General features: G+C 37.6%; 5 protein-coding genes. All 5 read right to left on the bottom strand.

Features of this window, described 5'->3' with window-relative positions:
- Positions 1-7,044 (bottom strand): two-partner secretion domain-containing protein (locus tag CJP74_RS00970; RefSeq protein ID WP_147397033.1); only part of this gene is annotated, 7,044 nt, incomplete at its 3' end.
- 1,011 nt (positions 7,045-8,055) lie between these two features.
- Positions 8,056-38,526 carry a hemagglutinin repeat-containing protein gene (locus CJP74_RS00965; protein ID WP_119496408.1) on the bottom strand — a complete coding sequence of 10,157 codons (30,471 nt, stop codon included), beginning with the start codon at positions 38,524-38,526 and terminating at the stop codon, positions 8,056-8,058.
- An 844-nt stretch (positions 38,527-39,370) separates the two neighbouring features.
- A complete protein-coding gene (locus CJP74_RS00960; RefSeq protein ID WP_119496407.1) occupies positions 39,371-40,840 on the bottom strand; it encodes a DASS family sodium-coupled anion symporter in 1,470 nt (489 codons plus the stop codon).
- A gap of 483 nt (positions 40,841-41,323) precedes the next feature.
- A complete protein-coding gene (locus CJP74_RS08035; protein ID WP_222986805.1) occupies positions 41,324-43,090 on the bottom strand; it encodes a hypothetical protein in 1,767 nt (588 codons plus the stop codon).
- A gap of 187 nt (positions 43,091-43,277) precedes the next feature.
- Positions 43,278-43,557 (bottom strand): hypothetical protein (locus tag CJP74_RS00945; protein WP_222986804.1); only part of this gene is annotated, 280 nt, incomplete at its 5' end.

Raw genomic sequence — 43,557 nt, 5'->3', positions numbered from 1 at the left:
TACTACCACTTGACCGTCTTTAGTCGCAGTTGAGGTTAAGCTAATGTTGTTTACATCTACTTTTTCGCTAGCTGTTACAGATACGTTTGTACCTGAAGCTTTACCACCAGCAACAACTACATTAGCACCAGAAACGCTTACATTATCATTTGCAGATTCTAAAGTAGTGTCAGTAACTGTAGTATCGCCACTTGTTGTAGATACTTCAACCTTACCACTTCCTTTAACGACTGCTTTATCTAAAGTAGTTTTATTCGGGCTAGTTAAAGTAACATTACCTGTTTGAGCAGTTGAAGTTACACTTGATTCTTTAACCGTTAACTGATCACCTGATTTTAAGCTTAAGTCAGAGCCTGATTCAACATTAGAGTTGTTTTCTAAAGTAATATTGCCTTTTTCTGCGGTAATTGTAGTTTGAGCAAAGTTAGTTACATTAGTTGCATTTAGATCAACGCTACCTGTAGTTGCATTAATAACTGCGGCTTCACCCGCATCACCAGTAAAGCTTGAGTTAGTTAAAGTAACACTAGAAGCAGTAATATTTAGCTTACCGTTTGTTGCCGTAGAGTTAGTAACTTTTACTTCACCCTCTTGTCCGATTAGGTTAACTTGAGCTTTAGAATCTGGAGTAGTGGTAATAGTTGCATTATCAAGAGTAGCAGTTTTACCCTTAACAGTCACTTTACCGTAAGCATCAGCAGTTGAAGTTAAGCTTGTTGCATTAACTGTAGTAGTTTCATTTGCTACTAGAGATACGCTTGCACCTTTAACAGCACCACCTGTAACACTTAGGTTGTTACCTGCGAGGTTGGTATTACCTTCAGCTGAGGTTAAAGTTGTTCCATTAGTGTTAAGGTTGTTACTTGCTGTAACCGCAACTCCGTTAGTACCATTAATTGTGCCACCAGTTAAAGTAACATTAGCCCCTTGTAAGTTTGCTCGGTTACTGTTAACTTCGAGATTAGTTGTAACGATTTCTTTTTCTGCAACTAAGGTGAAATTCTCGCTTGCATTAAATTTAGCTCCGCTAGTAGCCGTAAAGTTGGTTGTAGCTATACCAATATTTGCGGTAGTTACAACTACTTTATCAGCAAGATTTACGGTTGGAGCCGTAAGGTTAATCGATCTTACTGCAGTTAGCGAGGTGTTATTTAAAGTAACAGTTCCTGTTGGTGATGAAAGGTTAATATCACGTGAAGAATCAACTTTAACATTAGTTGTATTCACGTTCTCATTACCACGAAGGTTAATGTCAGTGTTACTACCTGTAGTTGTGAGATTAGTATCTATTACATTAGTACTTGTTGTATTAGCGTCACCTAAAGAGATTTCTCTTTCGTTAGCTTTAATTTCACTTTTAGCAACATTAATAGTTGTTGCACGCACACTAGTAGCTGTTGTTGATTCTACTTTAGAGTTATTAAGGCTTACTAAATCCTTACCTCTAATCACTACACTACTTGAAGTACTTTGGATGCTACTGTTATCAATACTAGTTTGACCATTAGAAGCATTTAGATCTACATAATAACCACTGATTTTTGGAGCATCTTTAACAGTTAGGTTTACGTAACCTCTTAAGGTAGCACCAGAACTAACATCAACCGTTGAAGCATTGAAATCAAGATTATTTGTTGCACATAGATGAATACCATAACCTTGAACTTGAGAGCCATTAACTAAGCTAATATTAGTACCGTAAATATAGTGAGTTCTTGTTGAATATTTAAGACCTACGTTACCTTTATCAATAGTTACATTACCTTTAGAGGCGTTAAGCGTAAAGTAATCAACAGCCCCTACAATAGCTCCAGCATTAACCGTTAGGTTGTTGTTTATAACCCCACGTACGATATTACCAGTTAGAATTGCTTGTTCACCTGTAACAATTAAATCATTTGTTATGCAAAGTCTCGTGTCGCCAGCCACATCACCTACAGTTGCATTATCAATACTGAGGTTGGTAGTATTTACGTCTAATCTATTAGTAGCACCTAAATTAGATGCAGTGTTTAGGGTTACATTTGTTGACGAAATATTAACTTGTTCACCTGATACATTTGCACTATTACTTAAAGAAATATTAGGTGCAGATACGTTTGTGTAACCTGTTGTTGACGTAAGTGTAGCATTGTCTACATTAACGTAGTTTGAGTTTATATATACGGAATTACTGAGTACTTTAGCATGGTTGCTAAAGTTAGCAGTATTAGTACGAATTGTTATATTTGCTGTACTGCAAGTTGTACTAGTAGTGCTTATAGTTGCATTATCTACATTTAGAAGAGTTGCACAAATGTAGGTGCTGTTTCCTGCACTAACTGTTGTGTTTTCTTTTATGTTAAGTGTATTAGCTCTAACATCAGTACCGTTTGTAGCCGTAACTTGGGTCGAGTTAGTTAGATTAACTTCAGTACCATTTACTCTTACATCTACTGCACCAGTAACAGTAGAGTTGTCAATATTAACATTAGTACCATTTACTCTAGCATTAGCTCCAGCATTTAGTTTACTTTGTTTGTTAAGGTTAACAGTAACACCTGAAGTATTTACATTGTTCTTAGCATTTACGGTTGCATTGCTAAGATTAGTTTGCCCCTTACTTGTAATATTTGCGGAGTTACCAGCCGTAATTTCTAAGTCAGCTAATTCAACGCCTTGATTACCATAAATAGTTAGGTTGTCACCAATAGTAAATTTATTGCTGTTGTCGAGAAGACTAAATGTACCATTAGTTACATTAAAGACAAAATCATCACCTGTAGCATAGTTAGAATTGTTGGTTACAATACTGTCTTTTGCTGTAAGACGAACATCACCGTATGTTGAGCAAACGGTAGAGTTTTGGATAACAAACTTGTTAGTTAAATTATCACCTAAGGTAATAGTATTATATCTAGTGTTAGTAGCACTAATATTGGTATTAGTAATTTCTACGTTGGCATTATTACCAGTAAAGTTTACATAACCGTTACCTGTAAAATTAGATGCATTAACTTTTAAGGTATTGTTATTAGCAACCATAAGGGTGGTAAATAGATCACCAACTTTAACATTTACATTTTCAAATTCAGCTACTTTTCCTTCTGGTGCTGTTGAATTGAAAATAAAACCTCTTGCAGTGAAGTTAGAGTTATTTACGTTAAAGTCTCCGCTACTGAGGTAGATAGTTGAATAATTGGTTTCAGTAGATAGATTACTATCAGCAACTTTTACATCACCAGTTGTGCTATAGATATTGAGCTGCTGGGTAGCATTAACTTTTACATTGCTAAGGTTAATATCAGTAGCATTAGTTCTATTTGAGAAAATATTTACATCTGTTCCTGAGGTTATGCTACTACCATTAACAAGGTTTAAAGTAGAACCAGTGCCGTTAGTTGTTAAGTTAATGTATAGACCTGCTGTTAAATTGGAGTTACTAACATTAACATCACCACTAGAGTGGAGTCTAATTACATCTACTGGAGATGTAGGCCAGAAAGCTTTTGTTGCACAGGAGGTAAGGTTAGAATCTATAACATTAATATGTTGATTACTACTAGTACAAAGAAGAACATAAGAATACGCCTCTAAAGTAGAGTTCGTAACTGTAATTGCCCCTTGATTTTTAGTAGTAACAGTAACAGAATCACCTGAAGATTTTAACTTACTGTCAACAATGTGGATTGAGGCATCAGTAGCAGTTGTACCTTTTGCATTATAGTCCTGATTGGAAGAACTTATAGTTATACCATTGCTAGCCGAAGTACCATTATCATGAGCTTGCTTATTTGCAGTAAAGTTTAGATTTTTTAAGGTTATAGTTGTAGGCTCGGTATTAACAGTCGAGTCTCTAAAGCCTAAATTTATACTACCTTCATCTGAATTAACATTAAATTTATCAATAGCAGTTACAATAGGATTATTGTTACTATCAGTGGTATTAAATGCGGTTAACAGGATAAATGTAGATTTTGTACTATTTATCGAAACATTAGAGATGTTTGTTGCCGTACCTATCCAGATGAAGTTAGCGTTTTCTTTAGCGTTGATACTTAAGTTGCTGAAGTGAGAAACTTCTTTATTCAGAAGATTTATACCCTGGGTAAGCGTAAAAACTTTCTCATCATAATTAACATTTCGATCATAGAAACTAGCTCCAAGAGTTACATTTGTTCCATTAAATGTACTGTTGCTAAAGCTAGAGCTATTGTAGTTAGCTGTACCTATACGAATATAATTACCAGCATCAATAGTTACATTATTGTAATTATTAACTAGAGAGTTGTCAGTATAGGTTCCAGTAATATTTACATTAAAGCCATCTGCACTTACATTGATTTTTTTACCAGTAGAGAAGTTAGTAAGGTTAGTTGCGGCAAAGTTAATATCTTTTACATCTGTAACATTTACGCTATTTATAGAAACGTTGGTAGTAGCATTATATCTTTGGTAAGTTGTAAATTGATTAAAGTTATCAATGTTTACATTAGTAAGGTTAATTGTACTTAAGTTAGTTCTACTACTTGCATCGTTTTCAAAAGTAATGTTGCCTGTTACATCTTTGTTTCCAGAGAAATTAGAGTTAGTAATATTAACATTAGCATCTCTGAAAGTAAAAGTAACACATGCTACATTACTAAAGTTAATCTTATCTAGGTTTGCAGATTTATTTGTTGTAACACTTAAGTAGCCTGAAGTATTTTCTACCTTAGAATTATTGAAATTTAACTCTGATCCACGGATTGAAAAATTACGAGCGCTTACATTAATATTGCTAGCATTTACACCACTGGTAGCACATGAAGAACTAATAGAGGTTGTAGTAATACTGTTAATGGTAATGTTATGTACATTTACTGTTCCGCCTGATAAAGAGACGTTATTACCAATAAAAGTATTTTTTGTAGTATCAAGAGACGTTAGATCTTGATTAATGTTAAGTGTACTACAACTTGGTGTATAAATGGAAAGATTATTGCCCGAAGCGTCGATGTAAGTATTATTAAGGGTTACTCCAGCTTTCCCATTAATGCTAACATTATAGCCCGAAGCGTTGATGTAAGTATTATTAAGGGTTACTGCAACTTCAGCATAAAGAGTAACAGGATTAGCAGCAACTAGACTTGAGTTATCAACAGTTATACTCCCACAAGTAGTACGAAGAGAAGTCCAAAATGTAGTAGAGTTTGTAGTACTATTAACAATTTTTACATCACCTTTACCAGAATACCAAAGTCTTTCAACTGTAACATTTGAGTTAGTAATATTAAAAGTATCTCCAGCCTTCGATGAAGAGTTGTAAATAAATAGATTTCCAGCGAGGGTAATATTACTATGGTGGATATTTACATATTTAGCATTAACATTAAGATTATAATTGCTGGTGGAATTTAACTCATCGTTAAGGAAGTAAAACCAAATGCTATTATTAGCTTCTAAAGTTACATTAGACGTCTGTAAAGATGTATTAATTACTGAAGCTTTAATAAAAGTTATATCATTACCTTTATTATCGCGTGCTTTATAGTTAGAGGTACTTGTAGTGCATAGGTCTGAATCTGAGTAGGAACCACCTGTTTGAGTGTTGAGATCACTCCAATCTGGAGTATCATTAATTACATAGATGCTGGTTGGGTCAAGTAACCAAGTACCTACATTACCATTTACAGATCTAGTATCTACATAAAGGTTATCTAAAAGATTTAATTGTTTTGCAGAGGTTTCTACTAAACCACCATTGCCATTAACAGAAGTTGCATAAAAAGTACCATCGTAATAAGCAGTATTACCCCAAGCGATAGCTTGACCTGCATTAGCATTAGTACCAGAAACGTTAACTTGAGCTCCATTTACAACAATAGTATTTGAAGAAAGTTTTTTCTCTCCTTTGCCCTTCTCATCACCACCAAGGTAAACTTGTCCCCCTTGGTTACCAGACGCGTTTACTAACGCAGAGCTTTCTAACCCTACTACATCACCTAATACTGTAACTGTACCGCCAGTACCAGTTGCATTAGAGGCATTGATCGTACCATTAATTACCACTAAGCCAGATTGATTGCTAATATTAGCAGCTAATTGAGCATCAGTGAAATTAGTTTGTTGTACTAAATCTGACTCAGAAGCACCGTAAAGTAAAACTTCACCATTAGCGGTAATTGATGCTTTACGAGCTGAATCAGATGTAGAAATTACATCCGCAAATTGTTCTGCTGAAGTGTAACCTACGGCAACTTTATTTGCTAATAAATACGCACGTTTAGAAACAATTTCCCCAAGGTTCACTGCTTTGTTTTCGGCAGTAACTTTGTAAGAAATTAATGGATTATCTAAATCTTGAATGGTAATTGACTGACCTGCAAGTAAGTAAACTGTACCATTTTTAGCTTCTAGGACACCAGTGTTTACAACTTGACCACCCACTAAAGCTAGAGTACCGTCATCGTTTACTTTAATTAAACCTTGGCTAAGTACACTTGCAATAGCTTGATCTTTTTCTTGATTGAATACATAGTTGCCTTTAACAAAGTCTTCGTTGCTAATATCAAGCGTAGAAGCAACTAAAGATTGTACGTTTACAACTGAGTTTGCCCCAAAAACAATACCTGCAGGGTTAACGATAAATACTTTACCGTTTGACTCTAAGGTACCAAGAATTTGCGACACGCTTCCGCCCAGCACTCGGTTAAGTACTGCAGAATTGGAACTTTCTTGGATGAATTTAACTAACTCATTGCTTTTGATATTGAATTTTTCCCATTCAATAATCGCACCATTACTGTTAGTAATGGTAGTTACTAAGTCCTTAGTAACAATATCCACTTTACCGTTTATTACAGTTGCACCAGTTAAAGAGTTACTAGCATAAGCTGTACTAATTCCTGTAAGTGGAAGGGCAAGAAGTAAACCGCCTAAAAGTTTACTTACTTTATTAAAGCTAAAGAGTTTGTTTTTACTAGTTGTGTCTGTAGCCCCTGCAGCACAATTAGTCGCTATTTCGGATACTGCTTCGAGAGAAAGAGTATTGCGATTAAACTTCAATTTGTAGATCTTATTCATAATAATTTGTACATTAAAAAAATTAAAATTTACAAATTACTACTAATTAATTGAGCGATAAAGGGAATATAAAATAGAAGGAGGGAATTTTGGGTGACAAAGAAGAATAGTAGACTCGAGAGACTTCCTTTATACAAAGGAAATATAAAAATTATTATTGTTAATGTTTAAGTTAAGATGCACCGAGAAGAAAAAATTCTGCCAGAAATTTTTTCTTAAGATCTAAAAACAATTCACACCTAATCTTTTATGACGCCCTAGGTCACTATTTAATCAAGCATTGTTACACTAAAATAGCCAATAATAGTACAGCAAAACTTGATTAATAATTAAAGTAGTAGTTATAAAATGTATTAACTCAGAGATAAGTTAAATTATTGTTATTTTGTGTTTTTAAAAAACACTGCCTTATTTTTTATTATAATCGATTTATTAACTTTATATAGGCATTTTGTTATATTTTTTTTGTTAAAATCCTTCTTAAACTCTTAAAAGGGTAAAATTTAAGAATAAAATAAGAGGTTTTAGCTAAAAATAAAGTAATTAGGTCTGTGAAATAGTGTTTTTTCTGAGTGAATTAGTCAAGAACTTATTTAAATAATTAAGCAAAGAGCTAAGTATATTTTTTTGAGTTGAGATAATTAGTAATTGCCCTGTGTTTATTTTTTTTTGAAGTTTTTTTGTAGCTTTTTTTGCGGTTTTATTTTTTCGCTTCCTTTCTTTTTTTCACTTTTGCCTTTTTTATCTTTTTTTTCATTTTTTACTACTTCTTCATTTCGTCATACCTTCTTTATTTCATGTACATTTTTTCTTCTTCATTTTTCCTTCTTCATTTTTCCTTCTTCATTTTTCCTTCTTCATTTTTTGTTTTCATTTCTTGTTTTCATTTCTTGTTTTCATTTCTTGTTTTCATTTCTTGTTTTCATTTCTTGTTTTATTTTGATTTTTCCTGCACAAAAAAAGGCAGCCCAGACGGACTGCCATTTGAAATTTACTTAAGATAAGAATTTATTACTTATCTTTACTGTTTACATTCCAGTAAACATATTTTCTACATGCTTCAACAAAACGCGTAAAGTCATGTGCTGTGATACCTAAGGTACTTAATTTAGCTTTAACTTCGTCAATATGATCAGTAATAGTTTCTGGATCATACTCAGCTAAAACCTTATCTACTACAAGGTTACAAGTTTCAAGTTGATATACTCCTGATTGTTCTAGTACAGCAATATCATCTGCAGTGAACTGAGAGATATTACCTGTGAACCAACGGGAAACATCTTGATTTCTATGACTAGAAACACTGTTTCCTTGACCATCTACGAGAGTATAGTTTGCTTGTACTTCATCACTTGAGATAGTTCCTACAGGTGTATCACGACCTGAGTCACGAGCTACTTGGTAACTTAGATTACCTTGACCATTACGACCAACTTTTCTTGTGCCGTTGTTTTCATTGCCACAGTTTTCAATAGAGAGGCGACAAATGAGCGTACGACCAGGGATGTGAGTACTATTAGTATAGTTATTATTGTTATTAACAATAGAGTTGTTATAGATAATAGTTTGGTTCTCACCCACAAAAGTTGCATTAGTTAAGTTTACATGGTTACCCGTAATATTTGTTTCTCCATATGACGAATTAATACTGCTATTAGTTACGCTAATATTACCTTCTGGATTACGAATAATTACGTCTCCCCCTGTAGAGTTAACATTAGAATCAACGAAGGTTATGTTACCAGGTACATAAGTTGGCTCATCATCTTCATCGTCGCTCGAGATAGTTGGCGTATGCACATCAATAGTTTTAGTAATAGTGATGTTGGTTAAGTTAACCACTATATCTGGAGCTGTAATGTTTAAAGTTTCTCCCGTGATATTGGAGTTAGTTAGGTTCACCGCTCCACTAGGCGTAGAAAGTGTAGTATCTGGCGAACTTAAATTCGAACCTGTAATCTCAGTATTGCCTTCTCCTGAAACAAGAGAGATATTATGATGACCGATCGTATTGGTAGAAGTAATATTAATTCCTGCTTTACCATCGAGGTCTACGGCACTAGTTGAGATATTAGATTTACTAATTGTAATATTGCCACCATTCTCAATTTTAACTTTACTATTTGAGGTGCTGGTTGCTTGTGGATCGATTAAGTTCGAACCAATTACTGTTACATTTCCACTTGCACTAATGTTAATACTTGTTCCTGAAACATTACTATCGCTTATGTTTACTGCTCCGTTAGGAGTAGAGATAGTTGTATCAGGTGAACTTACACTTGAATTTACCACGCTAATATTGCTATTAGCTGAAACTAAGGAAATGTTACTGTTAGAACTTGTTGCTGTTATCTGTGAACCATTGCTTAAGTTGATTGCAGTATTAGCATCTACGTCAACATTCACTTTTGCAGTTACATTAGAGTTTTCTACATTAACACTATCAGTTCTTGAGTAAATACGTACAGTGTTTTGGGCATTAACGCTAGAAGCATTAGTTAGACTAACACCTTGGTTCGCAGTTAAGTTTACTGACGCTTGCGTTGAAGTTAAGTTAGTTGCTTCAACTTTAGTTGCACCTTTAACTGCATCTAGGTTAACTCCATTAAGGGCAGAGATATTACTACCTGCAACAGAAGTATTGTCTTGTGCAGTTAGGTGAACATTACCACTTTGAGCGTTTATATTAGCTCCAGTAACTGTAGTTGAGCCGTTAGTAGCCTCTACCACAACATCTGAATTTGCAGAGAGGTTAGCTCCGTTAGTTAAGTTCACTGCTTTTTCTGCAGTAATTGTTACATTACCATTTGAACTTAAGTTAGAAGTACCTACAGTTGTAGTTTGGTTAGCATGTACTTTAACCGCAACTTGAGCAGAAACATTACTGTTAGCTACGCTTGTATTCTCTTTAGCGGTAATGCTTGTGGTGTTTTGGGCTGTGAGGTTAGCACCGTCAACCGATACCGAACCATTAGTTGCTTCTACCACAGCATTATTTGCAGAGAGGTTAGCTCCGTTAGTTAAGTTCACTGCTTTATCTGCGGTAACTGTTACATTACCAGCTGAACTTAAGTTAGAAGTACCTACAGTTGTAGTTTGGTTAGCGTGTACTTTAACCGCAACTTGAGCTGAAACATTACTGTTAGCTACGCTTGTATTCTCTTTTGCAGTAATCGTAGTTGTGTTTTGGGCAGTGAGGTTAGCACCGTCAAGAGTTACCGAACCATTAGTTGCCTCTACCACTACAGCATTACCTGCAGAGAGGTTAGCACCCTTAGTTAAGTTCACAGCTTTTTCTGCGGTAACTGTTACATTACCAGTTGAACTTAAGTTAGAAGTACCTACAGTTGTAGTTTGGTTAGCATGTACTTTAACCCCAACTTGAGCAGAAACATTACTGTTAGCTACGCTTGTATTCTCTTTTGCAGTGATACTTGTAGTGTTTTGCGCTGTGAGGTTAGCACCGTCAACCGATACCGAACCATTAGTTGCCTCTACCACTACAGCATTATTTGCAGAGAGGTTAGCTCCCTTAGTTAAGTTCACTGCTTTTTCTGCAGTAACTGTAACATTACCAGCTGAACTTAAGTTAGATGTACCTACAGTTGTAGTTTGGTTAGCATGTACTTTAACCCCAACTTGAGCAGAAACATTACTGTTAGCTACGCTTGTATTCTCTTTTGCAGTGATGCTTGTAGTGTTTTGGGCTGTGAGGTTAGCACCGTCAAGGGTTACCGAACCATTAGTCGCCTCTACCACTACATCTGTATTTGCAGAAAGGTTAGCTCCGTTAGTTAAGTTCACTGCTTTTTCTGCGGTAACTGTTACATTACCAGCTGAACTTAAGTTAGAAGTACCTACAGTTGTAGTTTGGTTAGCATGTACTTTAACCGCAACTTGAGCAGAAACATTACTGTTGCTAACAGATATATTCTCTTTAGCTGTAATGCTTGTAGTGTTTTGGGCAGTGAGGTTAGCACCGTCAAGGGTTACCGAACCATTAGTTGCCTCTACTACAACAGCATTATTTGCTGAGAGGTTAGCCCCCTTAGTTAAGTTCACTGTTTTTTCTGCTGTAACTGTTACATTACCAGCTGAACTTAAGTTCGAAGTACCTACAGTAGTAGTTTGGTTAGCGTGTACTTTAACTTCAACTTGAGCAGAAACATTACTGTTAGCTACGCTTGTATTCTCTTTAGCGGTAATAGTAGTTGTGTTTTGGGCTGTGAGGTTAGCACCGTCAAAGGTTACCGAACCATTAGTTGCCTCTACTACAACATTATTTGCTGAGAGGTTAGCTCCGTTAGTTAAGTTCACTGCTTTTTCTGCAGTAACTGTTACATTACCAGCTGCACTTAAGTTAGATGTACCTACAGTTGTAGTACCGTTAGAGCTTACATAAACTCCAGCTGTTGCCGTAACATTACTGTCGCTTACAGTAGTAGCTGTATTTGAAGTAAGAGAAACATTTGTTCCTTTAACTTGACCTGCAGTTACTGAGAGGTTGTTTGCACTTAATGCAACATCACCGTTTTGAGCAACTAGGTTGCTTGCGTTAGTAGTGAGGTTGTCTTTAGCACTTAGAGTAACTGCTTTAGTACCATTAATCGTACCACCAGTTAAGCTTATATTAACTGCACTTAAGGAAGCATTTTCTGCATTAACATTGAGACCTTGACTCGTAATGGTGGTTGCATTCACCGCCACATTGTTAGTTGCATTTAAGTTAGCTCCGTTAGTTACGCTAAAGTTAACTGTTTCTATACCTAGGTTAGAAGCAATAACTGTTGCATTGTCATTTAAGCTTAGATTTGGAGCAGTGAGATTAATCGATCTTACTGCAGTTAAGGTACCATTGTTTACTACTACACTACCATTTGGTGAAGCAAGGTTGAGATCGCGACCTGCTTGATAACTGGTATTAGTCGAAGTTAGCTCTTGGTCACCTGTCACACTTATATCACCATGGGTTGTTACTAAAGTAGAACCAGTAATACTTGTGTTTTGCGTTGCTAATGTTCCTAAGGAAATTTCTTGGTTAGCGGTAATTGCCGAAGCATTTACGCTAATGTTGCTCGCTTGAACATTTACGCTACCTTGACTTGTAGTAAAGTTAGAGCCATTAGACACATCTACGCGCGTTGCACTTATATTGAGATCATCACGGCTCGCAATTAAGGTGTTATTTGCCTCAAATTCATTTGCCGTAACTTTGAATGCACCTTGGTTAGCGTAAACTTTAGCGTCAGCTAAGCTTACACATCCTGCAGTTGCACAGAAGACTACATCTGTAGTGTTCGACTGATAAGTACCACCTGTAGCAACTAGATTGTTTTGTGCTTCAACACTCACTTGGCGTTGAGCTGTAATGCCTGACTGGCTGAGGTTAACCTCTCCATTTACCGCTTGGATAGAGGCATTACCATTTTGTGCTGTAATAGTTGCATTAGGTAAGCTAATGTCACCAGCTTTGGCACTAATGCTTACATTATTGTATGCGGTGATTAGCGAACCTTTATCACTAATGATTTTACCGTCAATACCAGCATCGGAAGTAATAGTTACCGAAGCACAGCTACTTGTAAGCGGTGAACCAGATAAGGTAATACCCTTATTGGCATTTACGCTAAGATTATCGTGAGCATCAATGCTTGCAGCCTTGAGAGTTGCACAACCTTCACTACTGTTAATGCTAATAGTACCTTGACGGCTAGTTACCGAGTTGTTGTTTACTTCAAGGTTGTTTTTAGCAATAAAATCAACATTTGCGGTAGTGTCAAGAGAACCGTTAGCCACAGTTAGATTATTGCTTGCTACTAGTCTAATTGCACTTGAGGCATCAGAAGTAGTTAGGTTAGAAGCTTCAACACTAATATTGTTAGCATTTACGGCAAGAGTATTTACCGAACTAATATTTGTATTGCTGAAATTAATGTTATTAGCTGCCGTAATACCTACAGTTGTAGCATTAATATTCGAGCCATTAGCCGAGAAGTTTGCTTGCTCAGCTTTAGTAGTAAATGTAACTACCCCTTTGCTTGCGTATGCATTTGCATTATCAAATGACATAGAGGCATTTGAGGTCATAACCACATTTCCTTGGCTAGAGTTATAGTTACCACCTGAAGCAGCAATAGAACCATTAGTTGCAGTTACGCTCACTTGGTTAGTTGCACTAACGCCCGAAGCACTTAAGTCAACATTGTTAGCCGCAATAACCTCGGCACGATTTCCAGCTTCAATATTTGCATTTGGAAGAGAAACATTACCTTGAGCGGTTACGCTTACATTGCCTTGAGTTGCTTTAATTTTTGCTTTTGCTCCTTCTTGATATACCCCAATGATATCCTTGTCAGCTTTGAGACTAATATCTCCAGTCTGAGAAGTAATTGGTGATACTGAGAAGGTTAGGTTATTGCTTGCATAAGCACTAATGTTGTTACTTGCAGTTACACAAGTTTGGAGCAGAGTAACATTGTTAGCGGTTAAGCTTGCATTACCTGCAGAAACAACTTGGCTGGAGTTGCTCAGGCTTAGGTTATTAGTAGCCTCTAGGTTAACATCAGCTTGTGCATTTGTTGCCGCAAAAATAGTATTTGAGGCATTAATGTTGTTAGCCACAATATCTAGGCTTTCTTGCGAAGTAATGTTAGAAGCATGGCTATTAACATTATTAGCCACTGTTAGATTAACACTACCTTGGCTAGCAGTGATATTGCTATTGTTTGCATTTAAGTTACCAACAGTTACGCTTAGATTAACTTTTGCATCAGGGCTATTAGCTCTAACATTGCTGTCATTTAAGTTGATATTGTCTTGAGCACTTACCTCAAGATTACCTGCAGTTGTTGTTAGACTAGAGTTAGTTAAACTGAGGTTGCTTGTAGCACTTAAATTAGTCGCTGTAGTTGCCGTAACACTGCTGTTAGTTAGACTGAGGTTTGTCGCACCAAGATAAGCTTTACCTTGAGAAGTAATGTTGAGCTTATCAGCTTCTACAGTACCTTGAGCTGCTTTAACAGCAATAGAGTCATTTGCAACTAGAGTTGTATTGTTTGCTACTACATTAGTTTGCGTAGCATTAACAGCAATAGTCTGAGTTGCATTTAGTACAGCATCTTTAAGTTTTACTTCTTGTGCGTTTGCGTTAATTGAACGCTCAGCACGTAGGTTAGTTGCATCGCTAACATTAACTGTACCTTGTGGTGCACTTAAGTTAATGTCTAAACCAGCTTTAACTCTAGTACTTGAAACATTAACAAACTCATTACCACTTACACTTACATTACCTGCAGTTGCGGTTAAAGTAGCACCTGTAATGTTAGTTCTCGCCGTAGTCCCATCCCCAACTGACACATCCCCTTTAGTAGCTTCTAAAGTACCTTCAGTTACATCAATCGAGTTACCACGGACAAAGGTGTGGTTAGCAGCTTTAGCGGTAGTGCTTGTTAAGTTAACTGCTTTAGTTGCAGCAATAGTGATGTTCTCACTTGTTGCATTAACTGTAGCTTGGTTAACTGTTACATTTGCACCTGCTAGAGTTACATCTGTACCACAAACTACCGAGTTATTAGTGATATTTAACTCTGCGGTTGCTGTAGCGTTAACTTCACCTTTACCAGACACTGCAGAAGTGTTGTCAAGGTTAATGTTATTTGCTTTAAGGTTCAGAGCTTCATTACTTCTAATGCTTGAATTAGTTGCATTGATGTTCTCACCTACATTAATTGCTACTGCATTAGCAGCTATGTTCGAGTTAGTCGCAATTAAGCTACTTGTAGTAGTGTTAACTACAACTTTACCGTAAGTTGCTGTTGCGGTTAAGTTAGTACCTACAGCATTAATGTCACCTGCAGTTGCAGTTACATTAACTTCATTTGCTGCTGTTACTACCGAAGATGCTAGATCAACACCTTGACCTGCAGAGATAACTGCACGGTTACCTGCATTTACATTAGCATTAGGTAGAGTTACATTACCTGTTTGTGCCGTTACGCTTACATTACCTTTAACTGCATTTAATTGTGATTTATTAGCAGCTGTAGCTTCACCGTAAACATTATTATCTGCAGTTAAGGTGATGTCACCTTCGTTTGAAGTAATTGGCGAAGCAGTGAAGGTTAGGTTGTTACCTGCTGTTGCATTTACATTCTTGGTTGCAGTTACAGTTGTTTCACTTAGCGTTACATCTGTACCTGTTAAGCTTGCATTGCCTGTTGAGGTAACACTTGTACCATTACGTAAGCTTAGGTTTTCTTTAGCGGTTAGGCTAACATCAGCGTTAGTACCAGTTGCATTAACTTCAGTACTATCTAGATCGATATTTCTAGCATCTATTTCTAGAGCTTGGTTCGAAGTAATATTCGAACTTGTAGCTGAAACATTATTACCTACAGTAACGTTTACGCTACCTAAGGTTGCAGTAATGTTGGCATTAGTTGCAGTTAAGTCACCGTTAGTTGCACTTAGGTTAACTTTAGCACCTTCAGCATTTGCAGCTACATTAGTGTTATTTAAGTTTAAGTTTTTCGCTGCAGTTAGGTCTACATTACCTGTAGTTGCCGTAACTGTAGTGTTAGTTGCTTTAAGATTTTCTGAAGCAACTACTTTAGTATTTTCTTGTGCACTTACAGTGCTGTTAGTTAATTTAACTTCAGTACCAGTTAGAGTGGTGTTACCTTTAGTTGCGTTAACTACAGTGTTAGTTGCATTAAGCTCACCAGTAGCAGTTACATTTGCATTAGTTGCACCTGTAACATTTACTTTAGTTAGAGTTACGTCAGTACCTTTAACTGCAGCGTCACCTGCAGTTGCAGTAACATTTACTTTATCTAGAGTTACTACTGTACCTGCAACGTCTGCATCACCATTTGTAGCTGAAACAGTTGTATTAGTTGCAGTTAAAGTACCAGTTGAGCTTACGTTTGCATTATTGTTCGCAGATACACAGCTGTTAGTTAGAGTAACATCTACACCTTTAACGTTAGCGTTACCAGTTGTAGCGTCAACTTTAGTATCAGTTGCAATTAACGCACCTGTAGCAGTTACATTCGCATTAGTTGCACCTGTAACATTTGCTTTAGTTAGAGTTACGTCTGTACCTTTAACTGTAGCGTCACCTGCAGTTGCAGTAACATTTACTTTATCTAGAGTTACTACTGTACCTGCAACGTCAGCATCACCATTTGCAGCTGAAACTGTTGTATTAGTCGCAGTTAGAGCACCAGTTGAGCTTACGTTAGCATTAGTGTTCGCAGATACACAGCTGTTAGTTAGAGTTACTCCATTACCTTTAACTGTAGCGTTACCAGATGTAGCGTCAACTTTAGTATCAGTTGCAGTTAAAGTGCCTGAAGCCGTTACATTTGCATTAGATGCACCTGTAACATTTGCTTTAGTTAGAGTTACGTCCGTACCTTTAACTGTAGCGTCACCTGCAGTTGCAGTAACATTTACTTTATCTAGAGATACTACTGTACCTGCAACCTCAGCATCACCTTTTGTAGCGTTAACTGTTGTATTAGTTGCAGTTAAAGCACCAGTTGAGCTTACGTTAGCATTAGCGTCAGCCGTTACACAGCTGTTAGTTAGAGTAACACCTGCACCTTTAACTGTAGCGTTACCAGTTGTTGCATTAACTTTAGTATCAGTTGCAGTTAAGCTACCTGTAGCCGTTACATTTGTATTAGTTGCACCTGTAACATTTACTTTAGTTAGAGTTACGTCTGTACCTTTAACTGTAGCGTCACCTGCAGTTGCCGTAACATTTACTTTATCTAGAGTTACTACTGCACCTGCAACGTCAGCATCACCTTTTGTAGCGTTAACTGTTGTATTAGTTGCAGTTAAAGTACCAGTAGCATTAACACTAGCATTAACGTCAGCTGTTACACTGCTGTTAGTTAGAGTTACATCCTTACCTTTAACATCTGCATCACCAGTCTTAGCTAAAACTGTAGCATTAGTTGCAGTTAAAGTACCTATTGCATTAACACTTGCATTAACTTGTGCTGTTACTGTGCTGTTAGTTAAAGCAATATCTTTTGCATTTAAGCTTGCGTTACCAGCAGATGCCGTAACTGTAGCATTATCTACATTTAGCGTGTCAGTTGCAGTTAACGTTGCATTACCCGTAGCTTCAACTTTTGCTTTGTTGTTGAGGCTTAGGTTGTTTCTTGCATTTAAAGTAATGTCAGCATCTGTACCTGTAGTAGTAATTGAAGTATTAGAACCAGTAATGTTAGTTGCATTAATGCTAATTGCATTAGCTGCAGTAACGTTAGAGTTAGTTGCTGTTACATCTTTACCTACAGTTACATTTACACTACCTGCAGTCGCAGTAATGTTACTGTTAGTTGCAGTTAAGTTACCTGAAGTCGCAGTTACATTAACTTTAGCGTCGTTACCATTAGCAGATACACTTGAACCAATTAAGTTCACGTTATTTTCTGCTTTAAGGTCTGCATTACCTTGCGTTGCAGTAACTGTTGAGTTAGTAACATTTAAGTCAGTTTTTGACTCAAGTTTAACGTTTTGTGATGCATTAACGCTTGAGTTAGTTACATTAACTGCTTTACCAGATAGGCTGGTATTAGCTGTAGAGTTAATGCGTGAAGAATTAGATACATCTAAGCTTGCCTTAGCTGTAACTGTAACATTAGCACTTGTACCCGTAGCATTTACAGTTGTGTTGCTGAGGTTAATGTTGTTCGCGTTAAGAGCTAAATCATCACGAGCAGTAATGTTACTGTTCGTTGCATTAATGTTTTGCCCAACTTGAACTTTAACGCTACCTGCAGTTGCCGTTAGGTTACTGTTCGTTGCTGTTAAGTTACCCTTAGTTGCGGTTACATTAACTTTAGCATTGTCTGTATTCGCAGTTACATTGCTATTTTCAAGGTTGATATTGTTAGTTGCATTTAAGTCAACATTGCCTGTTTTAGCATTAACTTTAGTGTTAGTTAAGCTAATGTTATTGCTTGCACTTAAGTTAGCTGAAGTTGAGGCATTAACAGTTGAACTCGTTAGAGTTACATTATTTGCGGCAATAGCTACCCCAGCCCCACGAGAAGTGAGGTTTAGAGCTTGGCCTGTTACATTGCCTTTAGCAGCTTTAACTTCAATTGATTGGTTAGCTACTAGAGTTGCATTATCTGCATCTACATTATTTACAGTAGCATTTACACCAATTGTTGTTGCTGCATTTAATACGGTTTTATTAATGCTTACGTTTTGTGCCGTTACGTTAATTGAACGGTCAGCACGTAAGTTAGTACTGTTAGTGATATTAACTGTACCATTTGGAGCACTTAGGTTAACGTCTAAGTGAGCTTTAATTGTAGTTCCAGAAGCATTAACAAACTCATTACCACTTACACTTACATTACCTGCAGTTGCGGTTAAAGTAGCTCCAGTAATGTTAGTTCTCGCCGTAGCTCCATCCCCAATAGACACATCACCTTTAGTAGCTTTTAAAGTACCTTCAGTTACATCAATAGAACTACCACGCACAAAAGTGTGGTTAGAGGCATTAGCGTTTAGAGCGGTTAAGCTTACAGCTTGGTTAGCTTTAATAGTTATATTTTCACTTGTAGCATTAACGGTTGCTTGCTGAACTTTAACTGTATCACCCGCCAGATTTACTGATGTACCGCAAACTACAGAGTTATCTGTAATATTTAGTTCCGAGGTTGCAGTAGCATTAACTGCTCCTAGGTTAGATTGAGCTTTAGTGTTGTTGAGGTTAATATTTTTTGCTTTAAGTTCTAAAGCTTGGTTACTTACAATTGCACTATTAGTAGCATTAATATTCTCACCTACATTAATACTTACGCTATTAGCGGCAATATTACTGTTAGTCGCAAGAAGATTGCTATTTGTAGTGTTAACTACAACTTTACCTGTAGATGCAGTTGCGGTGAGGTTAGTGCCTGTAGCAATAATGTCACCTGCAGTAGCAGTTACATTAACTTCATTTGCTGCTGTTACTACTGAGCTGTTTAAGTCAACTTGGTTACCTGCAGAGATTACCGCACGGTTACCTGCTGTTACATTAGCATTAGGTAGAGAAACGTTACCTTCTTTAGCCTTAACGGTTACATTACCTTTGCTTGCGTTAAGCTCAGACTTACCATCTACAGCTGCTACACCTTGGATATTTTGCTCTGCAGTTAGAGTAATATCTCCAGCTTTAGCAGTGATTGGTGAAGCTGTGAAGCTGAGGTTATTGGTTGCTGTAACGTTAACATTATTCTCTGCAGTTACAGTAGTAGTGCAAAGAGTTACATTATTACCATTAAAGCTTGCATTACCTGTTGATACTACTTTAGAGCCATTGGTTAAGCTGAGGTTATTGCTTGCTTTGAGGCTAACATTTGCATCAGCACCTGTAGTGGTAAATGAGGTATTAGAACCACTGATGTTATTTGCTTCAATAGCAATAGCATTGTAAGAAGTTAGGCTTGAGTTAGTTGCACATACGTCTTTACCTACACTTACTTTAACGCCAGCTGTTGGTGATTTCACTGCAACATTTTCTAAGGTTAAGGTACCGTTAGTTGTATCTAGAGCTGTGAAGTTAACATTAGCTCCAGATGAAGTATAAGTACCATTAGTTGCAAGAATAGCTCCAGAAGTGGACTTCACATCTATGTCTTTAGCAGCTGAAGCACTTGCATTTGCAAGGTTAATGTTATTTGTTGCTGTAACTTCTACGCTACCTGCAGTTGCCGTTAAGCTTGCGTTAGGTAATGTTAAGTTCTCACCTGCTTTAACAACAATATTTTGTGCAGCAGTTAACTCAGAACCTTTCTCTGCTACAACCTTACCTGTAATGTTCTTAGCCGCATTAATCGTAATGTTGTTACCTGAGTTAATTGGTGATGCACTAAAGCTTACATTACCAGCTTTAGCATCTACAGTTACATTACCTTTTGTAGTGTTTACTGTAGTCTCGCTCAGAGTTAGATCACCTGCTTGAGCTACGAGGCTAGTGTTACCTGTAGCGTTAATGCTTGTGCCGTTAGTTGCGTTTAGAGCATTTCTTGCTGTTAACTCAACATTTGAGTTAGTACCAGTTGCATTAACTGTAGTGTTATTGAGGTCAATGTTTTGGGCTTTAACTACGAGGCTATCACGCGAAGTGATGTTAGTCGTAGTTGAGCTTACATTGTTACCTACGTTTACATTAACACTGCCACGAGTTGCACTAATGTTTGCTTTAGTTGTAGTTAAGTTACCTGATGTTGCACTGATGCTAACTTGGCCATCTTGGGCATTTGCACTTACATTTGTGTTAGCGAGGTGAACATTATTAGTTGCATTTAGCTCAACATTAGCATTTACCGAGTTAACTTTAGAGTTAGTTAAGCTGAGGTTATTGCTTGCACTTAAGTTAGCTTGGTCTGCTGTATTAACAGTTGCATTGTTTAAGTTTATGTTTTTAGCGGCAATAGCTCCCCTACCTTCACTTACTGTGAGGTTGAGACCTGTAGCAGTTACATTACCTTGAGCAGCTTTAATTTCAACTGAGGTATTTGCTACTAGAGTTGCATTATCTGCTTCTACATGGTTGAGAGTAGCATTAACACCAATAGTTGTTGCTGCATTTAATACCGTGTTATTAATGCTCACGTTTTGTGCCGTTACATTAATTGTACGATCAGCACGTAAGTTGGTACTGTTAGTGATATTAACCGTACCTTGAGGTGCACTTAAGTTAATGTCTAAGTGGGCTTTAACTCTAGTCCCAGATACATTAACAAACTCATTACCACTTACACTTACATTACCTGCAGTTGCATTTAATGTAGCTCCAGTAATGTTAGTTCTCGCCGTAACTCCATCCCCAACTGACACATCACCTTTAGTTGCTTCTAAAGTGCCTTTAGTAATATCAATTGAACTACCACGGACAAAGGTGTGGTTAGAAGCATTGGCTGTAGTGCTTGTTAAGTTAACTGCCTTAGTTGCCGTAATAGTAATGTTCTCACTTGTTGCGTTAACTGTAGCTTGGTTAACCGTTACATTTTCACCAGCTAGAGTTACATCTGTACCACAAACTACAGAGCCATTAGTGATATTTAACTCTGCGGTTGCTGTAGCATTAACTTCACCTTGGCTTGCTTGAGCTTTAGTGTTGTTGAGGTTAATGTTTTTTGCTTGGAGGTTGAGATCTTCATTACTACTAATGTTTGAATTAGTTGCGTTAATATTCTCACTCACATTAATAGCTACGGCATGAGCCGAGATATTGCTATTAGTTGCAATTAGGCTCGCAGCACTTGCATTAACGATTACTTTACCGTCAGTTGCAGTTGTTGTGAGGTTTGTACCTGTAACAATAATGTTACCTTTAGTAGCACTTAGGTTAACCTCATTGCTTGCCTTAACCTGAGCGTTATTTAAGTCAACCTGGTTAGCAGCCGAGATTACAGCACGTTTACCAGCGTTTACTTGAGCATAAGGTAGAGTTACATTACCTGCTTTGGCACTTACGCTTACATTACCATTTAAGGCATTTAATTCTGATTTACTCGAAGCTGTAGCTTCACCATAAACATTGTTGCCTGCTGTAAGCTTAATATCACCTTGGGCTGAAGTAATTGGCGAAGCAGTAAAGGTTAGGTTGTTACTTGCCGTAGCTGTAACCTCTTTAGTTGCCGTTACTGTAGTTTGACTGAGAGTAACATCTTTACCTGTAAAGGTAGCGTTAGCTGTAGAAGTAACGCTAGATTTATTGTTGAGGCTGAGGTTATTAACTGCAGTTAGAGTTACATCAGCATCTGGTGCCGTTACTTCAACTTTAGTGTTGTTGAGGTTAATGTTATTAGCATTGATTGCTAAGCTTTCTTCTGAAGTTAGGTTCGAAGTTAAGGCATTAACATCCTGACCAACGCTTACTTTTATGCTACCTTGGGTTGCGGTAATATTGGCATTAGAAGCATTGAGGTTGCCCTCTTTAGCAGTTAGGTTAACTTGAGCATTGTCATTATTAGCTCCTACATTTGAGGCATTGAGCTCTAGGTTTTTCTCTGCAGAGAGATCTACATTACCTGTAACTGCTTTAACATCTGTGTTAGTTAGACTCAGGTTATTAGTTGCCTTAAAGTCAAGACTAGTTGTAGCATTTGCTCGTGAATCAGTTAGAGTTAGATTATTTGCGGCAATAGTTACCCCAGCCTCACGAGAAGTGAGGTTGAGAGTTTGCCCAGTTACATTGCCTTGGGCTGCTTTAACTGTAATTGAGTCGTTTGCTACAAGAGTTGTGTTTTCTCCTGTAACGTTTTTATTAGTTGCTTCTACGCCAATAGTTTGCGTTGCATTTAAGGTGCTATCTTTGAGTTTAACTTCTTGTGCGGTTACATTAATCGAACGCTCAGCACGTAGGTTAGTTGTATCACTAACATTAACTGCACCTTGCGGAGCACTTAAGTTAATGTCTAGGTGTGCTTTAATTGTAGTTCCAGAAACATTAACAAACTCATTACCTCTTACACTTACATTACCTGCAGTTGCGGTTAAAGTCGCACCAGTAATGTTAGTTCTCGCCGTAGCCCCATCCCCAACTGACACATCTCCTTTAGTAGCTTCTAAAGTACCTTTAGTAATATCAATTGAACTACCACGCACAAAGGTGTGGTTAGAGGCATTTGCTGTAGTGCTAGTTAGGTTAACGCCCTTAGTTGCTGTAATAGTGATGTTCTCACTTGTTGCATTAACATTTGTCTGTTGAACTTTAACGGTATCTCCCGCCAGATTTACTGCCGTACCACAAACTACAGAATTATTTGTAATATTTAATGCCGAAGTTGCAGTAGCATTAACTGCTCCTAAGTTAGATTGAGCTTTAGTGTTGTTGAGGTTAATGTTTTTCGCTTTAAGCTCTAAAGCTTGGTTACTTACAATCGCACTAGTAGTAGCATTAATATTCTCACCTACATTAATACTTACGCTATTAGCGGCAATATTACTGTTAGTCGCAAGAAGATTGCTATTTGTAGTGTTAACTACAACTTTACCTGTAGTTGCAGTTGCGGTGAGGTTAGTGCCTGTAGCAATAATGTCACCTGCAGTTGCACTTACATTAACTTCATTGCTCGCCTTCACTACTGAGTTAGTTAACTCTACTTGTTTTTGCGCCCTAATCGAAGCATGATTACCTGCGTTAATTTCTGCATAAGGTAAGGTTACATTTCCAGACTTAGCCGTAATACTTACATTACCGCTAGTTGCTGTAACTTGAGATCTACTTGTTGCCGTAGCTTCACCAAATACATTATTTTGTGCCGTTAAGCTAATGTCGCCTTGTGCTGAGCTAATTGGCGTCGCAGTGAAAGTTAAATTATTAGTTGCACTCGAGTTAACATCTTGCGTCGCTTTTACGCTTGAGTTGCTTAGAGTAACATTAATTGCAGTAAAGCTAGCATTACCTGCAGAGTTAATTTCGCTCTTGTTTGTGAGAGATAAATTATTTTCTCCCGTTAAAGTAACATCTGAAGCCGTACCTGTAGTTGCTACTTTAGTTTGGTCGAGAGTAATATTTTTTGCTTTAATCTCGAGGCTATCACGGGAAGTAAAGTTGCTGGTAGTTGCACTTACATTGTTAGCCACCTTAACATTTACTTTACCTTGGTTAGCAGCCACATTAGTATTGGTTGCGGTTAAGTTGCCTGAGGTTGCGGTAATATTTACTACTGCTCCGTCATTAGTTACAGCAACATTAGAGCTATTGAGGTTAACATTTTGGCTAGCACATAAGTCTAGATTACCTTGAGTTGCGTTAACCGTAGAGTTAGTAACATTTAAGTCAGTTGCTGACTCAAGTTTAACGTTTTGTGTTGCATTAACGCTTGAGTTAGTTACATTAACTCTATTACCAGTTAAAGTGGTGTTCGCTGTAGAGCTAATGCGTGAAGCATTAGTTACATCTAAGCTTGCTTGAGCTGTAACTGTAACATTAGCTTTTGCACCTGTAGCATTCACGATGGTGTTGCTGAGGTTAACGTTTTTCGCGTTAAGAGCTAAATCATTACGAGCAGTAATGTTACTGTTCGTTGCATTAATGTTTTGTCCAACTTGAACTTTAACGCTACCTGCAGTTGCAGTTAGGTTACTGTTAGTTGTGGTTAAGTTACCATTAGTTGCGGTTACATTAACTTGAGCATTGTCAGCTTTAGCAGTTACATTGCTGTTAGCAAGGTTAATGTTGTTAGCTGCATTTAGCTCAACATTAGCTTTTTCTGAGTTAACTGTTGTGTTAGCTAAGCTAATGTTAGTCGTTGCTGTTAGGTTAGCTTTTTCGCTAGCGTTAACCGTTGAGTTAGTCAGATTTACCTGATCTGCGGCAATAGCTACCCCAGCCCCACGGGAAGTGAGGTTGAGAGTTTGGCCTGTTACATTGCCTTTAGCTTTAACTTCGATTGATTTGTTTGCTACTAGAGTTGCATTTTCTGCATCTACATTGTTTAGAGTAGCATTAACTCCAATAGTTTCAGTTGCATTTAATACGGTGCTCTTAATGCTTACGTTTTGTGCTGTTACGTTAATTGAACGGTCAGCACGTAAGTTAGTACTGTTAGTGATATTAACCGTACCATTTGGAGCACTTAAGTTAATGTCTTGACCCGCTTTAACACGTGTACCAGAAACATTCACAGAATTATTGCCACGTAAGCTTACATTACCAGCAGTAGCTGTGAGGTTGCTGCCTGTAACCGCAGTAGTAGACGTAGTCTCATTACCGAGAGAGATGTCTCCCGTTGTTGTTGCTAGGTTAGAGTTGTTTACTCCTAGAGTTTTACCACGTACTAGAGCGTTATTGCTTGCTGAAGCATTAACCCCTGTTAGGTTAACTGTTTCATTTGCGGTAATGGTTAGGTTATCACGCGTTGCGTTAACTGTAGCTTGGTTAACTCTTACGTTATTACCTGCTAGAGTTACAGCTGTACCACAAACTAATGAACCATTAGTGATATTTAACTCTTGGCTAGCAGTTGCATTAACTTCACCTTGGTTAGATTGAGCTTTAGTGTTGTTTAAGTTAATGTTTTTCGCTTTAAGCTCTAAATCTTGGTTACTTACAATCGCACTATTAGTCGCATTAATATTCTCACCAACATTAATACTTACGCTATTAGCGGCAATATTACTGTTATTAGCAAGAAGATTGCTATTAGTGGTGTTAACTACAACTTTACCTGTAGATGCAGTTGCGGTTAAGTTAGTACCAGTAGCAATAATGTCTCCTGTAGTTGCACTTACATTAACTTCATTATTTGCCTTCACTACCGAGTTAGTTAGCTCTACTTTGTTTTGCGCCCTAATTGAAGCACGATTACCTGCATTAATCTCTGCGTAAGGTAGAGTTACATTACCAGTTTTAGCGGTAATACTTACATTACCGTTGCTTGCGCTAACTTTAGATTTACTATCAGCCGTTGCATTACCAAATACATTGTTTTCTGCAGTTAGGTTAATATCACCTTCTTTAGAAGTTATCGGTGAAGCGGTAAAGGTTAGGTTGTTACTTGCTGTCGCAGTTACATTCTTAGTTGCAGTTACAGTTGTTTCACTTAGAGTTACATCTGTACCTGTTAAGCTTGCATTGCCTGTTGAAGTAACACTTGTACCATTATTGAGGCTAAGGTTCTCTTTAGCAGTCAGAGTTACGTCTGCTTTCTCTCCAGTAGCATTAACTTCAGTGTGATTGAGGTCTATATTGTTTGCAGTAATAGCTAAAGCTTCTTTAGCAGTAATGTTGCTATCAGCAGCAGTTACATTGTCTCTAACTGTTACTGATACACCACCTTGAGTTGCCGTAATATTGCTGTTAGTTGCATTTAAGCTACCTGCAGTTGCTGTTAGGTTAACTTTAGCACCATTAGCATTTGCAGCTACATTAGTGTTATTTAAGTTTAAGTCTTTAGTTGCAGTTAGGTCTACATTACCTGTAGATGCCGTAACTGTAGTGTTAGTTGCGTTAAGGTTGTCTTTTGCAACTACTTTAGTATTTACTTGTGCACTTACAGTGCTGTTAGTTAATTTAACTTCAGTACCAGTTAGACTAGTATTACCTTTAGTTGCGTTAACTAGAGTGTTAGTTGCATTAAGCTCACCAGTAGCCGTTACATTTGCATTAGTTGCACCAGTAACCTTAGCTTTAGTTAGAGTTAAATCCGCACCTGAAACTTCAGCGTTACCTTTATTTGCAGTTACTGAGGTATTAGTTGCATTTAGTTTGTTAGTTGATGCAACTTTAGCATTAACTTCAGCACTAATTGTGCTGTTAGTTAAGTTAACCTCATTACCAGTTAGAGTGGTGTTACCTTTAGTCGCGTTAACTACAGTGTTAGTTGCATTAAGCTCACCAGTCGCAGTTACATTTGCATTAGTTGCACCTGTAACCTTAGCTTTAGTTAGGGTAACATCTGCACCTTTAACTTCTGCATTAGCAGTTGTAGCGGTAACTGTAGTATTAGTCACTTTTAAGTTAGCTGATGCATTTACACTTGCATTAACTTGAGCAGATACACTGCTGTTAGTTAAGGTAGTCTCATTTGCTTTAACATCTGCACTACCAGTTTTAGCTGTTACTGATGTGTTAGTTGCAGTTAAGGCATTAGTTGCAGAAACATTTGCATTAATTGCTCCTGTAACATTGAATTTATTTAGAGTAACATCCGCACCTTTAACTGTTGCATTACCAGTTGTTGCTGTAATTGTAGTGTTAGTTGCAGTTAAAGTAGCTGAGGCATTAACGCTTGCATTACCTTGTGCAGTTACGGTGCTATTAGTTAGAGCTATGTCTTTTGCTTTTAAGCTTGAGTTACCTGCAGCTGCCGTAACTGTAGCATTATCTACATTTAGCGTGTTAGTTGCATTTAGCGTTGCATTACCTTTAGCTACAACTTTTGCTTTATCGCTGAGGCTGAGGTTGTTGCTTGCATTTAAAGTAATGTCTGCATTAGCACCAGTCGTGCTAATTGAAGTATTAGCACCTGTAATGTTAATTGCATTAATGCTAATTGCATTAGCTGCAGTAACGTTAGAGTTAGTTGCTGTTACATCCTTACCGACAGTTACATTTACTCCACCTGCAGTCGCAGTAATGTTACTGTTAGTTGCAGTTAAGTTACCAGCTTTTGCAGTTAGATTAATTTGTGCATCTTGTGCTTTAGCAGTTACATTGCTGTTATCAAGGTTGATATTGTTAGTTGCATTTAAGTCAACATTGCCAGTTTGGGCGTTAACTTTAGTTTTAGTTAAGCTAATGTTATTGCTTGCCGTTAAGTTAGCTTCTGCTGCAGCATTAACTGTTGAATTCGTTAGATTTACATCTTTTGCGGCAATAGCTACCCTAGCCCCACGGGAAGTGAGGTTTAGGGTTTGGCCAGTTACATTGCCTTGTGCAGCTTTAACTTCAATTGATTTACCTGCTACTAGAGTTGTATTTTCTCCTGTGAAGTCTTTGCTAGTTGCATTAACGCCAATGCTATCAGTAGCATTTAGAACTGCATCTTTAAGTTTAACTTCTTGTGCCGTTACGTTAATCGAACGTTCAGCGCGTAAGTTAGTTGTCTCACTAACATTAACTATACCTTGCGGAGCACTTAAGTTAATGTCTTTACCTGCATTAACTTTAGTTTGCGAAACATTAACAAACTGGTTACCACTTACACTTACATTACCTGCAGTTGCGGTTAAAGTAGCTCCTGTAATGTTAGTTCTCGCCGTATTTGTATCACCAACTGACACATCACCTTTAGATGCTTCTAAAGTACCTTCAGTTACATCAATTGAGCTACCACGTACAAAGGTGTTGTTAGCAGCTTTAGCTGTAGTGCTTGTTAAGTTAACTGCTTTAGTTGCAGCAATAGTGATGTTCTCACTTGTTGCAGTAAGAGTTGCTTGTTTAACATTTACTTGAGCTCCACGTAAGCTTGCATTAGCTCCTGCAACCTCTGAAGCATCAGTTACATTTAAGTTAGTTGTAGCTTCTAGGTTTACATCTCCACTCGTTGATTGAGCTTTAGTGTTATTGAGGCTAATGTTACCTGCTTGGAGACTTAAACTATTAGTACTAGTGAGGTTACTATTAGTTGCATTTATGTCTTTGCCAACGTTTACGCTAATAGTATTTGCCGCTAGATTAGTATTTGTCGCAACAAAGTTACTTTGCTCTGTGTTTACTAATAATTTACCGTCAGCTGCCGTAGCATTTAAGTTAGTACCTGTGGCAATAATGTCACCGCTAGTTGCACTCACATTAACTGCATTGCTTGCTTTAACTTCGGAGTTAGTTAACTCTACTTGTTTTTCTGCACTAATCGAAGCACGATTACCTGCGTTAATTTCTGCATAAGGTAGAGTTACATTACCAGACTTAGCAGTAATACTTACATTACCATTTGTTGCTGTAACTTGAGATTTGTTCTCAGCTGTCGCATTACCAAATACATTATTTTGCGCAGTTAGGCTAATGTCACCTTGTGCCGAGCTAATTGGAGTAGCGGTAAAGGTTAAGTTATTACCTGCGGTTGCAGTTACATTCTTAGTTGCCGTTATGCAAGAACCTGTTAGGTTAAGGTCAGTTGTTGCCTCTAATTTAGCGTTTTCTTGTGTTTTAACACTTGAGTTAGTGAGGTTAACAGATTTACCTTTTAAGCTTGCATTAGCTGTAGCTTCAATGCTACTTGTATTAGTTACATTTAAGCTCGCATTAGCCGTGAGACTTACATTAGAGTTAGCTCCAGTAGCATTAACTTTTGTGTTATTTAAGTTAATGTTATTAGCATTAACAGCTAGGCTTTCTTGAGCTGTGAGGTTAGAGGTTAAGGCATTTACATCCTTACCTACAGTTACGGCAATACTACCTTGAGTTGCACTAATATTGCTATTAGTTGTACTGAGGTTACCCTGAGTTGCACTTAGATTAACCTTAGCACCTTGGGCATTAGCACTTAAATTAGAGTTATCAAGGGTGATATTCTTACCAGCGTTAAGTTCAACGTCTTTATTTACTGAGTTAACTCTAGTGCTAGTTAAGCTCAGGTTAGTTGTTGCACTAAGGTTAGCTTTATCGCTTGCATTAACCGTTGTATTAGTTAGATTTACCTGATTTGCGGCAATAGCTACCCCAGCCCCACGGGAAGTGAGGTTGAGAGTTTGGCCAATTACTTTGCCATTAGCAGCTTTAACTTCAATTGAGCCGTTTGCTACTAGAGTTGCATTATCTGCCTCTACATTGTTTTGCGTTGCAATAACACCAATGGTTGCAGTTGCATTTAAATCTGTGTTCTTAATGCTTACGTTTTGTGCCGTTACATTAATCGAACGGTCAGCACGTAAGTTAGTGTTCTTAGTAATATTAACTGTACCTTGCGGAGCACTTAAGTTAATGTCTAGGTGAGCTTTAATTCTAGTTCCAGAAACATTAACAAACTCATTACCACTTACACTTACATTACCTGCAGTTGCAGTTAAGGTTGCTCCAGTAATGTTAGTTCTCGCCGTAGCTCCATCCCCAACTGACACATCACCTTTAGTTGCTTCTAAAGTACCTTCAGTTACATCAATTGAGCTACCACGCACAAAGGTATTGTTAGCTGCTTTAGCGGTAGTGCTTGTTAAGTTAACTGCTTTAGTTGCAGCAATAGTAATGTTCTCACCTGTTGCACTAACTGTAGCTTGGCTAACTGTTACGTTATTACCAGCCAGAGTTACATCTGTACCACAAACTACAGAGTTATTAGAGATATTTAACTCTGCTGTAGCCGTTGCATTAACTTTACCTTGGCTTGCTTGTGCTTTAGTGTTGTTGAGGTTAATGTTATTCGCTTTAAGGTCTAGATCTGCAGTACTACTAATGTTTGTATTAGTTGCATTGATATCTTTACCTACATTAATTGCTACGGTGTGAGCAGAGATATTGCTATTAGTTGCAATTAAGCTTGCCTCTGTAGTATTCACAACTACTTTACCCTTGTCTGCAGTTGTAGTGAGGTTAGTACCTACGGCATTAATGTTGCCTGTAGTTGCAGTTACATTAACTTCCTTGCTCGCTTTCACAACTGAGTTAGTTAACTCAACTTGTTTTTGCGCTCTAATCGAAGCACTATTACCTGCGTTAATATCTGCATAAGGTAGAGTTACATTACCAGTTTTCGCCGTAATACTTACATTACCGCTAGTTGCTGTAACTTGAGATCTACTATCTGCCGTAGCTTCACCAAATACATTATTTTCTGCCGTTAAGCTAATGTCACCTTGTTCTGAGCTAATTGGCGTAGCAGTGAAAGTTAAATTATTAGTTGCACTCGCATTAACATCTTGCGTCGCTTTTACGTTTGAGTTGCTTAGAGTAACATTAATTGCAGTAAAGCTAGCATTACCTGCCGAGTTAATTTCGCTCTTGCTCGTGATAGTTAAATTATTTGCTCCCGTTAAAGTAATATCAGAAGTATCACCTGTAGTTGCTACTTTGGCTTGGTCGAGAGTAATATTTTTTGCTTTAATCTCGAGGCTATCACGGGAAGTAAAGTTGCTCGTAGTTGCACTTACATTGTTAGCAACCTTAACATTTACTTTACCTTGGTTAGCTGCTACATTAGCATTAGTTGCATTTAGGCTACCTGTAGAAGCAGTAATATTAATGCTCGCTCCCTCGCCTGTAGTTGCTACATTTGAGCTATTTAAATTAACGTCATTAGCAGCAATGAGGTCGAGATTACCTGTACTAGAGTTAACGCTAGCGTTAGTTAAGTTTAAGTTGGTTGCTGATTCAAGTTTGGCATTTTTTCTAGCCTGAACTTTAGAGTCAGTGATATTTACAACTTTACCCTTGAGGCTAGTGTTAGCGGTTGAGTTAATCTTACTTTGGTTAGTTACTTCTAAAGCTTGGCTAGCAGTTAAGCTAACATTAGCTTGAGTGCCTGTAGCATTAATTAATGTGTTATTTAAGTCTATGTTAATCGCTGTAACATTTAAGTCTTTGGCTGCCGTAAAATTAGATTCACTTGCCGTAACATTTTGGGCAACAGTTACATTAATGCTACCTTTTTCCGCACTTATATTGGCTTTAGTGCTACTTAAGTTACCTGCTTTTGCCGTGAGGTTAATCTGGCTATTTTCCCCTTTAGCCGCAACATTGCTCTTGTCAAGCTTGAGGTTTTCTCCTGCAGTTAGCTCAACATTAGTGCTGTTAGAGTTAACACTAGAGTTAGCTAAGCTAATATTATTAGTTGCAGTTAAGTTTGCCTCTGTCTCAGCTGTAAGAGTAGAATCGGTAAGGCTGATATTATTTGTGGCAATAGCTACCCCAGCCCCACGGGAAGTGAGACTAAAAGCTTGACCTGTAACATTACCTTTGTTAGCTTTAACTTCAATTGACTGTCCTGCTTCAAGAGAAGTATTTTTTCCATCTACATTAGTAGCTGTCGCATTTACACCAATAGTAGTACCAGCCGTTAACCCCGCTTGGTTGAGGTTCACTTGCAGAGCAGTGAGGTTAATAGATCTACCTGCTTGGATGTTTTGAGAGTTAGAGATATTCACTGTCCCTTGTGGCACACTGAGGTTAATATCTTGTCCAGCATCTATGCTAGTAGCAGAGAGATTAACACCGTTATTGCCAGTTACACTTACATCCTTCCCTGAGGTTAGACTAGTCGAGCTCAGGTTGGTCGCTTGGGTGCTCAGATTACCTAAGGAAATATCTCCTTGGCTCGCTACGAGCGTGCTCGAAGCTACATCTATATTTGTGCCTCGCACAAAAGTATGATTCGCTGCTTGGGAACTAAGAGTAGTTAAGTTCACGGCATTAGTAGCACAAAGAGTAATATTTTCTGCGCTTGCGGTAATAGTAGCCTTGTTTACTTTAATGTTAGTCGCAGTTAAACAAGCACTAGTACCCTCAATTGCCGAGCCATTGCTAATGCTCAGATTTTCTTGTGCATTTACATGTGTTTGCTCTTCTTTTGCTTTAACTTGAGTATTACTAAAGTTAATGTAAATAGCTTCGAGGGTCAGAGCTTTATTAACTAAAATGCTACTATTAGCTGCATCTATATTTTGTCCCACCTTAAAGGTTGCTGCATCAGCGCTCAGATTAGAATTTTCCGCTTTGAGGTTACCTTTAGGGGTGTTAACTTCAAGGCGCTTTTGAGCTGTAAGGTTAGTTCCATTTAAGCTAAGGTCACCAGTAGTAGCACTTACATTAACTAGATCCACGCCAGAAATTACCGAGCGAGTTGCATTTACTACTGGAGCAGTTACATGGCTAGAGGTTGCATTTATTTGGCTGTTGCTTAAGCTTGCAGCCGTAGTTGCATTAACATAGGCATGGGCACCAGCTTGCACTTGCGTTGCAGTTAAAGTGGCATTATTTTGGGCATTAAGGTTAGCGTTGCCAGTAAGAGCCTTAACTTGAGCTTGGTTTAAGCTCAGGTTGTTAGTAGCACTGAGGTTAACCGAAGTCGAAGCATTTACCTTAGCATCGTTTAGACTGATATCTTTAGTTGCAAGAGCAATGCTATTGCCACTTGAAGTAAGGTTAACCTTTTCTCCTGTAATTTGGTTTACCGCTTTAACTTCAATAGAGTCTTGTGCCACTAAAGTAGCATTATCTAAAGTTACTCTATCTTCTGTGGCATTAATACCAATAGTAGTACCTGCATTTAATACCGAGCCTCCACTTAAGGACACATTGAGGGCGGTAAGATTAATACTTTGCTCGGCACGGATTTTACTTGCCTGAGAAATATTAACAATTCCCGTTGGTGAACTTAGGTTAACTTCTTTCCCTGCATTAATATTTGTTGCCGAAGCATTAACAAACGCACTTGCCCCCACAGATACAGCTCCCGATGTAGCATTTAAGTTAGAATTTGTAAGATCTACATGAGTTGTAGTTTGATCACCTAGAGCAATATAACCTGTACTTGTGCTTACATTGGTATCGCTTACTTTTATTTTAATTGCCGAGAAATTAACGCCAGTAGAAGCTGCAATATTAGAGTTATCGCTTACATTAAGGTTATTACTCGCCGCAAAAGTAATTTGTCCCTCTGTTGACTTAACGTTAGTTCCCGCAAGGTTGATATTTACGGCATCTAAATTTAGGCTATCTCTACTCGCAAAGTTAGCGTGATTTGCGTTAATATCTTCACTTACATTTACATCAACACTATATCCTGAGATATTAGCGTTATGGGCAATAAGTCCACCAGCTGCCGTATTAACTACAACTTTACCTGTAGCCTCTGCCCCTGTTAGGTTCGAGCCTACTAGATAAATATTTCCTTGGCTCGTAGTTACATTAACTTCAGTGCCCGCTTTTACAATTGAGGCATTGAGGTTAATAGGAGCAGTAGCAGTAATTTGTGCAGTTTTACCTGCTTCAATTTCTGCATATGGTAGGGTTACATAACCAGATTTTGCCGTAACTGTAACATTACCTTGGCTAGTTTTTAGTTCAGATTTATGCGTTGCCGTAGCATAACCTATAACATTTTTTTCCGCGAGAAGGCTAATATCCCCTTGTTGGGTTTTTATTGCCGTAGATACAAAAGTAAGGTTATTGCCTGCTTTTGCTGTTACATTATCTACCGCACTAAGGCTTGCTTGACTGAGAGTAACATCTTCTGGTGCAGTTAAAGTAACATTACCTTGCGAGATAACACTAGTGCTATTTACTAGACTTAGATTATTACTTGCGGTTAGGCTTACATTTGCTTTATCACCATGAGCATAAACTTGAGTGTTATTTAAGCTAATGTTAATTGCCTTAACTTCGAGATTATCTTTTGCCGTAAGGTTAGAGTTGTGGGCATTAAAGTCTTTAGCCACAGTTACATTAACCACCCCTTGCCATGCAACCATATTACTATTAGTTGCATTAATATAACCTGTAGTTGCCGTTACATTGAGGTGAGCTCCTGCTTTAGAGTGGAGAGTTGAATCTATAAGAATGAGATTTTCTTGTCCACGAGCGTCAATATTCCCCGTTACGGCAGTAACACTTGTATTAGTTAAGGTGAGGTTCTCAGTTTTGGATGTAAGACTTGCAGAAGTAGCAGCATTCACCACCGCATGAGTTAAGGTTACATTATTTGCGGCAATAGTTACCCCGCCCTCAGTGGAAGTGAGGTTGAGAAGGGTACCAGTAACCTTTTCTGGTGCCGTTACATTAATTGCTTTATTTGCACGGATGCTAGTATTAGTCAGGCTTGCTTGTTTTGTTGCCTCAACAGTTGCATTGCCCCCGACATTAAAAGCTTGTCCGTGAATTTTAATATTGGTTGCGGTAATATTTAAGTGACGACCAACTTTATGCTGGTTATTTTCGCCAGTTAAGCTCAGGTTGTTTGGAGCGGTAATATTTAAATCTAACCCTGTACTAAAGTTAGAGTTATTAACACTAACATTATCTTTAACGCCCACACTTACGTTACCAGCTTTAGAGCTCAGATTACTTGCGTTAATGCTTGTATTTTCGGTGCTAGTATTACCGAGGTTGAGGTCTGAGTTAGACTCACCTTGAGCTGCTAAATTTGAGCTATCAACATTCACATACTGTGAAGAAACGTTAATGTTTGACGCTGAGGTAATGTTAGATTCGCTAATATTAATGCTACTTGCATTACCAATTTGGATGTTAACATCTCCCGACCCCGAGCTAATGTTACTTTTACTTACATTTAGGAGTCCAGCATGGTCTGCTCCTGAGATAACCGTAACCGCTTGCCCTGCTGAAACATTAGAGCCGTTTAAAGCAAAGTTACTATCTACAGATTGAATTGAGACATTAGCTTGGGTTGAGGTTAAATTAGAGCCAGTTACATTTAAGTCACCAGTATGTTGATACAGAGTAACATTGTTTTTCGCATAAAGGCTTGAGTTGGTTAAGTTAATGGTGTTTGGGTTAACTGTACCACAACCTGTAGTTAGAGTTACATTAGCTTCTGTTGAAGCTATATTAGAGCCTTCAACTACATTAACTTCTTTTACGCTTGCATTATCACCACCAAGGATAATGTTAGCTTGCGCAACCACATTTGAGTTAACTATATCGAGCTTGCTACTTGTATTAAGAGTAATTGCTGGTTCTTTGCCATCATTACCTGCAGCTAAAGTCGAAACAAAGTTCGAGTTTAACAGGGTAATATCTTGGGCATTTTGGGTTTGAACATTAATTCTCTCACCTTTAACCCCTGTGTGATCAAAAATAACTGTACCATCGAGGTTGTTAATCACTTTAGCGTATTTACCTGCCTCAATAGAGCCATGGTTATAGATGAGGCTAAAGTTATTTTTTGGTCCACTTGCGGTAATTACAGCCGTGAGGGTAACATTCTCGCCTGCTTTTAAATGGCTATTATTAAATGTGAGGTTAGTTGCAGTACCTACGGTGCCTGTAGTACAGAGGTTTACAGCTACGTTTTGCTGGCTTGAGGTTACATTAAAGCCATCAATTTTTGTTGGGCTCGCCTCACCTGCACTAGTTGCCTCGATAATACTAAAGTTTACAGTTGCATTGTTAACTGCACTGAGACTAAAGTTCGAGAAGTTTACTGATGTATTAGTCCAATTTAAGCTTGCTTGATTGCCTGCACTAATATTTACATTACTAAAGGTAGTTGTTTGGCTAGACAGACTTGTACAAGTTGAGTTAGCAGTAAAGTTATTAACAGCCGTAAAGCTTGCATTAACAAAGTTTTGCTTGTTGCTGCGACTAGTTAGTAAAGTTACATTAGCTGCGGAAATATTTGCTCCGTTGTAACTTTTTTCTAAAAATGTATCTGTGTAGTTAGCAGAAGCAGTTACATTAAAGTTAGTGGCATTTAATTTACTTGCAGTGCCAAGAGTAAAGTTTACTTCTTTAACATTATTGAAAGTAACATTGTCTAAATCAAGGTTATATTGCCCTGTGTTAGCACGAATTGGATGCACACTATAGTTATTTACGCTAGTGTTATTTAAGGCAACATTAAATACATCAGTATTAGTTGCAGTATTTCTTAAAAAGAAATCACCCGAGCTAGTAGCATCACCTGTAAGGTTAGAGCTATTAATCGATAATGAGCCACCGTTTACGGCAAAGTTAGCATTTTTAACATTTTTAAACTCTAGCTCCGAGAAGCTATTGCTTTGTTTAGTGGTAACAGTAACGCAAACTTGTCCTGTAACATCGGTTACTGCCGTTTTATTGAGGTTGATTTTAGATGCACAAACTAAGAGATTTTGAGCAGTAAAACAACTCACGTCACCTATGGTTACTACCCCACTAGAACTAGTAGTGCAAATTAGGGTGTCACCTGTGGTGTTAAAACTACGATTCGAAATATTAATGCTATTTCCCGTAGTAATGTTAACTGTACTTGCGGTAAAGGTATTAACAACAGGGAAGGCTGGAACAAAGCCTGTGTCTGTGGTATTGGTTATATTTATAGAACCACGACTGCGAAGAAAAATTTGCCCTGGAGCAGTAAAGTTGGAGTTACCAACATTAATGATGTTATGAGAAGTATTTAAAATAATGTCCTGAGCAGAAGTTAGGATTGCATCTTTAACATCAACATAGTTAGAGTTATTAAACACCATGCTTCCTGTAGTAGTGGTCACTCTACTATAGTGAATTTGGATTGCTGCTCTTATGTTATAGACATTAAATGCCCCTGCAGTAACATTAGCCCCCTCAAAGAGGAACCAAATATCTGGATTGTAAACATTAATAGTCCCTGCTACGGTCATATTACTATTAAAAAACTGTACATGACGAGCATAGATATTTAGGTTACTATTTGGGTTGGTAGTATTAATATGCTGATCAAGAAAGTAGAATTGGATTTGGTTATTTGCCGTAAGAGATACCGAAGATGTTGCTAGAGTAGCATTTATCTGGCTAGCATAGATAAAAGTATACTCATTGTTACCTTTTGTAGCTTGACGAACATTAAAGGAAGCACATCCAGTAATATCATCATTGATATGAATATTACTGAATCTAAACTTATATCTATCGTATACAACATCCCAATTTGGCGTATCGTTTATAATAACCATAGAGTTAGGGTCAAGTAACCAGTTACCTGTATTCCCATATTTAGAACGCGTATCTACATAGAGATCTGGTGCTAAGTCTAAAGTAGAACCAGATGTTTCTACTAGACCACCATCCCCATATACTGAAGTAGCTGCATAGGAACCATCGTAATAGGCAATATTACCCCAAGCAATGATCTTACCTGCATCTTGCTCTGTACCTGAAACGTTTAGTTCTACCCCATTTTGTACTACAGTTCTAGCTGCAAGTTTTTTCTCCCCTGCACCTTTATCATCACCACCAAGATACACTTGTCCACCTTGTTTACCTGAGGCATCAATAACCGCAGGACTACCTAAGTAAACCATATCTCCAAGCACGCTAACATTGCCTCCCTTGCCAGTGGCATTGGAAGCATTAATAGTGCCTGTAAGAACTACTGCTCCAGTTTGGTTGGTCGTTTGAGCAGCAATTTGGCTATCGTTTAAATTAGTATTAAGGAGAGTATCTGACTCGGAAGCTCCATAAAGTACTACTTCACCGTTTGCGGTAATAGTTGCTTTACGAGCTGAGTCTTGGGAAGAAATTAAGTCCGTAAAAGGGCTAGCGGTAGTGTAACCTACAGCCACTTTATTTGCCAGTAAATAGGCACGTTTAGAGACAATTTCCCCGAGGTTAACCGCTTTGTTATCCGCAGTAACCTTGTAAGAAATTAATGGATTGTCTAAATCTTGAATGGTAATTGATTGCCCTGCAAGTAAGTAAACAGTACCGTTTTTTGCTTCAAGTACACCTGTGTTTACTACTTTACCCCCAACCAGAGCTAAAGTACCGTCATCTTTTACTTTAATAACCCCTTGGTTAAGGACACTTGCAATTGCTTGGTCTTTTTCTTGATTAAATACGTAGTTGCCGTTAATAAAGTCGTCATTGCTAATATCTAGCGTTGAAGCAACTAAAGATTGCACGTTTACTACCGAATTTGCTCCAAAAACAATACCTGCTGGGTTAACGATAAATACTTTACCGTTTGACTCTAAGGTACCGAGAATTTGAGACACGCTACCGCCCAGCACTCGGTTAAGTACTGCAGAATTGGAGCTTTCTTGGATAAATCTAACTAATTCATTACTGCCTATGTTAAATTTTTGCCATTCGATAATCGCACCATTACTGTTAGTAATGGTAGTTACTAAGTCCTTAGTAACAATTTCAACCTGACCATTAATAATAGTAGCATCTGCAAAAGAACTTGCATAAGCAGTTCCTAGAGGCATGGTAAGTAGTAAGCCTCCTAGCAGTTTACTTACTTTATTAAAGCTAAAGAGCTTTCTTGACTCTGAGCTGTTGAGAGTTCCTGTTGCACAATTGGTCGCTAGTTCAGAAACTACTTCAAGAGAAAGCGTACTGCGATTAAATTTTAATTTGTAGATCTTATTCATAATAATTTGTAATCTTCTAAAAGGTTGTTAAGTTACAAATTACTACTAATTTTTTAATCTATTTTTTACGTGTAAAAAGTGAAATTAAACCAAGGAAAGAAAATAGTAAGATAATAAATAGTAGACGTGATAATGGAATATTTTTTATTTGCCTATCTTAACAAAAGAGAGGAGAAATAAAGGAATGGTGTAAGTCTGTCTCTTAGGATATTTCTGCCAAAATAAATCCATCGAGAGATAACTTAAATATATATCCTTTGCCTTTTAGTATGCCAAATGTCACTTTATAGTTTAGGTAAAAAATTGCCTAAATAAACTAAACTATAAATTAAAAAATAGTAGTTATAAAAACTTATTCTTCGAGAATAATGACTCTGAGATTTGTAAAAAGTGTTATTAGTTATATTAATAAAATAGCCTTATTCTTTTATTATACTAAATCACGAAGTTATTATTCTATATTTGTTAATTGATTTATTTAATTTATTGATTATAGGTTATTTATCTAAATGCCATGAAGCTAAAAAACTCGTGAGTTTTTCAAGGGAAAATGCAATTTTTACCATAATTTAGTTCTTTGTTAGGTGAGAAAAAAAAGAGATAACTAAAGAGTTTTGTCACACTTAAAACAAGGGTTTTTGCAATGAAAAATTTAACTTTATCGTAAAAGCAATTTCTTAGTTTTTTGTAAAAGTAAATTCCTAGCTTTATACTAAAAATTCTTAGCTTTTTGCAAAAGTAATTCCCTAGCTTTAAGGCAAAAAAAGCAAAAGAAAAAGTCCTCTGACTTTAAAAAAGTCAGAGGACTAAATAACATCAGAAAGTATTTAACAAAAGGATATTTTTACCAGAAGCCGAGGATTTTCCACCACAGACCACCGACAAAGATAAAAATTAGTAAGTTAACTACACTTACAACAAAACCTGCTTTCCACCATTGTGCCATACTTACATAGCCAGAAGAGAAGATAACAGGGGATGTACCTGTTGCATAGTGAGTTAAAGACATCATTAAGCTCGAAGCTGCAGCCATCATTAAACTAAAGAGCATAGGTGGCGCTCCAATTGCAATACCTGCGGTTAAGAAAGCTCCAAGCATTGCAGAAATGTGGGCTGTAGTTGAAGCAAAGAAGTAGTGGGCATACATATAAGCAAGAAGTAAAAGTAAACTTGCACTTACCCATCCTAAACCTAAATGAGCAATACCATCTTGCATATGGATTGACGCCCATTCAATTAAACCAAGACGGTTGAGGAAAGTAGCCATCATAATTAAGGCTGCAAACCAAATAATAGTATCCCAAGCTGCTTTTTCATTAAGGATATCTTGCCAACTTAAAACCCCAGTGAGGAGAAGTAGCGATAGACCGATAAAAGCAGTAGTTGTTGCATTTACCGCAAAACTAGGACCAAATAACCAAGCTGGAACCCCTGCCCAAAGTAAAAGCATTAAAATAAAGCTTCCTAACATGATTTTTTCATCAAGTTTCATTGGACCTAGCTCTTTGAGTTTGTCCTTAGCAAACTCAACTGCATTTGGGGTAGCTTTAATTTCAGGTGGATACATTATGTAGAGCACTAGAGGCATAAGAAGAATACATAATACACCAGGTAAAAGCATGGCTAACGCCCAAGTACTCCAACTTAAACTCACCGAAGAGTTAGTTGCCTTAGCAATTAAATCTACTACTAATGGGTTTGGTGAAGTAGCAGTAATAAACATTGCTGAAGTAATTGGGTTAGCATGATAGTTAGTTAGAGCTAAATAGCGTCCGATTAACCCTGAGGTTCCTTTTTCTGGACTTGAATCATAGCTACTAGCAATTGATTTCATAATAGGGTGAATTACCCCGCCTCCACGTGCCGTGTTACTTGGCATTACTGGAGCTAAGATTAATTCAGAAGTTGCTAAAGCGTAAGATACGCCAATGGTCTTTTTACCCCACATGGCGATAAAGAGATAACCAATTCGCGCTCCAAGGCCTGTTTTTAGTAAGCCACGAGCGATCATAATTGAAATACCAATTAACCAAATTAAAGGATTGCTAAATTGGCTGAGAGCAGAGTTAATTGCTGCACTTGGAGTTTGAGCTGTAACGCCAGTTAAACCAACGACAGCTATAGCAATAATCGAAATAGCCCCAATGGGCATTGCGTTACCTATAATGGCAACAATCATGGCAATAAAAATTGCTAATAGATGCCATGCGTTTTCGGTAACACCTTCAGGTACGGGAATTACATACCAAAACAGCAGGCCAACTACTAAAGCTATAGCCGCTGGAATAGGTTTAAATCCGAGTTTTAGGGCCATAAGCTCTCCTTAAACAAATTCAAAAAAATGTGCATAGAATGATACGAGTATATATCTATTTAAATATATATTAATTTGCTTGTAAAGAAGAAAAATTAAAATATTATTGTACTTTAGCTTAACTCGTTGATTTATAGGGAAAGAAATATTGTTAAAAACCCTATTATATTTAGTTATTACCCCTTGATAATAGGATCTAAATTTATTTTTCAGGCAAAAAAATATTTTTTTTTTGGGCAAAAATAAATTAAATAATTAACCTATAGCAAAATCTCAAAAAATAAGTCAGAATCTTACAGCTAAGTGATATTCCAATAATTAGTGATCAACTAAACAATTTAACCAATTAGAGATCAACTAAACAATTAATGGCTTAACTTAATCTATTATTGGTTAACTTAATCAATTAGTGTTTTACTGAACTCATTATTTTGCAAAGCAAACAAGAAAAGAGCTACCTCAAATGGGGTAGCTCTTTTAGGATTAATCATCTGAATTTGTTGGAGTCTCTGCAGGAGTAGTTGGCGTTGTTGGTGTTGCCGGAGTTGCAGGAGTCTCTGACGGAGTTTCAGTTGGTGTCTCTGACGGAGTCTCTGATGGATTTTCAGCTGGTGTCTCAGACGGAGTTTCTGACGGAGTCTCAGACGGAGTTGTCGGAGTCTCAGTTGGAGTTGTCGGAGTCTCAGTTGGAGTTGCAGGAGTCTCTGCTGGGGTTGTCGGAGTCTCAGTTGGAGTTGTCGGAGTCTCTGCAGGTGTCTCTGCAGGTGTCTCTGAAGGAGTCTCAGACGGAGTAGCAGGAGTCTCAGTCGGAGTAGCTGGAGTCTCTGCAGGTGTCTCTGACGGAGTTTCTGCTGGTGTAGCAGGAGTTTCTGCTGGTGTTGCCGAACTATCATCAGAAGCTGAAGTTTCATGTACTTCGGCTGCTTTAGCAAACAACTCTTCTTCAGTGTAGTTAAATGGAGCTAATTGTACCACCGTGAAAGTAAAGTTTAGGTTACTGTATTTAGGTGGAACATTAAGCACTCCGTATACACGATTATAAGTAGCAAAATCAGGGTAGTATGTACCATCGATTAGAGCAGGTTTATAATCTCTGATTAATGCTCCTAAAGGGTTAACTTGATCATTAGCTACAGGTACCGCAAAACCACCTGAAGTAAAGTAGAAGTTATTTAAACTTGGTAGTGGGTTTGGCCAAAAACCTGTGGTGTTAACTGGAGAAACTGGAACGTTATAGTTTCTAAAGCTAGAAACCGAAGTTTCATCTGTAGTATAAGCAAAGCTGTCATTAGTTACAGCTTGATTATCTAAGAATTGATCTACAGCAATATCTAAGTTAGCTTTCAGAGTTTCTTTTTCTAGTTTAGCTACGAGGTTACGAGTATTCTCTAAAGACTCTTGTGGATTAGCTAAATCATAAACTAAATTCGCAAAAGCTTCCCCTGAGTTAGCTGGTAAAGCTTGTTTCCCTGCTTGGCTAATTAGATCTTTATCCGCAAAAACCCCTTCAACTTTAATTTCAGCACGTTTTAGAGCTTCAGTAAGTTCTGGGTTTTCTGGATTAGGCCATACGCCAAGTTGATCATTATTTTTTACAACTGGGTTTTCGTTAACAGGATTTACATTAGTTGGTAAAGTAAAACCTTCTAATAAAGTAGTTGCTCCTGTTAATAGACTACTAGATGTGGTATCTGTTGTAGTCTCTGCTGGAGTTTCCGCAGGTGTCTCTGCAGGTGTTTCCGCTGGTGTCTCTGCTGGAGTTTCAGCAGGTGTTTCCGCAGGTGTTTCAGCTGGAGTTTCAGCAGGTGTTTCAGCAGGTGTTTCTGCAGGTGTTTCTGCAGGTGTTTCAGCTGGAGTTTCTGCTGGTGTCTCCGCAGGAGTTTCCGCAGGAGTTTCCGCAGGAGTTTCTGCAGGAGTTTCGCTTTGTTTATTTGGAGCTAATGGATCAGTTACTGTATTAGTATCAGTAGGATTTAATTGTCCATCTCCTAAAGATTTAACGGCATCTTTTAAAGCCTGAAAACCATCAGTTGAACCTAGTTCAACATTTACTCCTTCAGCAACAACCTGAGGATTACGATCTGGAAATACAGGTGCTGTTTTTACATTAAGTAAGTTACGAGGAGCAAAATTATATGTGCTGGCAAAGTTATCTAAGGTCAGGTTGTTTGGGCTTTCATTAGCAAAAGCAACCGACGGTGACAATACTGCTAAAGCAGTTAAAGTTAATACAAGATGCTGTTTTTTCATAGATTATCCTAGTCATAACTGAATCAGGAATTTTTAACTCTAGGTTAATCTATAGAGACAACTAAAAGTTCCTGAAAAATATTTAATCTTAATCTGTAAAGAATTTATTTATTGTTATAAATTAAACTCTTCAATTATTGATTTTACAACAAATAGATAAAAATGAGCAATGAAAAAGAGATAAATTTTATTTTTTCTTAGATTTTTTTCCTTTTTTAGTTTCAGGTTCTGCTAAAGAATCTAAAACATCATCAATACTAATTGAAAATATTTCATCAAAGCTAAGATCTATTTCCTGAGAAGCTTTTGCTTTACGCTCTTTCTCTAAACGCTCTTGTTCTAAACGCTCTTGTTCTAAACTCTCTTGTTCTAAACGCTCTCGTTCTAAACGCTCTTTTTCTAAACGCTCTTGTTCTAAACGTTCTTGTTCTAAACGTTCTTGTTCTAAACGTTCTTGTTCTAAACGT

This window comes from Psittacicella melopsittaci (assembly GCF_003585925.1).
Taxonomy (GTDB): domain Bacteria; phylum Pseudomonadota; class Gammaproteobacteria; order Enterobacterales; family Psittacicellaceae; genus Psittacicella; species Psittacicella melopsittaci.
This window is presented reverse-complemented; position numbering and strand designations above follow the sequence as displayed.

Bases quoted from the DNA above. Each gene is read 5' to 3' on its own strand.
- CJP74_RS00965 (WP_119496408.1), bottom strand. From the start codon at position 38,526: ATGAATAAGATCTACAAATTAAAATTTAATCGCAGTACGCTTTCTCTT.
- CJP74_RS00960 (WP_119496407.1), bottom strand. From the start codon at position 40,840: ATGGCCCTAAAACTCGGATTTAAACCTATTCCAGCGGCTATAGCTTTA.
- CJP74_RS08035 (WP_222986805.1), bottom strand. From the start codon at position 43,090: ATGAAAAAACAGCATCTTGTATTAACTTTAACTGCTTTAGCAGTATTG.